The following is a 55,978-nucleotide window of genomic DNA, read 5'->3' on the forward strand; positions in this document are numbered from 1 at the left end:
GAGATCCTCTCAGTCAAGAATGTCCATGGCCGCCCCCCATCCGCTCCGACCCTAGATCTAGTGGGTATGGGCGTCAAGCGGATAGGCACGGGTGGATCGATCGAAGTCTCAAAGGAAATCGACGATCTCATTACAGATGTCGCCGCGAACCTAAAAAAGGAGGTGCCATCCCGGACCGTTGTCCATACTGATGATGAATGGCGGGCCACCGTCCGCAGGGCTTTTGGTCCGGCTATTGCTGAACTTGATGTCACACAGAACCCCGATCAACAGACCGATGCAGTGGTGACAAGCGTCCGGGAGTTCCTCAAGAAGATGGAGGCGGGTGTCACCCCCTACGAATATTCTTTCGGTCTGAGAGGCCGTTTCGAAACCCTGCCAAGACCAGCCTCCATGGTTCACCCGGGACGCCCAAACCCGCGGAAATCGGGTATCATGTCATTGCGGAGCGACCATCCGAGGGGCCTTTGAACCCGCCGCAGTGAGTTTCGAAACGGACTCTGACTCTCTTCCCCGGAAATGAAATCGGCGCGTTCCAAATCGGGCCTGTACGTTTTGAGCCGCGCTCCACGTGGCTGGCCCGAAAATCAGCAGACGGTGCCATTACATCCATTACGAGACGACGCGCGCTGCAGGCGTGGCAAGGCAAAAGGCTCGGCAAGCGGAAGTCATCGACTGACAGCGGGCGGGAGCAGGATATACTCAGTGCCGTCGGCAATTGCCCCTGGGTTGTCAGCGTCAGCACGACAGGTCTCGCCAACGATGCTGGAAAGCAGCGCGCGCTGACGGCGGCCCGCATGGCTACTGCTACTATTTCACTTTTTTGGGCCAAGCCATCGCAGGTGCTCGACGGCGTGAACCTGCTAGTGGATCGAAGCATTCGCCGCGAAAAAATTCTAACTTTCATCCCCGGCCGAACTATACTGTCGGGATCGAGGATGATCGGACGTCCGAGTGGACCTTTCATATCGAAGGCTGACTGGAAGAAAAGTTTTGCCTACTACGATCTCGTTCTTAAGGCGGCTGCAGAACTCATTAGTTTCTATCTTGAACCGACTGGAAACGTTAGACGTCCCAAGCTCATGAACGCCCTTGCCCAAGCGCTTCTTTGGTTTCACGAGGGTTGCCGGGAGACAGTCACCCTTATGGCAATCGTCAAGCTGACGGCAACTCTTGATGCCCTTGCGAAAGGTGATCAGTCGGGTGGCATTAAGAGGTTGGTCACCGCTCGGCTGGGGCATAAGCCGTCCGATAAATTCTGGGCAGACGGAACGTCCATGGAGCAGGCTGTGAAGGAAATCTACAGCGACGGACGTAGCCGAACGATTCATGGGACCAATGACAAACTCGGTCATGATTGGACGTCGACCCGTGCCCGAACTGAAGCACTGTCGAGACTTTGTCTGATCTTGTGCATGGAATGGGCTAGCAGCAACCCAACCCTCGATAATCCCGCGCTGCTCCAAAAATAGCCGCGGCTAGGTTGAGCGGTCCGCATCTTAAATTAAGTAAGTCGGCCTTTGCCGAAATTTACATGCGCACAACTTCCCCTTCCTCGCGGATGAAAATGACGTCAACGCCCATCTTGCCAAGGCCGCCCGAGGTCTCTCTGAGGAGTGTACGGTAGCGCGGAAAATCGGGAAACGCGATCGCTATGTCGGCATCGGAGTGTTTGGTCTGGAGCCGCATCGCGGCAAGCACTGCGTGCGAATACCAATGACTGGCCTGCGATGTCTGAGAGTCCGTTTCAAAACTCTCTACCACGCAGTTCGGAATGAGATTTGGCCGCTGTCAGCGATGCAGTTTCGCCGGTTTCCTGCCCGTGGGGGTTATGCGGAGAAACTACGAACATCGGCTTTCCGGGGTTTCGAAACGGCCTCTGAGCGGTGGGCTTGATCTCTCCGGCGCGGCGCGGATCGCTATAACCTTTGAGCGGGTAGCCTTTCACTTCCACTAACAGTGTGCGCCCGCCCTTACTCGCTTGTAGGTCGACCCCACGTTCCTTGAGGCGCGTGTCAGCCATGCGCACGATCTCCCATCCCTCACGCTCAAGATGGCGGCGCAAAGCAAGCACCACATTTCCTTCCCAGTACCATGCGCGTGTGTCGTCCATCGGCCCTCCTACCCGAGAGTGTATTCCGTTGTGCTGCGGACCGTGAGCTACATTCCCGATTTCGAGTCTTGGAAGTCCGCCGGATGCACGACGACAATGCCCGATTACTCGCCGCCGTTTGCTTCAAGGCCGGCCCTCCGCGCCCCGGCGCCGGCGCCGGCCGGAACCAGCACGGGCTTGATCACGCGGCGGCGCTCGCGGGCTGTCGAGGTCACCGGAACGCCCCGGTAGAGCTGCTTGGTCGCCTCGATCACGACGACGCCCGCAAAGAGCGGCCAGAGATCGCGGCCGAGGCGTTCGAGCGGCGCGGCGAAGCCGAGCAGCGAGCGACGCCGGAACGGCGGAAACAAGAGCGCCTCGGCCCAGGCGGACGGCGTGAACATCGCGCCGCGCAGGAGCCGGGTGAGCTGCCCCCTCGACCACGGACGGCCCGAGCCGAACGGCGTGTGCTCGAAGCGCGCCCAGACGCCGCGCCGGTGCGGCGCGACGATGACGATGCGCCCGCCCGGCGCCAGCACCCGCCAGACCTCGCTGAGCATGGCTTCCGGGTTTTCGGCGAATTCCAGCGCATGGATGATGAGGACGCGGTCGACCGAGGCGTCGCCGAGCGGCAGATCCTCGACGCCGACCAGAGCGGACAGCGAGGCCGCGCCCATCGGCCAGTTCTGCGCGCCTTGCGCGGCCGGCATGAAGGCGAAGGCCCGCTCGGCGTCGGCGGCGAAGCGATCGATATAGGGCACGGCATAGCCGAGCCCGACCAGCCGCTCGTCCGAGATCGGCCGCCACAGCGGCGTCAAAGCCAGCGATACGGCGCGCGCGGCCGCAAGACCCAGGGGCGAGGCGTAGAAGTCGCGAAGGTCGACGATGTCGGCATTGGTGGTCAGTGTGGACGGCTCCCTGTTCGCCGCTTAGAGCGCCGTGCGCCTGTTCGGACGCACAAAGGACGCTCTAACATTTAGATTGCGCATCGGAATGATCCAAAAACCGGATTCCACTTTTTGGTCCGATGCTCCGGCTGCGACGGATCGAACAGCCACTATAGGACGCTCGGAAGCTGGGTCGAAACTCTCTTTCGGGGGAATGGCCTCGATCCGGTTGCGAGGCGGCACTGAGCCACCCGGCGGCTGACATGGCGCCGCAGCGCCCTAACTCGACAATGCACCGCATTCAATGAAGGAAGACCTCCATGTCCGAGATCGAAATCCGTCAATTTGTTTGCCGCGGCGACAATTTCGGCGTGCTCGTCCACGACAAGGACAGCGGCACGACGATTGCGATCGATGCGCCGGAAGAGGCGCCGATCCTCGCCGAACTCACGAAGGCCGGCTGGAATCTCACCCATATCCTGACGACCCACCACCACGGCGACCATGTGGAAGCGAACGAGGCGTTGAAGGCGCGGTTCGGGGTCGAGATCGTCGGGCCGGAAAAGGAGCGGGCGAAGATTCCCGGCATCGACCGGTCGGTCTCCGGCGGCGATACGTTCGAACTGGGCGGGATTCGCGTCGAGGCGATCGATACGCCGGGGCATACGCTCGGCGAAATCTCCTATTATCTGCCAGACGCCAAGGCCGTCTTCGCCGCCGATGCGCTGTTCTCGCTCGGCTGCGGCCGGCTGTTCGAGGGCGACGCGGCGATGATGTGGGAGTCGCTGAAGCGCCTCAGGGCGCTGCCCGACGAGACGATGCTGTATTGCGGCCACGAATACACCGCCACCAACGCCCAATGCGCCACCGACGTCGACCCGGACAATTCCGCCTTGCAAGAGCGGGCGCGTGAGGTCGCGGCGTTGCGGGCCGACGGCAAGCCGACGCTGCCGGTTTCGCTCGGGCGCGAGAAGCAGACCAATCCGTTTTTGCGCGCCGACGACCCGGCGCTGATGCAAGCGATGGGCATGGCGGATGCCGAGCCCGCCGCGGTGTTCGCCGCCATTCGCAAGAAGAGGGATCAATACTGATGAGTTCGGCCGCCCTGAAGATCGTCAAGACGCTCGACCTGAAACCGCATCCTGAAGGCGGCTGGTATCGCGAAACCTTTCGCGACGAACCGGCGAAAGGCAAGGGGCGGGCCCGCTCGACGGCGATCTACTATCTGCTCGAGGAAGGCGAGACGTCACAGTGGCATCGGGTCAAGGACGCCGTCGAGGTCTGGCACTGGTATGGCGGCGCGCCGCTGGTGATTACGGTGTCGGAAGACGGCCACGAGGCGTCGTCCCATCGCCTCGGCCCGGATGTCGGCGAGCATGAAGCGCCGCAATTCGTCGTGCCGGCCGGCTGGTGGCAGACCGCGACGAGCCTTGGCGAATACACGCTGGTCGGCTGCACGGTCGCGCCGGGCTTTACGTTCAAATCGTTCGAGATGGCGCCGAAGGACTGGCGGCCGACGCCGCGCGAGACCGCCAAGGACTGATCGCCGGCTCCGGGCCGAACCAACTCGGAGCCGACCTATCAGTCGGGACGGCAAAGCAGCTTGCCGTCGAAGGATGTCAGCGTGAGATGAGCATCATAGGTCAACCGGTCCGAGCCGCCGAGGCCGACCACGCCCAAGACCGCGGTTTCATCTGCTTTCAGCTCGAAATCGCCGCTTTGCGCGGAACTCGATATGCCGCCTCCACCGCGTTTTTGCACCTCGAACAGATAGGTTCCCGCGATCGCCTTGGGGCTTTCGGCGATGGCATTGAGGGTGATGCCGCCGCTGGCCTCGATCTTTTCGATCCTGCATGAGATGGCGGCATCGGCGCCTCTCTCGGTCTGCGCCGAGGCGGTGAAGCCGGCGACGAGAACGAGGGCGGCGGTCAGGATTGCGGTCTTCAATGGCAGGGACATTTTGGTCTCCGATGGTTGTCCGTTCGCCGGGCTGGGTGGAAGCGGATCGCCTCCACCCGTGTGACGCGGGATCAGCGGCGTCCCTGGATCACGACGGAGATATTGTTTCCGCCACTCTGGACGATGCTGGTGCTCTGGCCGCTGCCGACCTGGATGGTCGCGGCGGCGTTATTGCTGCCGCTCTGCTCGATCATGGCCTCGTTGTCGCTGCCCATTTGCGCGGCCCCGGCGATGTTGCCACGTCCGGTCTGGATGATCTCGCCGTAGTTGCGGCTGCCCTCCTGGCCGATCACGGCCTCGTTGCGTGCGCCAAGCTGGTCGGTGAATGCCCGGTTGGAGCGGCCGCGCTGGAAGGTGTCGGAGTAGTTGCGGTTTCCCTTCTGTATGGTCCTCACGTCATTGCGCCGACCACGCTGGGTCTGGAAGATCACGCTGGACGAGCCGTCCTGGCTGATCGCGGCGCCATTGCCCCAACCGGACTGGTTGACGACGGTGCGGCTGCCGGCCGAGGCGATATCCAAGGTGGCGGCGGAGAACAGGCTGGCGAGGGCGGCGGCAGTGATGATCAGGCGCTTCATTGCAGTCTTCCTTCGTTGCGACGTCCAGAAGTGGCGTCCGATGACGATGGATGATGTGTAGGGAGTCGCGAGTGATCCGGTCGTGAACGCGCCGTTGTGCGCCGTTCACAATCGCTGGCGGTCAGTTTGGCAGAAGTCGCCGAAACAGCGGCAGCGCCGCGAGGCAGGCGCCGAGGGTGATCAGCACGGCGGCCGCGACGATTGCGCCAGTCAGGGCCGCTTCCCCCGCCGCGACCAGGACCAGCGTCGACAGGAGCGGCGCGGCATAGCTCGACGCGCCGATGATCTGGATGTTGCCGTGCTTGACGCCGTGGTCCCAAACATAGAAGGCGCCGCCGACCGGCAGCAGCCCCAGCAGGAGGACGGCCAGCCATTCGCCGGAGGTCTGCGGCCAGACGGTTGCCTCGAAGATGAGGTGAGCGATCAGCGAGAGCACCGCCGTTCCTGCGCAGAAACCGGTGACGACGTCGCTCGGAACAGTGCCGAAGCGGCGCGACAGCAGGGAATAGCTCGACCAGGTGAGGGCGCAGAGCCCGGCCAGCGCATAACCAAAGACGTAGTCGGGCGAAAAGGCGATGGCGCCGCCACCGGTGACAATCAGCGCCGCGCCGGCAAGGCCGAGGAAGGCGCCCGCTGCGTGAAACCAGCGCAGCCGCTCGCCGGGAAGCATGGCAGAGCCGAGCACGATGAACAGCGGCCAGAGATAGGCGATCAGGCTCGCCTCGGCCGTCGGGGCATTGCGCAGGGCGGCGAAATAGAGCGCGTGATAGCCGAACAGCCCGCCTACGCCGAGAATCCAGACGGCCAGCGGTTGCCGGAACACCGCCATCCCGGTTCCGCGGGCTTTCATTGCGACAAGACCGACGAGAGTGGCAATGACGAACGTCATGGCGGCGAGCTGAAACGGCGGCACCGCGCCGCTGCGGGCCGTCAAAAGCGCCAGCAGCGACCACATCAGCACCGCCGAAAAGCCCAGAAAAGTTCCCAAACCCGCGTCCCACAATCCGTATCGACGCGTGCTTATGGGCGGCAGGCCGTTATCCGGTCAATGCGGTGCTCAGGAACAAGGCTCTGACGGTCACTTCACCGACACGGAGGTCGCTTGCAGCGTCAGGGATCCGACCTGGGTCGGGATGCGGGCGTAGACCGGCACGAAAAGATCGGGGCGCGCGATCGGCGCGAACCAGATCTGGATCGTCTGCTTTGCCAGATAGGTCAGGCCCTTCGACGATGCGTCATAGCCGCCGACCGGCCGGATCTTGACGTTGCAGATCGTGGCCGGACCGGAATAGCCGGGCATCGAATAGGTCTTCGTTCCGGCGGGCGTAAGCCGCAGGTCGAGTCGCGACCAGCCGTCGTAGAAGGGCAGGGTTCGCTTGCACACGGAGGCGGCGTCGCTCGTCTTGATCATCAGGCCGCTCAAGGGGTCGACGACGGCGGCGAGTTGGGATCGCTTGACCGGCACGTAGCTCGGCTTCGGCTTTTCGCGCTTCGGGCTGACGCTCGCCGCGGTGACCCGTCCACCACTGAAGGCGACCTCGCTTTTCCAGCGCTTGTCGTCGCTCGAATAATCGAGCCCGTAGCTGTCGGGGGCAAAGCTCTTGCCGGTTACCCGGCCGGAGACCCGGCTGGTGCCGGCGGTGTCGGAGACCAAACTGCCGAGGCCGGCGGAGGAGAGGGTGCCCTTGACCGAAAAACGGCCACCGTCGATCACCGTGTCGAAGGATGCCTTGCCGATCTTGAGGCCGATGACCGCCATGCCGTATTGTGTCGTCACCGTCTGGCGATCGGTCGTGGCATCGGCCGGGCCGATCGCATGGACCCCGGCCAGTATCGCGACGCCGAGAAGAAGCTGTTTCAGTGTCATCGGTTTGCCTTCAAGGCTGAGAAAAATCGTTGACGCAGCCGTGACAGTGCGATCAGTGCGCTTTTGTGGCGCGGGAGTGCGATCCCGCAAAGTTGTAACGGCTTGACGCATTCCTTCGCGCGGCCTATAGAGCCGGTCGAATTTCCGGTCTTGCCCGACAGCGATGATCGCGCCGTTTAGAGCATCGGACCAAAAAGTGGAATCCGGTTTTTGGGTCATTCCGATGCTCAATCAAAGTGGTAGAGCGTCCTTTGTGCGTCCGGATGGACACACGGCGCTCTAGCGGCGGCGCGCCCGGATCGGGTGTTACGTTAATCTGAAAGGTGATCCGATGTCACGCACCTGCGAACTCACTGGAAAAGCTGTCCAGTCAGGCAACAATGTCAGCCACGCGAACAACAGGACGCGTCGCAAGTTCTTGCCGAATCTGTGCAACGTCACGCTGATCTCCGATTCGCTCGGACAGCGCTATCGCCTGCGCGTTTCGGCGTATGCGCTGCGCTCGGTCGAGCATCGTGGCGGCCTCGACGCCTTCCTGCTCAAGGCGGACGCCGGCGAGTTGTCGCAGCGTGCCCGCCTGCTCAAGCGTCAGATCGCCAAGAAGGCGACCGAAGCCGCGGCCAGCTAAGGCTGTTGCCGGCCGCGCGAGGCGGCCGGGCCATGCGATGATCCTTGCCGGTCGCGAGCCCCGCGTCCGGCATACTGGTTCCATTACCCAGGTTAAAAAAATGAAGCCCTTGCGAATCTATCTTCTGCCCGTCGCGGCGATGACGACGATCGTCCTCGCCGCGAACATCGCCGTGCAGTTTCCCCTCTTTGCTCAGCTCGGTTCGCTTCAACTCGCGGACATTCTGACCTGGGGCGCCTTCGTCTATCCCTTCGCCTTCCTGGTCACCGATCTCACCAACCGGCGCTACGGCCCGCAGGTGGCGCGGCGCGCCGTCTATGCAGGCTTCGCCATGGCGGTGCTGTGCTCGATCGTGGTGCCGCCGCTGCTGTTCGATCTCGGCCTGCTCGGCTACGCCACGGCGGCCGAGCGCCTGTTCCGCATCGCCATCGCCTCGGGCACGGCTTTTCTGGCGGCCCAGTTGCTCGACATCGCCGTCTTCAACCGGTTGCGGGGGGCTAGCTGGTGGCGGGCCCCGGCGGCCTCGTCGATCTCGGGGTCGGTGCTCGATACGTTCGTGTTTTTCACCGTGGCCTTCGCGCCGGTGTTTCTTCTGCTTGGACCGAACGAGCCCTTCGCGCTGGAAAACGCACCGCTTCTGGGCGTTTTTGCCACCGAAGCTCCGCGCTGGGTGTCCTGGGGGCTCGGCGATCTGGGAGTGAAACTCCTCATCGCCGTCTTCGCGCTGGTGCCCTACCGGGTCATCATGCAGCAGTTCCTGCCCTATCGGGCCGCGCACGCCTGAGGGACGCCGGACGCCTGCGGCTGATCAGTTGATCGGCGCGGGCCGATCGGCCAGACGAAACTCCAAGAGCAGATTGCGCTGGAAGATCGAGCCGTTATCGTCGGAAACGAGGGTGAGCCTGGTGCCGCCCTCGGCATCGATCCAGACGTCCAGCCCTTCCATATTGTCGATCTCGTCCGACAGATCGGCTTCCATGAGTACCGGACCGTCGACGAGCGCACCGGGCCGGATGCTCGCTCCGGCGATCCGGCGGATCCGGATGCCGAGGCCACCCATGAAGCCTTGGTAGCGGCGTTCGAGCAGCAGGAGGTCGCCACCCGGGAGGAAAGCGCCGTCGGAGGCGTCCCAGTCGGCGTCCTTGCGGACCTTGAAGACACCGTTCGAGGCGCCGTCGAAGATCGCCGCGAAGAGATTGCCGTCGGGATCGATGGACCGCTCCGCGATGGCGATCCGCGCGCCGGCAAGCGGGCTTTTGGCGGGGGCGGTGGCGATCGTCTCGATGCCGCGATTGGTCCGCAACTCGTGCCGGGGGAGGGGCAAGGGGATTTCGCGGGCCGTTTCGCCGAATGGCGCGCGCGGGTTCTTGTAGACATAGATTCGGTGATCGCGCTCGAAACCGACGAACACGCGGTCGCCGTCGATCGACAGCGATTCGGCGTCGGCGGCGATTTTGCCGCGCATCGGCTGGCCGTCGGGACCGAGAAGCGGCGCGATCACGGCATCGCCAAAGCCTGTCGGCCGGCCGGAGGCATCCCGCTCGATGCGGCCGGCGAACCAGTTGCCGGTGTCGGTGACGGATAAAAACCGCTCGCCGCCGTCATGCAGGCGGATCGCCGAGACACCCTTGAGCCGGCCGTCGCGCGACCAGAATTCGAAGCCGCCGACAAAATCGAGGTCGCCGAAACGATCTGACGCTGAATCACGACTGAAACGCGGGATCGGCTTGGCCGAGACGTCGATCGGTTCCGCTGCCGTCACGCCACCGGAGGCGAACAACATCGCGAGCCCGGCGAGCGATGCCATGAGCCGCGTGATCGTGGGCGACTGATCGATCAATGTCGTCCGGCCGATCGGCGGCGCTGCGGCTTCCGGCCGCGACTTTCGTCCTCGAAGAGATCGGCGAGTTGCTCGGTCATTGCACCGGCCAGCTCCTCGGCGTCGACGATGGTCACCGCGCGGCGATAGTAGCGGGTGACGTCGTGGCCGATGCCGATGGCGAGTAGCTCGACCGACGAGCGCGTCTCGATCTCTTCGATCACCGCGCGCAGATGCCGTTCCAGATAATTGCCCGGATTGACCGACAGCGTCGAATCGTCGACCGGCGCGCCGTCGGAAATCATCATCAGGATGCGCCGCTGTTCGGGCCGCGCCAGCAGCCGGTTGTGCGCCCAGATCAGCGCCTCGCCGTCGATGTTCTCCTTGAGCAGCCCCTCGCGCATCATCAGGCCGAGATTGCGCCGCGCCCGGCGCCAGGGCGAATCGGCGGATTTGTAGATGATGTGCCTGAGATCGTTGAGGCGGCCGGGCTTGGCCGGCTTGCCCGCCTTCAGCCACGCCTCGCGCGATTGGCCGCCCTTCCAGGCACGGGTGGTGAAGCCGAGCACCTCGACCTTGACCCCGCATCGCTCCAGCGTGCGGGCGAGAATGTCGGCGCAGGTCGCCGCGACGGTGATCGGCCGGCCGCGCATCGAACCGGAATTGTCGATCAGCAGCGTGACGATCGTGTCGCGGAAGTCGGTGTCGCGCTCCATCTTGTAGGAGAGCGGCTGCATCGGATCGATGACCAGGCGGTGCAGCCTGGCGCTGTCGAGGTAACCTTCCTCGAGATCGAAATCCCACGACCGGTTCTGCTGCGCCATCAGGCGGCGCTGCAGGTGGTTGGCGAGCCGCCCGACAACGCCTTGGAGCGCCGCGAGCTGCTTGTCGAGAAACGAGCGCAACCGGTCGAGTTCGGCCTCGTCGCATAGCTCCTCGGCGCCGATCATTTCGTCGAAGGCCTGGGAGAACACCTTGTAGTCGGCGGCGAGACTGAGGTTGTTCAGCGGCTGGTTCGGTCGCCGCGAATCGCCGGGGGTTTCGGCGTCCTGACTGTCCTCGTCGGTCGGGTCCTCGGCGCTGGTTTCCGACGATTCGGCTTCCGCCGCGTCCTGGTTCTCGCCCTCGGTCTCGCTCTCCTGCGCCTCGGCCTCGTCGGTGCCGCTTTCCTTCTCCGAGCCGCCGTCTTCCGAATCGCGGGTCTGGTTGTCGCCCTGCTCCTCGTCCTCGTCGCTTTCCTCGCTCTCGTTCTCGTCGCCGAGCTTTTCGGCCATCTCCAGCGAGACGAGCATGTCGCGCATGGCGCGGGCGAAATCTTCCTGATCGCCGACGGTTTCCGATAGCCGGTCGAATTTTTCACCGGCCTTGCCGTCGACGAAGTCGCGCCAGACGTCGACCAGCGCCCGCGCGCTCTTGGGCACCGGCCGACCGGTCAGCTTCTCGCGTACCATCAGCGCGACCGCGTCCTCGATCGGCGCGTCGGTGCGGTCGGTCACGTCGGCGAGGTTGGAGCGGACATATTTGTCCTCGAGCATCGCGGCGAGATTGTCGCCGACGCCCTGCATGGCCTTGGCGCCGATCGCCTCGCAGCGGGCCTGCTCGACGGCGTCGTAGACGGCTCGCGCGGCCTTGCCCTCGGGGGACAGGCTGGCATGCAGCTTGGTGTCGTGGCGCGCCTTGCGCAGCGCCATCGCATCAGCAAGGCCGCGGGTGACGGCAAGGTCGTTCCGGGTGGCGCGTTTGGGCAGTTCGGGCAAGCGCGCGCGTGTGCCGGACAGACCCGGCCGCTCGGAGGCATAGGTGACTTCGAGCTCGGGATCGCCGGCGATGGCGCGCAGGCATCCCGAGACGGCGCGCCGAAATGGCTCCCGGTCGACGGACTTCTGCGATGCGGGGCGCTGGTTGTCGCCGATGCGGGCCATGGTCTACTCGGCGGCTTCGAGCGCCCGCCGGGATGGAGTGGGGATATCCTCTCCGTCGGCGAGAGCGCCTTCGATCCAGCACAAGGCGGCGGATCTCACGTCCAAGATCGCTTCCATTTCAGTCTCGCCATCGCCCATGCACCCCGGCAAATCAGGGATCGTTGCGAGGAATCCACCGCCATCATCCTCAGAAAGCGGTGTTACCGTCACCGTATAGGCTTCCGGCCGGAACGCCGTGCCGTCGGCATGTTTGAAATTTGCCATCATCACAACTCGGTATCTGGGTTCTGAAGGTAACGTATCAATTGGCGAATATAGTGCGGCTTGATCGGTTTGTGCGCGGGCACTGTCAGCCGATCCCGCTTCCCGTCCATCTTGACGTAAAAATGCGACCCACTGCCCGGCGGAGCCGCAAACTTTGCGCCGGCCTCGCGACATGCTTTTTCAACATCACGAATTCGCCAATCGGCCTTGGGGTTGGCACGCATCTTCTCGATGGTTTTTCCCATCAGCCCGCACTATTCGGTGTGTTGGCGCGCCGGAAGGGCTCCCGGTCGACGGGCCTGTGCGATGCGGGGCGCTGGTTGTCGCCGATGCGGGCCATGGCTGTCCGTCCGTCAGTCCAACACGATATTCGCCGCGCTTTCCGGCAGTTCCTCGCCGAAGGCGCGCTGGTAGAACTCCGCGACGAGCGCGCGTTCCAGATCGTCGCATTTGTTGAGGAAGGTCAGCCGGAAGGCGAAGCCGAGGTCGCCGAAGATCTCGGCGTTCTCTGCCCAGGTGATCACCGTGCGCGGGCTCATTACCGTCGACAGATCGCCATTGACGAAGGCCGAGCGAGTGAGGTCGGCGACGCGCACCATCTTGGAGACGGTCTCGCGTCCCTCCTTCGAATTATAGCTTTTCGCCTTGGAGACGACGATGCCGACCTCGTTGTCGTGCGGCAGGTAGTTCAGCGTCGTGACGATCGACCAGCGGTCCATCTGCGCCTGGTTGATCTGCTGAGTACCGTGATAGAGCCCGGTCGTATCGCCGAGGCCGACGGTGTTGGCGGTCGCGAACAGCCGGAAGGCGGGATGCGGGCGCACCACGCGGCTCTGGTCGAGCAGCGTCAGGCGGCCGGAGGATTCCAGCACCCGCTGGATGACGAACATCACGTCCGGGCGGCCGGCGTCGTATTCGTCGAAGACCAGCGCGACATTGTGCTGATAGGCCCAGGGCAGGATGCCTTCGCGAAACTCGGTGACCTGCATGCCGTCGCGCACGACGATCGCATCCTTGCCGACCAGGTCGATGCGGCTGACATGGCTGTCGAGATTGACGCGCACGCAGGGCCAGTTCAGCCGCGCGGCCACTTGCTCGATATGCGTCGACTTGCCGGTGCCGTGATAGCCCGACACCATGACGCGGCGGTTCTTGGCGAAGCCTGCCAGGATCGCCAGCGTCGTCGGCTTGTCAAAGATGTAATCGGGGTCCAGCTCGGGAACGTGGAGGTCGCTCTTCGAATAGGCTGGGACGGTCAGGTCGCTTTCGAAACCGAAGGTTTCGCGGACGGAGATCGTGGTGTCCGGCAGGCCGGCCACTTCCTGTTCCGCTGCACTCATCATACCTCCAACGGTCCGGCACTCGTTCGGGCGATTCGCCGCGGACCCTGTCAAATCTGCCATACCATGCCGCCGGGCGCCCAACGGCCTTCCCGGTGACAATTGAATACGACGCCGGTCTTTAGGACCGGCGTCACGGCGCAAGCTGCAGGCTCCGCCGTGAATGGCCTAGCAAAATCCGGATTGTTTCAAAAGCTTGTAGGCTTGAATCACTTCACGCAACCGATCTTCGGTGCCGCGGTCGCCGCCATTGGCATCGGGATGCAGCTGCTTGACCAGGTTCTTGTAGCGCGCGCGAATGGCTTCCGCAGACGCCTGCTGGCTCAGATCCAGCGTCTTCAGCGCCTTGGCCTCCAGGGAGCGGACCTTCGTCCGCCGGGCTTGCGGCCGGGGTGGGGCGTCCTCGCCGGTGAAGATGTTGAAGGGGTCCCGCGTCCGCCCGTTCCTGCGCTTGGCGCGGGCGGCCGTCGCCGCCTTTGCCGCGTCGCCGGGCGCGGCTCCGCTGTGGCCCATTTTCCAGGTCGGGCGGTCACCGGTCAGCGAATCCTTGAGGTGGCGCTGGATGTCCTTGTCATCGAGACCGGAAAAATAGTTGTAGGACTTGTTGTACTGCCGGACGTGGTCGACGCAGAAATGCAGATACTGACCCTCGTGGTCGCGACCCATCGGTGCCTTGTAGATGCCGGCCTCGTCGCAGCCTTCCCACGCGCATTCGGGCGCGCGCGGCTTGTCGGCGGCACGTTTGCCTTTGACGCGGATCGCGTCGAAATATTTTGAATCGAGCTTCATTGCGGTGGATTATGGTGCCCTACACCCGAACGAACAAGAATTGACAGAACGGAAAAAGCCGGAAACTCAAGGGGTCCGGCGGTTTCGCGCAAGCTTCACGGGGCCGAAATCGGCCAGAAAATCGGCCTCAGGAGACAAAGACGTCCATGAATATCAAGACCACAATCGAGACGAAACTGGCCGAGGCATTCGCGCCTGAGACGCTGGCCGTCATCGACGAAAGCCATCTCCACGCCGGCCATCATCATGCTGAAAGTGGAGATGACGCCACCTTCGACGGCTCCGGGGGCACGCATTTCCGCGTCAGACTGGTGAGCGAGGCCTTCGTCGGCAAGAGCCGCGTCGAACGCCACCGGGCGGTCAATGCGATTTTGAAGGAGCAATTGGCCTCCGGCGTGCATGCACTGGCGATCGAGGCCTCGGCGCCCGGCGAGGCGACACGGCGCTGATTCGGTCGCGGCGACAAAAGATCGCAGTGATCTGAGGATCAGTCACGTCGATCGTCTGAATCTTCGCTGTCCGATGCCGGTAGATCAGCGCTGTCCTCCAGCCCTTCCGGGCCCGGTGAGCCATCGGCCTCGTCGGCCGATATGACGGCTTCGTTCTCGAACATATCGTAGTCGTCGTCGAAGTCGCCATCGGTCTCCGGCAGCGGCGCCGAGGCGCCGGCCGCGGCTGCGTGACCGCCGAGCTTTTTCGGTGGCACCAGCACGGTCGCCGGGCGGATGCGCAGCTTGGCGATGCGGTTCTTCTCGCGCTTGAGAACGGTGAAGCGCTTGTGGAAGAAGGTGAAGGCCTGCCGCTCTTCCGGGATCGTCTGGGTTTCATGGATGACCAGCCCGGCGATCGTCACCGCCTCCTCGTCCGGCAGGTTCCAGTCCAGCGCCCGGTTGAGGTCGCGGATGGGCACCTGGCCGTCGACGATGACCGAGCCATCGGCCTCGATCTTGACGCCCTGCATGTCGATGTCATGCTCGTCGGCGATGTTGCCGACGATCTCTTCCAGAATATCTTCGAGCGTGATCAGTCCTTCGACCTCACCATATTCGTCGACGACGATGGCGAAGTGGGACTTGCGGCGCAAAAAGGCGTTGAGCTGATCCTGCAGCGTCGTCGTCTCGGGCACAAACCAGGGGGCGGTGCAGATCTTGAGGATGTCCACCTTGGCGGGGTCGTTTTCGACGTCATGCAGGGCGCGCAGTAGATCCTTGGCGTGAATTACCCCAACGATATTGTCGTAGTGGCCACGCCACACGGGCAAGCGGGTGTAAGGGCTTTCGAGGATCTGCTTGACGATTTCGGCCGGTCCGTCATCGGCGTTCACTTGCCGCATCCCTGTGCGGTGGATCATCACGTCGGAGACTTCGAGCTCGTGCAGGTCGAGCAGTCCGCCCAGCCGGTTGCGGTCGGCGTTGACGAGCGCGCCCTCGCGGTGGAGCACTTCGACGGCGCCGCGCAGTTCCTCGTGGGCGGTCAGCAGCGAGGCGTCGGATTCCAGGCTGACGCCGAACATGGCGAGGACGCGCCGGACGATCCAGTTGACGATGCGGGTCAACGGCCCGAACAGCGCGACCATAACCGAGACCGGCCGGGCGACGGCGAGCGAAAACCCGTCGGGCCGCGCGATCGCGGCCGATTTCGGCAGGACCTCGCCGAAAATGACGACGATGATGGTCATGGCGATGGTCGCATAGACGACGCCGGCCTCCCCGAAGAGCCGGAGAAAGGCCGTCGTGGCCAGCGAGGAGGCGAGGATGTTGACGAGATTGTTGCCGATCAGCAGCGCGCCGATCAGCCGATCCTTCTGCTCGATCAGCCGCTGCACGATCCCGGCTCGCAGGTCGCCGTTCTTCTCGAAACTCATCAGCCGCGCGCGCGACACGGCGGTCAAGGCGGTCTCGGAGCCTGAGAAAAACGCCGATATCGAAACCAGGACCAGAACGATGGCGAGCATAATCCACAAGGTGGTGGTCATCGGGCGTTCTCCCGGTCGAGAAAGGCTTCGACGGCTGCCGGCGCGACAGCGGACTCCACGAACGCCTGGCCGATGCCCCGGGTCAGGATGAAGGTCAGGCGGCCGCGTTTGACCTTCTTGTCCTGGGCAATGCCGGCCATCAGCTGCGCGGTGGTGAGCGGCGTGCCGGGGATCGCGCCGATCCGGGTCGGCAGGCCGGCGGCCTGAAGATGCGCTTCGCAACGCTCGGCGGCCTCGGCCGGGCAGAGACCGAGTTCGGCCGAGAAGCGGTAGGCGAGCGTCATGCCGATCGCGACCCCCTCGCCATGCACGAGCCGGCTCGAATCATAACCGACCGCGGCTTCCAGCGCGTGGCCGAAGGTGTGGCCGAGATTCAGCAGCGCGCGGCTGCCGTCCTCGCGTTCGTCCGCCGCCACCACGGCAGCCTTCGCCTCGCAGCTTTGCCGAATCGCGTCCGCCCGCTCGGGGCCGCCGGCGAAGACCGCTTCGCGGTGGCGATCGAGCCAGTCGAAGAATTCCGGTCGGTCAATCAGCCCGTATTTGATGAGCTCGGCGTATCCGGCCGCGAATTCGCGCGGCGACAGCGTGTCGAGCAAAGCCGTGTCGGCGAGGACGAGGGACGGCTGATGGAACGCCCCGACGAGGTTCTTGCCGTGCGGCGAGTTGATGCCGGTCTTGCCGCCGACGGACGAATCGACCTGGGCGAGGAGCGTGGTCGGCACCTGGACGAAGCGCATGCCGCGCCGCACGATCGCGCTGGCGAAGCCGGCGAGGTCGCCGATCACGCCGCCACCGAGGGCGATGACCGCGTCGTCGCGCTCCAGGCGCTGCGCCAGCACCTCGTCGACGACCCGGGTCAGGTGCGCGAAGGATTTCGTCGTCTCGCCAGCCGGCAGGACGATCGTCGAATGGTCGATGCCGGCGGCGCGCAGCGCGATCGACAGACGCTCCAGATGCAGGCCGGCGACGGTCTCGTCGGTGACCACCGCGGCGCGAATGCCCGGCAGCCGGCGCGCGATCTCCTCGCCGGCCGCGTCGATGAGGCCGGGGCCGATCAGGATGTCGTAGGAGCGCGTTCCCAGATCGACGACGACGCGCCGGTGTGCCGTGGCGTCGTTGTCCGCCTGATAGGCCGCTTCACGTTTCATCGGGTACTCTCCGTCTCGAGGTGTCGGTCCAAGGCTTCGAGAATCTCGGCCGCGATGATGTCGCGCTTCACGTCGCGCGTGCCGATAGTGATGTCGGCCTCGGCGTAGACCGGATAACGAATGTCGATGAGGCGGCGCATGACCTCGCGCGGGTCATCAGTCTGCAGCAGCGGCCGATTGGACCGGCGCGACACCCGCTCCATCAGCGTTTCCAGATCGGCCTTCAGCCAGACCGTGATCGCCGTCCGCTTCAGCATGGCGCGCGTTTCCGCGTGCAGATAGGCGCCGCCGCCGGTCGCGATCACCCGCGGGCCCTCGGCGGCGAGGCGGGCAACAACGCGCGCCTCCAGGGCCCGGAACTCGGGCTCGCCATAGGCCTCGAACAGCTCAGGTATGGTCATGCGCGACGCCGCCTCGATCTCGACGTCGGTGTCGCAAAACGGCAAGGCGAGCAATGCGGCGAGCCGACGGCCGACCGTCGTCTTGCCAGCGCCCATCAGGCCGATGAGCGCGATCGAACGGTTGCCGAGTCGGTCCTGGATCGCCGCTGTTCCGTCCGGGGACAATTCGCTTCTCATGGCGCCTTTCGTTACCGTCCCGTGCTTCGGCGTGTGCCGAAGGACAGGAAATCTTAAAAACCGTCGGTTATGCCGGAACAGAACCGGACGCGTCGCTTGCGTCCCGCGCCATTCTCACTAGAAGCAAATGGCCGCAACGGGATCCGACCCAGCAGTGAGTGCGCCAGACCACGATGCCGACCCTCGTTCGCCTCCTGACGACACTTCTCATCCTCGCCGGCATCATCTACGGCATCATGGCGGCGCTCGTCTACTTCGTCCAACCGACCCGCCACGAGATGACGGTCGAGGTGCCGTTGCCGCAGCTCGATCCGGGGGCGCCGACGGAGAGCCTGCGCCGATGAGCGCGGCCCCCGCTCCGCCCGTTGCCGCCGGCTCGGTCGGCCGGCGCGACGAAGCCGACATCGAAAGCTTCCTCGAGATGATGGCGGTGGAACGGGGCGCTTCCGACAACACCATCGCCGCCTATCGGCGCGATCTCGAGGACGCGGCGGGCTTCGTCGCCGGGCAGGGCGGTTCGCTGACGGGCGCGCAGACGGATGATATTCGCGCCTATATCGCGCGGCTCGGCGCCCGCGGCTTTGCCGAGAGCAGCCGCTCGCGGCGGTTGTCGGCGCTGCGCCAGTTCTACCGCTTTCTCTATGCCGAAGGCCGCCGTGGCGACGATCCCACTGGGCCGATCGAGGGCGCGCGGAAAAAACGACCGCTGCCGAAGATCATGAGCGAGGACGAGGTCGACCGGCTGATCGGCCGGGCCGACGAGGAGGCGCGAGACCCGGAGGCTTCGCCGCGCCGCCGCGCACGGGCGGCACGGATGTGCGCGCTGGTCGAGCTTCTCTATGCCACCGGGCTGAGGGTCTCCGAACTCGTCAGCCTGCCGCTGTCGGTGCTTCGGGCGAAAAACCGGATGATCGTCGTGCGCGGCAAGGGCGACAAGGAGCGGATGGTGCCGATCGGCGAGGCCGCCCGGGAAGCCTTGGCGCGATTTGCCGAGGCGATGCGGGCGGCGGGCATCGCCGACGACGGGCAATGGCTCTTTCCGGCGCTCTCGGAAAGCGGACACCTGACCCGGCAAGCCTTCGCGCGCGACCTCAAAGCGCTCGCGGTTCGTGCCGGCATTCCCGCCGCGCGGATGTCGCCGCACGTCTTGCGCCATGCCTTCGCCAGCCATCTTCTGCAGAACGGCGCCGATCTGCGGGCGGTACAGGAACTTCTCGGTCATGCCGATATTTCAACGACGCAGATCTACACTCATGTTCTGGAAGAACGCTTGATCCGCCTCGTAACCGATCATCATCCGCTGTCGGCGCTGAGCGGCGATTGATGCGGCGCGCGGGATTCCTTGACAAGGTGGCGGCGCGTAGCCAGTTTCCGCCGCGCATGAAGACCTTCAGCCGATGGCGTCGGAGGGTGGCCGAACGGACCGCCGCCGATTTTGCCTCGCGGCTCACCGGCCGCCCTGCCGGTCGCCACATCCAAAGGACGGCCGACGCCGCGTAACCGATGCACAATTATCTCGATTTCGAAAAACCGGTCGCGGATCTGGAAGGCCAGATCATCGAATTGAAGAAGATCGAGGGGGGCAAGGACGCCGTCGACGTCACCGACGAGATCCAGCGGCTCGAAAAGCGTTCGCGCGATGCCTTGGCCGACCTCTACCGCAAGCTGACTCCGTGGCAGAAGACCCAGGTGGCGCGGCATCCCGACCGGCCGCATTGCCTGGACTATATCAACCGACTGATCACCGATTTCGTGCCGCTGGCCGGCGACCGCTTCTACGCCGAGGATTACGCGATCATCAGCGGATTCGGCCGCCTCGACGGCCAGCCGATCGCGGTCATCGGCCAGGAAAAGGGCTCGGACACGCAAGCCCGCCTCAAGCATAATTTCGGCATGGCCCGGCCCGAGGGCTACCGCAAGGCCGTCCGCATCATGGAACTCGCCGAACGCTTCGCCATCCCCGTACTCACCCTCGTCGACACGGCGGGCGCCTATCCCGGTATCGGCGCCGAGGAGCGCGGCCAGGCCGAGGCCATCGCTCGGTCGACGGAGGCCTGCCTCAATCTCAAGGTCCCGATGGTCTCGCTGGTGATCGGTGAGGGCGGCTCCGGCGGGGCCATCGCCATCGCCACGGCCAATCGTGTGCTCATGCTCGAGCACGCGATCTATTCCGTCATTTCGCCGGAGGCCGGCGCATCGATCCTCTGGCGCGACGCGACGCGGGCGCGCGACGTCGCCCAGGCGATGAAGATCACCGCGCAGGATCTGATGGGCTTCGGCGTCATCGACGCCATCGTCGAGGAACCCGTCGGGGGCATTCATCGCTCGCCGGAGGAAGGGATCGACAATGCGGCGGATAACGTGCGGGCCGCCTTTGCCGAATTGGCGAGCCTGGACGGCGAGGCCCTGCGGCGCCAGCGCCGGGAGAAATTCCTGGCGATCGGGCGGAATCTTTGATGTCTGTTGCGGTTTTGCCGCGATCGCCGGTTTCCTTACCCTTCGGCATTTGCCAAATTGCGGCCATGGTCGTGGCTTAATACAATAAGTCTTGACCGATCTATCGAAACGCGCGGTTGACGGTTCTTTTACCCTGATCGCGGTATAATGGATCAAACATGCGATGGGCTCAGCCGGCGTCGCCGGGGTTCGCCATCGCAAGAGATCGAGCGGCTCCTCTGTGGCCGCGATCTGAGTGGGGACGAGGATCGCCGGGCGATCCTCGTATGCGATGGGGAATTGAGGGGATGTTCGTCCGACGCCTCGTGACGGCTGCCGCGCTCGCGCTGGGGCTCTTCACGCTTTCCGCCTGCCAATACAGCGATCTCCTGCCGGCGAACGCGCCGCTGCCAGCCGCGCTCGTTCAGGCGATCAATGCCAACGGGATGGGTGTCAAGTCGCCGATCCTCGTGCGGCTGTTCAAGGAAGAATCCGAGCTCGAAGTCTGGAAGCAGAAGACTGACGGGACCTATGCGCTGCTCAAGACCTACCCGATCTGCGCTTGGTCCGGGAAGCTCGGGCCGAAGTTCCAGGAGGGCGACCGGCAGGCGCCGGAAGGTTTTTACACCGTCACGCCGGCGCAGATGAACCCGAACTCGAACTATTATCTGTCCGTCAATATGGGCTTTCCGAACGCCTATGACCGGGCCAACGGGCGCACCGGCACCTTCCTGATGATCCACGGCTCGTGCAATTCCGCCGGCTGCTACGCCATGGACAACGGGCAGATCACCGAAATCTTCGCGCTGGCCCGCGAATCCTTCCAGGGTGGCCAGCGGGCGTTCCAGATCCAAGCCTATCCGTTCCGCATGACGCCGAAGAACATGGCGCGGCATCGCAATTCCCAGCACTACGAATTCTGGAAAATGCTGAAGAAGGGCTCGGATCATTTCGAGATCACTCGCCGCCAGCCGAATGTCGGCGTCTGCGATCGGCGGTACGTCTTCGATCAAAGCGCCGAGACCGTCGCCGGTCTTTCCCCGACCGGGGCATGTCCGAACTTTGACCTGGCTCCGGAAGTGGCGGCCAAAGTGACCGCCGACGAGACCAAGGAGCAGACGATCGCGGCCTCGATGGCGCCGAGCGAGTTCGCGGAAACCGCCAATTTCAGCTATCGTACGGGCCAGCCGATCAGCGCCGGAGCCTATGCCGAGGAGCAGCATCGCCGCGAGGGCTACGACCGGGAGGGCAACCGCATCGGCCGGTCGTCCTCGGGCGGCTCGATCTTCTCGGGCTTCTCGAAGTAGACGGATTTGCGGATCGGCCCTCGGCCTCTCGCCGCTAGAGCGCCGTGCGTCCATTCGGACGCACAAAGGACGCTCTAACACTTGATTGAGCATCGGAATTATCCAAAATCGGATTCCACTTTTTGGTCCGATGCTCTCAACAAATCGGCCGCCGAAGCTTCGCTCCGGCGGCCGTTTTTGGATTTGGTTCTACGCGTGGTCGGGCCGTTCTCAGACCAGGGCGCCGTGGCAGTGTTTGAACTTCTTGCCCGACCCGCAGGGACACGGCTCGTTGCGGCCGACCTGACCCCAGCTGTCCTTGTTGTCCGGATCGCGGCGAAGGCCGTCGGCCTCGGTCGGGGTGAAGTTCGCGGTGAGCCGCTTGCTGCCGTCTCCGACCTCGTCGACGCCGGTCGATGCGTCGAAGTGATGAGCTTCCATCCGCGGTAGCGGCGGCGCTTCCTGCTCTTCCGGGCGCACGATCTCGACGCTAGCCAACTGCTTCGTCGTCCGCTCGCGCAGATTGCCGAGCATCGCCTCGAACAATTCGAAGGATTCCGACTTGTACTCGTTCAGCGGGTCGCGCTGGGCGTAGCCGCGGAAGCCGACGACCGAACGTAGGTGGTCGAGATTGACCAGATGCTCGCGCCAGAGTGCATCCAGCGTCTGCAGCACGACATTGCGCTGGACGTAGATCATCACCTCGGGGCCAAAACGCTTCGCCTTGTCGAGGGCTGCGGCATCGGCGGCCTCGCGGATGCGCTCGCGGATGTCGTCCTCGGCAATCCCTTCCTCGGCCGCCCATTCGACGATCGGCAGGTCGAGGTTGAGAAGCTCCAGGGTGTCCGCCTTCAATTCCGCGATCGACCACTGCTCGGGATAAGCCCGTTCGGGAATATGACGCGCGACGATTGCCTCGATGGTTTCGTGGCGCATGTCGGAGATCGTTTCGTCGAGCTCCTCGGCGTCCATCAATTCGATGCGCTGCTCGAAGATGACGCGGCGCTGGTCGTTCATCACGTCGTCGTATTTCAACAAGTTCTTGCGAATGTCGAAATTGCGCGCCTCGACCTTCTTCTGCGCCTTCTCCAGCGCCTTGTTGATCCAGGGATGGACGATCGCCTCGTCTTCCTTCAGGCCAAGCTTGGTCAGCATCGAGTCCATTCGCTCGGACCCGAAGATGCGCATCAGATCGTCCTGCAGCGACAAATAGAACTTCGAGCGGCCGGGATCGCCCTGGCGTCCGGAGCGGCCGCGCAGCTGATTGTCGATCCGCCGGCTTTCGTGGCGTTCGGTCGCCAACACGTAAAGACCGCCGGCCGCGATCGCCTCGTCCTTCAGGCGCTTGATGTCCGCCCGGATCGCATCTTCCTTGGTCTTGCGCTCCGGCCCGTCCGGCATGTCCGCGAGTTCCCGCTCGATCCGCATGTCGGCATTGCCGCCAAGCTGGATGTCGGTGCCGCGGCCGGCCATGTTGGTGGCGATGGTCACTGCGCCGGGTACGCCCGCCTGGGCGACGATGTAAGCTTCCTGCTCGTGATAGCGGGCGTTGAGGACCTGGAAATCCTTCAGGCCGTCCTTGCGCAGCCGTTCGGCGAGCAGCTCGGATTTTTCGATCGAGGTCGTGCCGACCAGAGTCGGCTGGCCGCGCGACGCGGCATCCTGGATTTCCCGGCTGATCGCCCGGAACTTCTCCTCGAAGGTCCGGTACACCTCGTCGTCCTCGTCGAGGCGCAGGATCGGCAGGTTGGTGGGGATCTCGATTACGTCGAGGCCGTAGATATCGCCGAACTCGGAGGCTTCCGTCTGGGCCGTGCCGGTCATGCCGGCCAGCTTCTTGTACATCCGGAAATAGTTCTGGAAGGTGATCGAGGCGAGCGTCTGGTTCTCCGGCTGAACGGTGACGCCTTCCTTGGCCTCGAGCGCCTGATGCAGGCCTTCCGAATAGCGTCGGCCCGGCATCATGCGGCCGGTGAACTCGTCGATGATGACGATCTCGTCGTTGCGGACGATGTAGTCCTTGTCGCGCTGGAAGAGCGCGTGGGCCTTCAACGCGTTGTTGACGTGATGGACGATCGCGACGTTCTCGATGTCGTAGAGCGAGTCGCCGACAAGGTGGCCGGCGGCTTCCAGAAGCCGTTCCAGCTTCTCGTTGCCCTCCTCGGTGAAGGTTGCCGTGCGCTGCTTCTCGTCGAGTTCGTAATCGCTCTTGTCGAGCTGCGGGATGAAGGCGTCGATGGTCTTGTAAAGCTCGGAGCGGTCGTCGAGCGGTCCGGAGATGATCAGCGGCGTGCGCGCCTCGTCGATGAGGATCGAATCGACCTCGTCGACGATGGCGAAGTGGTGGCCGCGCTGGACCATCTGGCCGCGCTCGAACTTCATGTTGTCGCGCAGATAGTCGAAGCCGAGTTCGTTGTTGGTGGCGTAGGTCACGTCGCAGGCATAGGCCGCCCGGCGCTGTTCGTCCGACAGGCCGTGCACGATGGTGCCCACGGTGAGTCCGAGGAAGCGGTAGAGCCGGCCCATCCATTCGGCATCGCGGGAAGCCAGGTAGTCGTTGACGGTGACGACGTGGACGCCCTTGCCTTCGAGGGCGTTCAGATAGACCGCGAGGGTCGCGACGAGGGTCTTGCCCTCGCCGGTCTTCATCTCGGCGATCGCGCCTGAGTTCAGCACCATGCCGCCGATCATCTGGACGTCGAAATGGCGCATGCCGAGCGCCCGCTTAGCGCCTTCGCGCACGATCGCGAAGGCCGGCGCCAGAAGGTCGTCGATCGTCTTTCCCTCGGCGATCTCAGCGCGAAACGCCTCGGTCTTGGCTCGAAGCTCGTCGTCGGTGAGGCGGGAAAACTCCTCTTCGAAGGCCGCGATGGGCGGGATCTTCGGCTGGAAGCGTCTGACGACCCTCTCATTTGCCGAACCCAGCAACTTACGGGCGAGCCCGCCAAAATTGACCATGAACCGGTCCTTCCAAGTATGTGAGTCGCCGCTGCCCCGACCGGCCTGCCGGCCGGCTGCCGCTGATTCCGGGCAGTCGCCGGAATGTCGGAAGCCCTCAAACTTCGCGGAAGGCGGCTGGACTTTCAGAACGCGCGAGAGATAAGAGGGGGCCAAACCGATGTCAACGGCGCGCCGCCAAAGGCCGCCACGCCGCGCCGAGAGCTCGCACGAGGCCGCTCTGCAACCCATCTCGCGGCTTGGTATCCGGGCCCATTTCGCACCGAACCGCAAAGGACGGTCTTTGCCATGACTTTCGATCTCAGACTGACGCTCGCAGCAAGTGCTGTTGCTCTCATGACCTTCGCCACGCCGGCTTTCGCCGCCGAATCCGACGTCGTCGCCAAGGTGGGCGACAAGGAGATCACCGAGCGCGACCTCATGGCCGCCGCCGGTGCGATTGGCCAGCAGTTCGCCCAGATGCCGCCGGAGCAACGCAAGCTGGCGTTGCTGTCCGCCCTGATCGACATCAAGGCCCTCGCCCAGGAGGCGGAGAAGGCCAAGCTCCAGGACGAGCCGGATGTCGCCACCGAGATCGCCTTCCAGCGCGAACGCGCGCTTCACAACGCCTATTTCGCCAAGAACGGCGTGGCGGCAGTGACCGACGAGGAGCTCAAGGCGCGCTACGACAAGGAAATCGCCTCGGTCGAAGCCAAGCAAGAGGTCCACGCCCGTCATATTCTGGTGAAGACCAAGGAAGAGGCCGAGGCGGTGATCAAGCAGCTCGACGAGGGCGGGGATTTCGAGGCGGTGGCCAAGGAGAAATCCACCGGCCCGTCCGGCCCCGAAGGCGGCGACCTCGGGTTCTTCGGCGCCGGCCAGATGGTGCCGGCCTTCGAGAAAGCGGCGTTCGCAATGGAGCCGGGTACCTACACCAAGGAACCGGTGGAGACCCAGTTCGGCTGGCATGTGATCAAGGTCGAGGAAAAGCGCGAAGCGCAAAAGCCGAGCTTCGAGCAGATCAAGGATCAGGTGCGCCAGGTGGTCCTGCGCGAAAAATATATGGAACTGGTACGCGATGCCCGCGCCGCGCTTTCGGTCGAATATGTCGACCCGGAGATGAAAAAGCAGGTGGAGGCGATCGAAAAGAGCATGGAGCCCGGCGCCACGCCCGCTACCGAGCCGGCCGCGAAATAGCGGTTGTTGCCCGAGAGCCGTCCGTTCGATTCGCCGGTTTCGATCGCGCCAGGATCGGCGGATGGCCTCGGCTTCGGCGCGTCCGCACCGGTATTGGCGGACGACCGTGATGCGGCTGGTTTATCGCGCCGCCGAATTCCGTTCTTTCCCTTTTGCAACCGACTTGTTCCGGTGACGATATGACGACGACCGTCTCGCCGCTTGCCCCCACCGCCTTCGCGGTCCTGCCTCCGATCGAGGGGCTGCGGATCGCGACGGCCGCCGCCGGCATCAAATATGCCGGACGCACCGACGTCCTCCTGATGACGTTCGATGGACCGGCCGCGGTCGCCGGTGTCTTCACCACATCGAAATGCCCGTCTGCGCCGGTGGATTTTAGCCGTGAAAGCCTTCGCCGCGGCGTTGCCCGGGCGCTGGTCGTCAACTCCGGCAATGCCAACGCCTTCACCGGCAAGAAGGGGCGCGAGGCGACGGAAATGACCGCTGCGGCTGCCGCGGAGGCGGTCGATGCATCGCCGCAGGACATCTTTCTCGCCTCGACCGGGGTCATCGGCGAGCCGCTCGATGCCGGCAAGTTCACCGGCCTCCTCGCCGGACTGGCGGAACAGGCCGTCGGCGACGGCTGGCGCGAGGCCGCCGACGCGATCATGACCACCGACACCTATCCCAAGTTGGCCACGCGGCAGGTGACGATCGATGGGACCGTCGTGACGATCAACGGTATCGCCAAGGGCGCCGGCATGATCGCGCCGGACATGGCGACGATGCTGTCCTTCGTCGCAACCGACGCGGCGATCGCGTCGCCGGCGTTGCAGGCGATGCTGACGGAGGCCGCGGCTCCGAGCTTCAATTCGGTGACGGTCGATAGCGATACCTCGACCTCCGACACGTTGCTTCTTTTCGCGACGGGCGCCGCCGCGCGGCGCGGCTGCCCGGATATCTCCGATGCCGACGACGACCGCGTCGCCGGCTTCCGCGAAGCGCTCGGCGATCTCATGCTCGATCTCGCGCGCCAGGTCGCGCGCGACGGGGAGGGCGCACGCAAGGAGATTCAGGTCACCGTCGAGGGCGCGACCAGCGACGCGGCCGCCAAGCGCATCGCGCTGTCGATCGCCAATTCACCTCTGGTCAAGACGGCCGTAGCCGGCGAGGACGCCAATTGGGGCCGCGTCGTCATGGCGGTCGGCAAGGCCGGCGAAGAGGCCGACCGCGACCGGCTGGCCATCCATTTCGGCGGTGTGCGCGTCGCCGAGGGCGGCGCGCGCGATCCCGACTACTCCGAAGCCGAAGCCTCGGCCGTGATGCGCCGGGCCGAAATCCCGATCCGGGTCGAACTCGGCCTCGGAACCGGACGTTGGACGGTCTATAGCTGCGATCTGACCAAGGACTATGTCGCGATCAATGGCGATTACCGAAGCTGAGACGATGCGCCAGCTCGCCGTCGTTCGGCGGCTCGAGGCGGCCGGTTTCCGGGCGTGGCCGGCGTCTTCGACCGCGTTCGACGGCACCTGGGCGGTGCGCCTGACCGCCTCGTTTCCCGCCAAACGCCTGAATTCCGTCAATCCGCTCGATCCATCCGACAATTCCGACATCGCGCAGCGCGTCGCGCGTGCCCGCGAGTCGTTCACGCAATTCGGCCGCGCGATCATCGTCCGGCAGTCGCCGTTGGCGCCCCCCGAACTCGTCAATTATCTCGACGCTGAGGGATGGGAGCGCTTCGACGAGTCGATCGTCATGACGGCGGACCTGACCCAACTCGATCTCAGCGCCTCGATCGAGCGGATTCCGATCCGCGACACGGCGCGTTATGTCGAGGCCAGCCTTCAAGTCCACGAACGCGCGTCGACCCTGCGTACGGGGCTGACGGATATACTGGAGGCGATCCGACCGCCGACGGGCTTGTTCGTTCGCGAGAACGAGGCAGGAGCGCCGATCGCGGTGGCGCTCGCGATCCACGACAACGATCTCGCCGGCCTTCTCGACGTGGCTGTCCATCGTCGCGAACGCCAGAAGGGAATTGGTCGCGACCTCGTCGCAACGGCGCTGCGCTACACGGTCCACAAGGGCTCCAGGACGGGCTGGGTGCAGGTCGAGGCCGCCAACGCGGCGGGTCTGTCACTTTATCGTTCGCTCGGCTTTTCGGAAGCCTATCGCTACGTCTATCGCGCGCCGCCGGGCGGAACGCGATGATGTCGGCAGAACGTCGCCTGCTCCTCGTCGTCGCCTGCGCGCTGATCGATGCCGACGGGCGCCTGCTCATCGCCGAGCGTCCAGCCGGCAAGCCGCTCGCCGGCTTGTGGGAATTTCCCGGCGGCAAGGTCGAGCCCGGCGAGACGCCGGAGGCGACGCTGATCCGCGAATTGCACGAGGAGCTGGGCATCGTGACGAAGGCGGCCTGTCTGGCGCCACTGACCTTCGCCAGTCATTCCTACGACGACTTCCATCTCCTCATGCCGCTTTACATCTGCCGCCGTTACGAGGGCATCCCGGTTCCGCGCGAGGGGCAGCGGCTGAAATGGGTCCGCGCGACGCAGCTTCGCGACTACCCGATGCCGCCCGCCGACGAGCCGTTGATCCCCCACCTGATCGATCTGCTCTGAGGGCGGGCGGGAAAAATCGTTACACAGCCGTGAAAACGCACTGAGTCGCTTAAGAGCTTTTTCATTGTAAGCGCGCATATTGGTCCACGAAGCTTACCAGCTTTGTGAGGAAACGATGCGCGATTTCGAGGCTGATGACGAACTGGGCGGCGGACGCCGTGCGCCCGACCCCATCACGGAACTTCGAACCGGACTGTTCCGGGCGACGCTGCTGTTCGGATCGATCGCGCTGGCATTGGCCCTCATTGTCGCGCCGGCCGCCAAACGGGGGGCCGACTACGTCGCGTCAACCGCCCAGATCGACACGATGGCAACGGGTTCCATCGGGTCGTCGAACCGGTACACCGTGCGGCGGAGCGTGCTGCAACGGTCAGGCGCGCGGCCCTGCGTGATCTTCTCGGATGGCGGGAGTACCGGCGCGTGCTGAACTGGCCACGGCCGTCTCGTCAGCCCGGACGCGCGCGCAAAGCGGCGAAGAAGCTTCGCTATGACATCAGCGGGGCAACCGCCATTGAATACGTGATGATCGCCGGGCTGATTTCGATTGCGATCGTCGTGGCAGCGACCGGGATCGGCACGTCGGTCGTTTCCATGTTCGACGGTGTTCTGGCGGCGTTCTGACCGTCACGCCGCGCCCACCCCTGGTTATCGATAGTCATACCGAATGCGGCTGGGGCGGGTCGGAAACGACTGGTCTGGCCCTCAGGTCAGATCGTCCGACTTGTCCTTGAGCGCCGCGGCAAGGCTTGTCCGGGCGCTGCCAGGCCGCAGGGGCTTTTGCTGGCTGTCGTGCGGCCGCCAGCCGGACAAGTAGACGATGTCGAACGTGGCGCGGATGCGTCCGTCGGGATCGGCGAAGCGCTCGGCATAGATCTCCGCCGCCCGCAGGAACAATCGCCGCGAGGCCGGACGACGGGACCGCTCGACCAGCATGTTGGCCATGCCCATTGCCCGCAAATCCGCCATCAGATCGAACAGCGTGTCGTAACGCACCGTCAGCCGATCCTGATCGGCGACCGGCAGCGCGAAACCGGCCCGTTGAAGCAGGCCGCCGGCATCGCGCACATCGGTAAACGGCGCGACCCTCGGCGAGACGCCGCCGGTGATCTCGGCTTCGGCCGCGAGAAGGGCGGTCCGAAGCTCGGACAAGGTCTCGCCGCCGAGAAAGCCGCAAAGGAAGAGACCATCCGGCTTGAGCGCCCGCCGGATCTGGACAAGCGCGCCAGGCGTGTCGTTGGTCAGATGCAGCGACAGCGTGGAAATGACGAGATCGACGCTGTCGTCGGCCAGCGGCAGGGCCTCCTCGTCGCCGACGCAGGCGAATTCTTCCCCCTCCAGCAAAGCCGCCAGCCGTTCGATCCGCACGACGCAGTCGGCCTGGCCGCCGGCGCGAAGCCGCGCCGCCATTTTGCCGGTGTGGCCGCCCAGGTCGACGGCGACCGCAAAACGGCGTTCGACCAGCGACAGCCGGTCGCCAAGTTCGTCGGCGATCGCCCGCAGCAAAAAGCCGGCGCCCGTCCGCGGCTCCGCGTCAAGCCAGCGCTGCCGCCGACGGTCGAGCAAAGCCCGATCGAAAACCTGGTGGTCCGAAATGTCCGGCATGATCCCTCAGCGCTCTGTCGAAGGTGACCGCGACAGCGCTTGTAGCTGACGGCGGGTGGCGTATCGTCAAGGGGACGGGGTCCGTCCCTGTCGTCGAGGTGACCCGACCGGTCGACGTAGTCAACCGGGGGCACCCGGGCTGGAGGGCAGGACGAGGCAATGAGCCCATTCAAGCGCGGCACCGGAGCGATTGGCGATGCGATCGGCCGATTGCTGTTTCCACCGGTCTGTCCGGGATGTCAGGCGGCAGTCACAGGAGTGGACACCGTTTGTCCGGCCTGCTGGGCGAAGTTGCGATTCATCGAGCGGCCCTATTGCGAGGTTCTTGGGCTGCCCTTCGCCTACGATCTCGGCGAGGGGTTCCTGTCGGCGGAGGCCATCGCCGATCCGCCGCCCTTCGCCCGGCTGCGGGCCGCGGTGATCTATCAGGACCTGGCCGCCCGCCTCGTCACGGCGCTGAAATACGGCGATCGCACCGATCTGGTGCCGCTGATGGCGGGATGGATGGCGCGTTCGGGCGCAGAGCTTCTCGGCGACGCCGATGTCGTGGTGCCGGTTCCGCTGCATGCCGGCCGGCTGTGGCGCCGCCGGTTCAACCAGTCCGCCGAAATTGCCCGGCTGCTCGCCCGCAACGCCGACATCGCCTTCGCGCCACTGGCGCTGAGGCGGGTGAAGCCGACCCGCAGCCAGGTCGGGCTCGGATCCCGCCAACGGCGGGACAATGTGCGCGGTGCTTTTCGCGTCATCGACACGCGCCGCACCGAGATCGAGGGGCGTCGCGTCCTCCTCGTCGACGACGTCTACACGACTGGCGCAACCGCAGCGAGCGCAACGCGGGCGTTGAAGCGGGCGGGCGCGAGGGATGTCGATGTTCTGACTTTCGCAAGGGTTGCGGCCGGCATGGAGTGAAGCCATATGCTTTCGGGCTCATAACTAGGAATGTGATCCGATGCCGGACGTCACCATCTATACCCGTCAGTTCTGCGGCTTTTGCAGCCACGCCAAGCAGCTTCTCGACCAGAAGGGCGTAGCCTACGAGGAAAAGGACGCCAGTTCCTCACCCCAGCTGCGTCAGGAAATGTACCAGCGCGCAAAGGGGGGCGCGACCTTCCCCCAGATCTTCATCGGCGAAACCCATGTCGGTGGCTGTGACGATCTCTACGCACTCGAGCGCGCCGGCAAACTCGACGCCCTGCTTACGGCGTGACACGATGTCGCTGACCGTTGGAGCCTTGTCATGACCGTTTTTCGCGCCGCCGTCCTGCAGATGCGCTCAGGGCTTGAGCCGCAGGCCAATGCCGAGGCCCTCGAAGGCCTGGTCCGCGAAGCCGTGGCCGAGGGCGCGTCCTATCTGCAGTCACCGGAAATGACCGGCATGGTCCATCGCGACCGCGCCGAGCTGATGAACCGACTTCGCTCCGAGGACGACGACCTCCTGGTCGCCACGGCCGGCCGACTCGCCAAGGAGCATTCGATCTATCTGCATGTCGGCTCAACAGCCATCGCGGCTGGCGATGGCAAGGTGGCCAACCGGGCTTTCCTGTTCGCGCCCGATGGCAGCCGCGTCACCACCTACGACAAGATCCATATGTTCGACGTTGATCTCGACAATGGCGAGAGTTGGCGCGAATCGAGCACCTACCGACCTGGAACGCGCGCGGCACTGGCTGATCTCAGCTTTCCCGATGGCGGTGCGCGGCTCGGCTTCGCGATCTGCTACGACATGCGGTTTGCGCATCTGTTTCGTGAAGAGGCGCTGGCCGGTGCCGAAATCCTGACGGCGCCGGCCGCCTTCACCCGCCAGACCGGCGAAGCCCATTGGCACGTCCTTTTGCGCGCCCGCGCGATCGAGAACGGCGCCTATGTGGTGGCGGCGGCGCAGGGCGGACGGCATGACGACGGACGCGAGACCTTTGGCCATTCGCTGATCGTCGATCCGTGGGGCCGGGTGGTCGCCGAGGTTGCCGGTGCCGAGCCGGGGATCGCGATCGCGACGATCGACACAGCCGAGGTCGCAGCGGCGCGGGCGAAAATTCCCAATTTGCAAAACGCGCGCGCCTTCGTCGTCGGCGATGAGACAGCGCAAATCCGCGTGACCGGCTCGCTCGAGGCGGCAGAGTGATCAGCTTCGCGCTCCGCTGCCGTCCCGCGGCCCATGCGTTCGACGGCTGGTTCAGGTCCGGCGAGGATTTCGAGCGGCAGGCCTCCGCCGGCTTGCTCGAATGTCCGATCTGTGGGGCGTCCGACGTCTCGAAGGCGTTGATGAAGCCCGCGGTTGCCGCCAGCCCAAAGATGAAGGCTCCGGGCGCCGTCGCCGGGGAGCCGTCCCAGCCGGTCGGGGAATTCGCCAACGCCGAGGCGGCGAAAGCGATCGCCAAGCTTCAGGCGATGGCGCGCGAATTACGGGCGAAGTCGGATTATGTCGGGCCGAAATTCGCCGAGGAAGCGCGGCGCATCCACTACGGCGAGAGCGAGCATCGCCAGATCTATGGCGAGGCCTCGGCGCGGGAGGTCGAGGGCTTGAGCGAGGAAGGCATCGCCGCCTTTCCGCTGCCGGGGCTTCCCGAGGACAAGAATTGACGCTGTCGTGCCTGCGCCGTCAGCCGCGCGCCGTGCGGGCGAGGGTCACGCCCTTGCGACGCGACGCGGGGTCGCTGTCGTCGAACAGACCGACTTCCGTCGCCTGGCTATAGAGGAGATCGCCCTTGGTGCCCGCGATCAGTCTGAGATCGCGGAGTTCGCACAGCGCGGCGACCTGAAACGCCAGTGAGCGAAGATGGACGCGATTATAGCAGAAAAAGGCCAATCTTGCCCGCGATGAACCCGGGATTTCCTGGATCAGGGCCTGTTTGGTCCGGCTGTCCGAGCGTAGCAGCAGAGCGAGAATCTCCAGATGGATCGGACAACTCGCCTCATTGGGTATGTTGTCTGTTTGTGCCGCGACCATCTCGCCCTCCAAAGTTCGCTACTCTACACGTGCCGGTTCCCGTCAGATTTCATGTCTGTGGTTGTGCACGCAAAGCGCGCCCGCAACAGAACAATGCAACCGGAAGCTTGCGCGCAGCTTGCTTGTCGCGACGGTCGCTGATTATCCACCGTTTTTCCTCAGAGGCTTAGGCGTCCGGGCGCCGCGCCAGCACCATGTAATTGACGTCGAGATCGCGGGAGCGGCGCCATGCGTCAGCCAGCGGATGGTAGACGACGCCCGCCTCATCGATCATCGAGAGCCCGGCCCGCTCGACCGGTGCCGCGATTTCCTCCGGCCGCACCAGCTTGGCGTATTGATGGGTACCCTTCGGCAGCCAGCCGAGCACATATTCGGCGCCGACGATCGCGAAGCCGAGCGCCTTGAGCGTCCGGTTGATCGTCGCCACGAACAACAGGCCCCCCGGCTTCACCATCTGAGCGCAAGAAGTCAGGAACAGCTCGACGTCGGCGACGTGTTCGACGACTTCGAGGGCCAGAACGACGTCGAAACGCTCGCCTCCCGCCGCGATCGCCTCGGCGGTCGTCGCGCGATAGTCGATGGCGAGGCCGCTCTCGGCGGCGTGGATCTTTGCCACCTCGATATTGGTTTCCGATGCGTCCGCGCCGACGACACTGGCGCCGAGCCTTGCCATCGGCTCGCAGATCAGGCCGCCGCCGCAGCCGATGTCGAGCATCGCGAGACCCTCGAAGGGGCGTCCGCTTCGCACGTCGCAGTCGAAATTCATCGCCAGCTGTTCGCGAATATATTCCAGCCGAACCGGGTTGAACTTGTGCAGCGGCTTGAACTTGCCGGCCGGATTCCACCATTCCTGGGCGAGGCGCGAGAAGCGCTCCACTTCGCCTGGGTCGATCGTCGTCTGCCGCGCCTCGGTCATTGCGTCTGCCCCGTCGATTGATGGCCGCGCCGATCTGTTCGTCGTCGCGTCGCCGGCTTCAGTATTTCAGGGCTCAACTTTCGGCGCTACCGCACGAAGTCAAGCCTTCTTCTCCCTCCTGCAGCCGGTGGCGTCGAGATATCCGGATAGGCGTGTGGGGGAGGAGGGCGAGTGCCAATTTCGAGCAAAGCCTGGGACGGCGCCGTAGAGTCTCCCGTCGACATCTGTTTTGGCGTTGAAGTGTATATGCGGGCGATCCGAGTCATTCTCATTATATTTTAATAAAACTTTAGTGAAACATGATTCGCGCTCGAGTCATTCATTTCAATTTGATTCTATACGTCAAAGGAGGGTGCGCGAAAGATTCATTGCCGCAGGGCGGAACGCAAAAGAATTCTGCCCGTTTGCAGTGATGAACTTGGAGAAATGGCGTGTTGTTGAAGCTTTGATGCCGATCACCAAATGTCAGGGAAGGGCTGTCACAGTCGTTCCGGTAGATCGCCTGGACCATTTCGTCCATGCGGGCCGGCGGCGCGGTGCGTTGTGCGGACTTTCCCCTGTTTCGCGTCTCATCCTGCGGGCATCGATTGCGACTTGCGCGGTCGTTCTGGCCCAGTCAGGAGCCGCGCAACAAGCACGTTTGTCCGCGTCCCAGGATTCGCCGAAAGCCGTTGTCGCTCTTTTGGAGGCTGCCGAGCAGCCAGGAGCGCGCCCGGTCGCCGTGAGTCCTGTCGATCGACGCATCGCGCAGGCATTCGCCGTCTCCGCATCACGCCCCCATGTCGAGCGGGGACTGGTCGCAGTCGATGTTGCGGATTCTCCGATCTTCAGTCTGCGTATAGTTCTTTCCAAGCCACAGGCGGAGAGCGAGCGCAGTCCTGCTCCTGTGCCTGCGGCACGGTACGCCGCTTCCGACCCCAGATTGCCATTCACCTACATCCTTCGCGAACCTCTGGGCGCGCTGGACGGACCGAATGCTCCGATTGCAGATTACGTCGCGGCTTTCGCGCCGCAGGAGGGGCTTCCCTCTGGTGCGATTTCCCCGCTCGCCGACGCCCCGACGCTGACGCCGGGAACCGCGGTGCCTGTTCCCCACAGGGCGGCCAGAGTGGAACGCCTCCAGTGCAGCCGTAACATCGCCGGATTCGGGTCGCTCCGCCGCGCCGGCGAAGGTCGCCCCACCGGCCCGGAGGGTCAAAGGCCCGGCCAGTCCAGCCGATCGGCCTCGCGAGGTGACGGCCCAGGCCCGACAGGCCAGCAATACCGGCTCCGTCGCGCCCGCTGTTGCTGAGCCCGCCGCTCGGCGGAAAAAAGCCCAGCCGCAAGCAGCGGTGCCGCCGGTGCCCAAACTTCCCGATTCGCTGCTGCCGACGCGACCGCCGGCGAACTGAACAATGACATCATGGAGCTTTCCAATGACGAGACCCGGTATCGTTCTTGCTGCCGCTGCCATCCTTTTGTTTCCCGCCACCGCTAGAGCGATCGACGTCGGCGCGGGCGGCGTGAGTGCCCGCGGCGGCCCGTCGGGCGGTGCGTCCGCCGGGGTCTCGGCAGGCGGGGTGTCGGCTGGCGCGTCGATAGGCGGCGATGGCGGAGGCGTTTCGGCGAGCGGTGCCGGAGTTGGAGTGAGCGCGGGGAGCAGCGGTGCCGTCTCTGCTGGCGCGTCGGCTGGCGGTACGTCCGCAGGGGTTTCGGCCGGTGGCGGTGACGCATCTGCCGGCGTATCGGCTGGCAGCTCTGGAACGAGCGGCGCTTCCGGAGCCGCGGCGGAAAACGCCGCCTCGTCCGGCCCGCAGGCGACCGGTGCTGACCCCACGATCGTTTTGCCTCGGTATCTTCGCCCAACAAGTGGTGGAGAGGCCGCTTTGCTCACCCGCGATGAGGCCTCGTCGGCTTCCATCCAGCAAATTGCCGGTACGCCTCGCCGCGTCCTCGGGGCCTGCAAGAAGTCCGTCGCGCAAGCCGCCCTGCCATACGGCTCCACCGAGGTGACCGTCAGGAGCTATGGGCAAATGAAGAGCCTGAAGGATGGTGGTTATCTGGCGCCTCTATTCACACGGATCACGTATAAGCGCCGGGGCGGGTACGAGGTCAGACAGGCTCCAATCTGGTGCCAAATCGATGCGAAGGGCACTGTCAGCAGCCTCCTCGACAAGACTTGAAGACCGTCGCTCGCCCGGCGGCAGAGGCACCGGGTGAGGCACGCGCTTGGCGTCCGGCGCGTCGTTCCCCTGGGTGCTGTTCGCAAGCCGGGTAACGATTTGGCTCAAGCCTCCGTGGAACAGGGAAACGAGCCTTGTTGTTTGAGCAGAGGTTCCAGCCTCGACGGCACATCAGATGTTTCGCAAGACAGAAATCGCAAATTCCCCGGACGTAGCTTCGATCTTCGATCCGGCGGGGTCCGGCGCGCCAACACCTGGTGCGACGACGAATGTCGTTCATCGTCCTTCGTTGTTCGCCACGAACCCTACGGCGCTCGACCTACGCCCGTTGGTCGCCGTCCCGGCGCGGGACGAAGCAGAGCGGCTTCCGGGGCTGATCCGCGCTTTGGCCAAGCAGAGCTGGCTTAGGCGTGGCGTTGCACGGCTGGATGTCGTGCTCATTTTGAACAATTGTCGCGACGACTCGCTCGGGGCCGCTCTGCGGGAGGCGGAAAAGCATGCGGGCATCGCCCTTCATGCGGTGACGGTCGCATTCGAACCGGTCGACGCCCATGCCGGCTCGGCGCGGCGGCTCGCATTGGACACGGCCCGCGCGCTGTGCCCGTCGGACGGGAGTGGCGTCTTGCTGACCACCGACGCCGACGCCGTACCGGCGAACAACTGGATCGAAGCCAATCTGGCTGCGATCTCCCAAGGCGCCGATCTCGTCGGAGGACGCCTGATCGGCAATGTCGACGAGGAAGCCTTGCTTGGCCCGGCGTTTCTCCGCCGCGCGCGCGATCAGCAAGAGTTTGCCATGCTAAGCGACCAGTTGACTGCGATCGTTGACCCCCTGCCGCATGATCCGTGGCCGCGCCATCACGACCATACCGGCGCAAGCCTTGCAGTGAGGGCCGACGTGTATGATCGGGTCGGTGGGCTTCCGGCATTGCCTCGCCGGGAGGACCTTGCCTTGGTAACGAATGTCCGTTCAAGCGGCTTCAAGGTGCGGCACGCGCCGGAGGTCATCGTCGAGGTCTCGGCGCGTCTGTCCGGTCGCGCCGCTGGCGGAATGGCGGACTGTCTGAAGCAATGGGTCACGGCGACACAAGCCGGCGATCCGCATCTGGTGGAGGCTCCAACGACGATACTCGAACGCGCGCGGCGCCGCCGACTGTTGCGGACGCTCGGTGATTGCGATGCGGCGTCGCTCGCCACGGCCGCCATGCGTCTTTCCATTCTGCCGGCCGACCTCCACGATTCGTTCGGGCAGCTGCTATCGCCGGAGGAACTGGTGGAACGCTTCGCACCCGAGGCGCCGGACGCGATCCCGACCGTTCCGGTCAGGGCAGCAATCGATGAACTCCAGATGCTGATCCTAAACTTCGGGGGCGCGTCCCGTGCGGCATGATCTGTACGAAGCCGCGCAACTGGAGGAACTTTCTGATCGCCTTGCCGCCCTTGCCGCGGCGCGAGACCGCGACGGCGAGTTTCCCCATGAGGCGTTCGCGGTGCTGGAGTCGCGCGGTTATTCCACGCAACCGCCGGTCGGCCCTGGCGAAACGGCGAAGCTGCTGCGGCTTTTGGCCGCGATCGGTCGCGGCGATCTCAGCACCGGCCGGATTTTCGAGGGGCATGCCAACGCGCTGCTGCTGGTCTATCGCTATGGGACGCCGGAACAGGCCGCGGCGTATCGCGCCAAGGCTCAGAAGGGGGAGTTGTTCGGTGTCTGGAACACCGACGCGCCGACCGACCCGCTACGGCTCGAAGAGGGACGCTACGCCGGCAAGAAGAACTATGCTTCCGGGGTCGACGGCTTGGCGCAGGCGATCGTGACGATGCCGACGGCGGGAGGACGTCAGATGATGCTGGCGCCGCTCGACGCCGCGTCAGTCGACCGCTCCTGGTGGCGTCCGCTCGGCATGCGCGCTTCGGGCAGTCACATAATCGACCTGACCGGTGTGCCCGCCGACGCCGATCATGTCCTCGGGCAGCCCGACGACTATGTCCGGGAGCCGTGGTTCAGCGGGGGCGCGATCCGCTTCGCCGCCGTGCATGTCGGCGGAATGCATGCGGTGCTCGACGCCGCGCTGGCCCATCTGACCAGCACCGGGCGGGCCGGTGACCCCTACCAGCTACATCGCCTGGCGCGCATGGGGATCGCCGTGGAGTCGGGCTATGGCTGGATCGACCGGGCCGCCGGCGCCTGGGACGCAGCCGAGAGCGGGCGGGCCGACGATGAGGCCCCGGCGCAGGCGCTTCTGGCCTATGCCAACGCGACGCGATCCGCGGTCGAGGCGAACGCGTTGCTGGTGCTGGAGACGGCGGAACGAGCCGTCGGAGCGGCGGGGTTCAATGCGCCGCATCCATTGGAACGCCTGGTCCGCGATCTTCGGACCTATCTGCGTCAGCCGAACCCGGATGGCGCGCTCCGATCCTTGGGCGAAGCGATGGCGACCGGCGACTGGCATCCCGGTTCGGGGCGGCGGACATGACCGACACGGAATCACCGCAGGCGTTCGGAGCCGAGCGGGTCCTGGTCGTCGCGCCGCATCCCGACGACGAATCGCTCGGCTGCGGCGGAGCGATCGCCCGCTCTGCGGCGCTCGGGCGGCAGACCCACACGATCTTCGTCACCGACGGCGGCGCGTCACATCCCGGCTCCGCAACATGGTCCAGGGAGCGGTTGGCGGCCCAGCGCGAAGTCGAAGCGTCGAACGCCTTGGAATGCCTCGGCGCCGGCGACCATCCGCGCAGCTTTCTGCGTTTGCGGGACGCCGATATGCCGACCGAGGGCACTGCGCTTTGGCGCGAAGCCAAGAGCACGGTGGTCGGGGTCGTCAGAGATTTCCGCCCTGACCTCGTCCTCCTGCCTTGGCGGCGCGACCCGCACCGGGACCATCGCGACAGCTGGGGGCTGGTGACCGCGGCCCTAGCGACGGCGGCCCAGCAACCCTTTCAGCTCGAATACGCAATCTGGCTCGACGAACTGGGCGCGGCGGACGATCGGCCCCGGGCGGGCGAGATGGTCGAACGGCGCCTCGACATCACATCGCATCAGGCGGTCAAGCGCCTGGCCGTGGCTGCGCATGTCTCGCAAACCACGAATCTGATCGCCGACGACCCAGACGGCTTTCGGCTGACCGCCGCGACTATCGCGCGGCTGACCGGTTCTGAAGAGATCTACTGGCAGCCATGCGAAAGGTGATCGAAGTTGCCGGGTTCGAGGCGCTGTTCGCCGCCGATCCAGACCCCTGGCGCTATGCAGCTGCACCGTTCGAGCACTACAAGCGCGGCGTGCTGCTGCGGGCTTGCGGCTCGCGCTGCTACGGCAGAGGGCTGGAACTCGGCTGTGCCAATGGCGAAACCACGGCGGCATTGGCTGACCGGTGCCTGCGCCTGACCGCGACGGACGGCTCGGCGACCGCCCTGGACATTGCCCGGCGCCGCAATCGAGGGCGAGATCGGGTGAAATTCGTGCAGGCCGTGCTGCCGGAGGCAATGCTCAGAGGGCCATTCGATCTGATCGTCGTCTCGGAAGTGCTCTACTACTTGTCGCCGGAGGCACTGCGGCATTGTCTGCTGGCGCTCGAACAGGCGATCGCACCGGGCGGCCGGATCGTCCTCCTCCATCACATCGTTCCGTTCGACGACGCGGCCACCTTGCCGGCGCGCGCCACCAGGATGGCCTGCCGCTTCCTGCGTCGGCGCTGGCGGCTGCGAGTTCATTACCGCAACGCCCGCTATGTGGCTCTCGCCTTCGATGCGGGACCAAAGCGCGTCGTCTCGGGCCACGCGCGAGGAAGCCGGGGATGAGGCGCGGTCGAACCAGAGCTGACCCCCGATCCTTTTGGCGGCAGAGCGCTAGCGAGCCGCCAGCAAGGTTCCAACCGACGTCCCCCGATTGCAGTTGCGGGCCGCATCGGCTAGGGAACGCCCGCTTAACCCTTACTGGGCATTTCAAGAACGCGCCGTGACAAGCGTTCGCCGCACCCGTCACCGATCGGACCCCTGGGGCTCGGTCCCCCAAGACAACGAACCCGTTTTCATGGCCCGTCTCGTCCTCAAATTTGGCGGAACCTCCGTCGCCGACATCGACCGCATCCGCAACGTCGCGCGGCATGTCAAACGTGAGGTCGACGCGGGCCACGACGTCGCCGTCGTCGTCTCCGCCATGGCCGGCCGGACCAATGAGCTCGTCGGCTGGTGCCGCGAGGCCTCGCCGATTCACGACGCGCGCGAATATGACGCCGTCGTCGCCTCGGGCGAGCAGGTCACCGCCGGCATTCTGGCGATCACGCTTCAGGGAATGGGGGTCAACGCGCGCTCCTGGCAAGGCTGGCAGATCGCCATCCAGACCGACGGCGCCCATGGCGCCGCCCGCATCCAGGAGATCGACGCGTCCGACATCATTCGCCGTTTCGAGGAAAACCAGGTTGCGGTGATCGCCGGTTTTCAGGGGATCGCGCCGGACAACCGCATCGCCACTCTCGGCCGCGGCGGCTCGGATACATCAGCCGTGGCCGTGGCCGCGGCGCTGGGCGCCGATCGCTGCGATATCTATACCGATGTCGACGGGGTCTACACCACCGATCCGCGGATCGAGCCCAAGGCGCGGCGCATGGCCCGCATCTCCTTCGAGGAAATGCTGGAAATGGCCTCGCTCGGCGCCAAGGTGCTACAAGTGCGATCCGTCGAACTCGCTATGGTGCACAAGGTGCGCACCTTCGTGCGGTCTTCTTTCGACGACCCGGACGCGCCCGGCATGGGCGATTTCGACAACCCGCCGGGAACGCTCATTTGCGACGAGGATGAAATCGTGGAACAGCAGGTCGTCACAGGGATCGCCTACGCCAGGGACGAAGCACAAATCTCGCTGCGGCGAGTGGCCGATCAGCCAGGTGTCGCGGCGGCCATCTTCGGGCCGCTCGCCGAGGCCGGCGTCAATGTCGACATGATCGTCCAGAACATCTCCGAATCGGGCGCCTCGACGGACATGACCTTCACGGTCCCGGCCGGCGATCTGGGCAAGGCCACTGCCGTGCTCGACAAGGCCAAGGCGGAAATGCGCTACGACGCGATCCAGAGCGAACAGGGGCTGACCAAGGTCTCGGTCATCGGGGTCGGCATGCGCAGCCATACGGGTGTTGCCGCCACTGCCTTCAAGGCGCTGGCCGAGCGCGGCGTCAACATTCGCGCCATCACCACATCCGAAATCAAGATATCGATCCTGATCGATGGCGATTACACCGAGCTTGCAGTTCGCGCTCTGCATTCGGTCTATGGCCTCGATAAGGGGTAATGTCTTGGGGCGGCGCGCCGAATCGTGCCATCGAGGACGCCAAGGCACTTTTCTTGACGGTCACGGCTCATTTCCCCAATGGGGTTCTCGGCGAACCTGAGTATGTGATCTTGTAGGGACAGGCCGTGGCGTAGCCGGACTGGATCGGTTGCGACGCTTTGTCGGCCCCTGAAACGGAAGACCGCGTTGTTGAGAAGCGACATGTCAGGCCCGCGCGTTCTCATGCGCCGCATCCGGGAGCTCATGGCCGAGCCTCTCGACGCGCAGGTGCGCCTCGACCAGATCGTCCGCTCCATCGCCCAGAACATGGTGGCCGAGGTCTGCTCGCTCTACGTGCTGCGCGCCGACGCGGTGTTGGAACTCTATGCCACCGAAGGTCTCAATCCGGCGGCAGTCCACCTCGCCCAGCTCAAGCTTGGCGAGGGCCTCGTCGGCACGATCGCGGCGACGGCGCGGCCGCTGAACCTGTCCGAGGCGCAAAAGCACCCGGCCTTCACCTATCTGCCAGAGACCGGCGAGGAGGTTTACCACTCCTTCCTGGGCGTGCCGATCCTGCGCGCTGGTCGGACCCTCGGCGTGCTCGTCGTCCAGAACAAATCCGCGCGGATCTATCGCGACGAGGAGTCCGAGGCGCTGGAGACGGTGGCGATGGTCGTTGCCGAGATGATCGCCGCCGGCAGTCTGGAGGGCTTGCAACGCCCCGGTGTCGCGCTCGACCTGTCGCGGCCGGTCAGCTTCGATGGTGCTGCCCTGTCGGATGGCATCGGCCTGGGCAAGGTGGTTCTGCACGAGCCGCGGGTCGTCGTCACCAACCTGTTCAATGAGGACACGGAAGCGGAGGTCGAACGCCTCGACAAGGCGCTCGGCATCCTCAGGGTGTCGATCGAGAACATGCTGTCGCGCCGGGACGTGGCTGGCGAAGGCGAGCATCGCGCCGTTCTCGAGGCCTACCGCATGTTCGCCCATGATCGGGGCTGGGTGCGCAGGCTCCAGGAAGCGGTTCGCAACGGACTGACCGCGGAAGCCGCGGTCGAGAAGGTGCAGTCGGACATGCGCGCCCGTATGATGCACATGACCGATCCGTATATTCGCGAGCGGTTGCATGATTTTGACGATCTTGCCAACCGGTTGCTGCGCCAGCTGATCGGCCGCGACGACCACGCCGGGGCGGAGAATGCCGACGCCATCATCGTCGCGCGTTCGATGGGCGCGGCGGAGTTGCTCGACTATCGCCGGGACGACATTCGCGGGCTGGTGCTGGAGGAGGGCGCTGCGACCAGCCACGTCGTCATCGTCGCGCGAGCGCTGGGAATTCCCGTCGTGGGCCAGGTCAAGGGCGCGGTCTCGATGTCGGAGAACCGCGATTCGATCATCGTCGACGGCGAGGACGGCAGCGTTCATCTGCGTCCACCTCCGGAACTCGAGGCGCTGTATTCCGACAAGGTGAAGTTCCGGGCGAAGCGCCAGGAGCGCTATCATTCGCTGCGCGATGTGCCGACCGAGACCAAGGACGGCGTGCCGATCAGCTTGCAAATGAACGCGGGCCTTCTCGTCGACCTGCCCCAGCTCGACGCTGCAGGCGCGGAAGGCATCGGCCTTTTCCGCACCGAACTCCAGTTCATGGTCGCTTCGACGATGCCGCGTGCGCGCGATCAGGAGCGGCTCTATTCGGCGGTCATGGATGCGGCCAACGGCCGGCCGGTGACGTTTCGCACGCTGGATGTCGGCGGCGACAAGGTGTTGCCTTATCTCAGCCAGTCGCCGGAGGAAAATCCGGCCCTGGGCTACCGGGCGCTGCGGCTTGCCCTCGACCGTCCCGGCTTGATGCGCACCCAGCTGCGGGCGTTGCTCAAGGCGGCCGCCGGGCGCGAACTGCGCGTCATGTTTCCGATGGTGACGGAGGTGTCGGAGCTCAGGCAAGCGCGCGAGATGATCAGCCGCGAGTTCAAGCATCTGACGCGCTTCGGCCATGTCATGCCGAAGCGGCTGAAGGTGGGCGCGATGATCGAGGTGCCGGGGCTTTTGTTCCAGCTCGACGAGCTGATGGAAGTGCTCGATTTCGTGTCCGTTGGCTCGAACGACCTGTTCCAGTTCTTCAATGCCGTCGATCGCGGCAATGCGCGTGTCGCCACGCGCTTCGACGATTTGTCGGCGCCGTTCCTGCGGGCGTTGAAGTCGATCGTCGATGCCGGGCAGCGTCACGATGTCCCGGTGACGCTGTGCGGCGAGATGGCCGGTCAGCCGCTCTCGGCGATGGCGTTGATTGGACTCGGCTTCCGCTCCATATCCATGGCACCGCCCTCGATCGGTCCGGTGAAGGCGATGATGGTCGAACTGGAGGCGGAAAAGCTTTCCGAGGCGCTGGCGCAGCAACTCAACGGCGGCCAACTGGCGGCCAGTCCGCGACAGCTTCTCGTCGATTTCGCGGAAGCCAATGGAATCCCGTATTAGCGGACCGCAGTGATCGGCGGCTCGCCCCGTCTCTTCGCCGCGGCGTCGGCCGCGCTCCATTCACTTTGACATCAGCTTCAGGACATTATGGCGACGCTGCCGAATTCGACCCTTGATGAGATCCTGGCCCGCTTCGGTCATCTCGAGAACGAGATGGCCAAGGGGCCGGCTCACGACGTCTATTCCAAGCTCGCCGCGGAATATTCCGGCCTCGAGGCGGTGGTCGCAGCGATCCGCTCCTATCGCAAGGTGGAACGGGAACTCGCCGATTCCCGCTCGCTGCTGGACGACCCGACCGCCGATCGCGAGATGCGCGACCTCGCCGAGGTCGAGATCGACGAATTGAAGCAGCGTCTCGACCAGCTCACGGACGAGATTCGTATCCTGCTGCTGCCTAAGGACGCCGCCGACGAAAAAGGGGCCATCCTGGAAATCCGCGCCGGCACAGGCGGGTCCGAAGCGGGGCTCTTCGCCGGCGACCTGTTTCGCATGTATCAGCGCTATGCCGAGTTGAACCGCTGGAAGGTCGAGCTCCTGTCGGCGAGCGAGGGCGAGGTCGGCGGCTACCGAGAGGTGATCGCCTCGATCCAAGGGCCCGGCGTATTCTCACGGCTGAAGTTCGAATCAGGCGTGCATCGGGTGCAGCGCGTTCCCGCGACCGAATCGGGCGGCCGAATCCATACCTCGGCCGCGACCGTGGCGGTCCTGCCAGAGGCGGAAGACATCGACGTCGACGTGCGCGCCGAGGATATTCGCATCGACACGATGCGCGCCTCGGGCGCCGGCGGCCAGCACGTCAACACCACCGATTCGGCCGTTCGCATCACCCATCTGCCGACCGGCATCGTGGTGACATCGTCGGAAAAATCGCAGCATCAGAACCGCGCGCGGGCGATGCAGGTGCTGAAGGCGCGCCTTTTCGATCTCGAACGCCAGAAGGCTGACGACGAACGCTCCGCCGCGCGCAGGGGACAGGTCGGCAGCGGCGATCGCTCCGAGCGCATCCGCACCTACAATTTTCCGCAAGGCCGCGTGACCGACCACCGTATCAATCTGACCCTTTACAAACTCGATCGCGTGATCGAGGGCGAGATGGACGAACTGGTCGGAGCCCTGGTCGCCGACCATCAGGCCCACCAGCTTGCCGCCGTCGGCGTGGATGACTGAGGCGGCCGACAGGCTGGGCCCGTTGCTGCGCCACGCTATCGAGCGCCTGCGCGCGGCCCAGTCGGCAACGCCGGAGTTCGACGCGCGCCTGCTCATTGCCGAGTGCGCGGGCCTCCCACTGGGAGAGGTTCATTCCGCGTCCGCCCTGACGGTGTCGAGCGGGGCGGTGGCGTGCCTCGAATCGCGCCTCGCCAGACGGCTCGCCGGCGAGCCCGTTCATCGCATCCTCGGCCGCCGCGCCTTCTACGAGCACGAGTTCGAAATCTCTCCCGACACCCTGGAGCCGCGACCGGACACGGAAATTCTCGTCGACGAGGCGCGCAAGGCGATGGCCGAGATTATCGACCGGCGCGGGGAATGTCTCTTCGCCGATATCGGCACGGGGTCGGGTGTCATCGCCGTTTCGCTGCTGGCGCTGTTTCCGCGGTCGCGGGCTCTGGCGATCGATATCTCGCCAGGCGCGCTCGCAACCGCATGCCGCAATGCCGAAGCGGCGGGCGTTGCCGACAGGATGCAGCCTGTCCTGTCGGATTATCTTGCGGCGGCCGGCGGCCCCCTTGATCTGGTGCTGTCGAATCCACCATATATCCGGAGCGGCGATATTCCGTCCCTGGCGGTTGACGTGCGCGAGCATGATCCGCTGGCAGCCTTGGACGGTGGCGAGGATGGGCTGGATGCCTATCGTGCGATCGCGGCGGGAATCGACGCGGTTTTGCGGCCCGGCGGCCGCGTGATCGTCGAGATTGGCCTGGGGCAGGAAGACGACGTGGCGGCGATATTTGCATCACAAGGGTTGCATCTCCACGTTTGCACACGCGATTTTTCCGGTGTGGTTCGCGTCCTGAGTTTCGGCCGGGAGGAGAAACCGCTGTCAGAGCAGGAGGGGGATCGCGCTTCGATCCAGTGTTGACCGCCTTAATTGTTGAAAAGGCACTTGTTACGGCGCGCGTTACCCTCTAGGGTCGCCGCCAGTACGGAACATCCGAGGGGGCAGTTCCTTTAGGCGCCGCTCGACGGCAGCCCACAGGACGCTCGAGATGACTGGTAGGTCGTCCGTCAAGCCGGCGTGAGGGTATCGCCAGGCACAACCGATTTTAACCTCTCTATGTTGGCTTTGCTCCGGCGGAGCTAATTTCGTGCGGGCGCGCATGGCGCACCCTGAGGCAGTAGGCCATACCGGCGCGACCGGTGCATCCAATAGACAGGAAGTTCATGAGGCCAGGACAGCAGAAAAACCGTATGCGCAGCCGCGGACGGAAAGGTCCTAATCCGCTCTCGCGCAGTTACGAGTCGAACGGCCCGGATGTGAAAATCAGGGGTACCGCCCAGCATGTCGCGGAGAAGTACACGACGCTCGCGCGCGATGCTTCGGGTGCTGGCGACCGGGTGATGGCCGAGAACTATCTGCAGCACGCCGAGCACTACAACCGCATCGTGGCGGCTGCGCAGGCGCAGTTCCCGCAACAGCGTGACGAACGTGATTCCCGCGACGATTCCGATGAGGACGACGATTCGCAGGATAATTCGAGCGATCGCGGCGAGCGCAACGATCATCGTCAGCAGGACGGCGATCGTGATGGCCGCGAGGGTTTTCGCGATCGTGATAGCAACCGTGATCGGGATCGCGATGGCAACCGCGACCGTGAGAACGCTCGCGACAACCGAGACCGTGACGGCAACCGCGATCGCGATGGCAACCGAGATCGTGACCACAATCGCGACCGGGACGGCAATCGGGGTCGCGACGGCAACCGTGATGGCAATCGCGACAGGAACCGTGATCGCCGGGACAGGGTTCAGGCGGACGGCACCGGCCCGCAGCCGGTGATCGGACGCGAGAACTCCGAACAAGGCGACAGCGGCCGCCATCAGCGCAACGACGGCGAGCGCACCCGTGACGAGCGTTCGTCGGAAGCGCCAAGCGGCGCAGCGGTCGCTGCCGGCGAATCGCAACCCGACGCGCAGGCGGAACGGACGCCGCGTCGTCGGGGCAGGCCGCGCCGGAGCCGCGAGGGTGACGAAGCGATCCCCGCGAGCGAAACCCGTCCGGGCGATGAGGCCGCGACTGTCGAAGCCCGCACGGTCGAGGCTGCCGTCAACCCGGATCACGGGGTGAAGGCACCGGAGACGGAAGGCGAAGCGCCCGTGAAGCGTCGGCCCGGCCGGCCGCGCAAGAAGAAGCCCGAAGAGGCGTCGGCCGAGACCCGCGATGGCGAGGGTAATACGCTGCCGGACTTCCTGTTGGCGTCGAACGGCTGAACCGGCTGGCTTTTTCGGCCAATGGTCGGAACCAATGATCAAGATCAAGGACGTCGCGGCTGCCGCGGCGTCCTTTTGCGTTCAAGATGGCGCAACATTTTTGCAACAGTCCGGCACGCAGCCTCTTTCGCGGCGACCCGTCTGATCCCATATCCATGGCGGGCGGCTCGCCGGTGTCGGGAGCCGTTCTCCATGGATGCGCGGCTCATGCCTCGAGCGAGGGTGGACCGCCGAAAGGAGAAGCGATCCAATGAATCTGGAAAAATATACCGAACGGGTGCGCGGCTTTATTCAGGCGGCCCAGACGCTCGCGGTGTCGCGCGACCATCAGCAATTCACCCCGGAGCATCTTCTCAAGGTTCTCGTCGATGACGAGGAGGGGATGGCGGCCGGCCTGATCGAGAAATCAGGTGGTAGGCCAAAGGACGTCCGTCTCGCCGTCGATGCGGCGCTGGATGCGATGCCCCGTGTCTCGGGCGGCAGCGGGCAGATGTATCTGGCGCAGCCGCTGGCCAAGGTGTTCGCGACGGCCGAGGAAATCGCCAAAAAGGCCGGCGACAGCTTCGTCTCCGTCGAGCGGCTGCTGCTGGCGCTGACGATCGAGACATCCGCCAAGACAGCCGATATCCTGAAGAAGGCCGGCGTGACGCCGAACGGCCTCAACGAGGCGATCAACGAAATACGCAAGGGACGCACGGCGGATTCCGCCTCGGCCGAGAGCGGCTACGACGCCTTGAAGAAATACGCCCGCGACCTCACCGCCGTGGCGCGGGAGGGCAAGCTCGACCCGGTGATCGGCAGGGACGAGGAAATCCGCCGCACGATCCAGGTCCTCTCCCGGCGCACCAAGAACAATCCTGTTTTGATCGGCGAGCCGGGTGTCGGCAAGACCGCGATCGCCGAAGGCCTGGCGCTCAGGATCGTCAATGGCGACGTGCCGGAGTCGCTGCGCGACAAGCAACTGATGGCGCTCGACATGGGCTCTCTGATCGCCGGTGCGAAATATCGCGGCGAATTCGAGGAACGGCTGAAGGCGGTGCTGTCGGAAGTCACCAGCGCGGCCGGTTCGATCATCCTGTTCATCGACGAGATGCATACGCTGGTCGGCGCCGGCAAGGCGGACGGGGCGATGGACGCCTCAAACCTGCTGAAGCCAGCGCTCGCCCGCGGTGAGCTGCACTGCGTCGGCGCGACGACGCTCGACGAATATCGCAAGCACGTCGAGAAGGACGCGGCGCTGGCCCGGCGTTTCCAGCCGGTGTTCATTGCCGAGCCGACGGTCGAGGATACGATCTCGATCCTGCGCGGCCTCAAGGAGAAATACGAGCAGCACCATCAGGTGCGTATCTCCGACTCCGCCCTCGTGGCGGCGGCGCAATTGTCGAACCGCTACATCACCGACCGCTTCCTGCCGGACAAGGCGATCGACCTTGTCGATGAAGGCGCGGCGCGGCTGCGCATGCAGGTGGATACCAAGCCCGAAGCGCTCGATGAGATCGATCGGCGTGTCATGCAGCTGAAGATCGAGCGCGAGGCGTTGCGCAAGGAGACCGACGACGCGGCACGGGACCGGCTGGAGCGGCTCGATTCCGAGATCGCCAATCTGGAGGAAGAATCCGGTCGCATCACCAGCGCCTGGCAGGCGGAAAAATCCAAGCTGGGCCTTGCCGCGGATCTGAAACGGCAACTCGACGAGGCCCGCAACGAACTCGCTATCGCCCAGCGGCAAGGCGAGTTCCAACGGGCCGGAGAACTCGCCTATGGCGAAATCCCCAAGCTCGAGCAGGAACTGCAGGAGGCCGAGGCGAGCGACGGTGTGCCTGATGCCGATTCGATGGTCGAGGAAACCGTCACCGCCGACCATATCGCCCAGGTGATCTCGCGCTGGACCGGTATCCCGGTCGATCGGATGCTGGAAGGCGAACGCGACAAGCTGCTGCGCATGGAAGACTCGCTGCAAAAGCGCGTCGTCGGCCAGGGCGAAGCGGTTCAGGCCGTCTCCAGGGCGGTGCGGCGGGCGCGGGCCGGCCTTCAGGACGCGAACCGGCCGATCGGCTCGTTCATCTTCCTCGGCCCCACCGGCGTGGGCAAGACCGAACTCACCAAAGCGCTCGCCTCGTTCCTGTTCGACGACGAGACGGCGATGGTTCGTCTCGACATGTCGGAGTTCATGGAAAAGCATTCGGTCGCCCGGATGATCGGCGCGCCTCCGGGCTATGTCGGCTACGAGGAAGGCGGGTCGCTCACCGAGGCGGTGCGGCGCCGGCCCTATCAGGTTGTCCTGTTCGACGAGATCGAGAAGGCTCACCCGGACGTCTTCAACGTCCTGTTGCAGGTGCTCGACGACGGGCGTCTGACGGACGGGCAGGGGCGGACGGTCGACTTCCGCAACACCATGATCATCATGACCTCCAATCTGGGGGCGGAGTATCTGGTCGCGCTCAAGGACGACGAGGACGCGGAAGCCGCACGGGAACAGGTGATGGCCGTTGTGCGTGCCTCCTTCCGGCCGGAGTTCCTCAACCGCGTGGACGAGACCATCCTTTTCCACCGGCTGCATCGTTCGGAGATGGGTGCGATCGTCGACATCCAGATGGCGCGGCTCGAAAAGCTGCTCGTCGATCGCAAGATCCAGATCGAGCTCGACGAGAGCGGACGGGCCTGGCTGGCGGAGAAGGGCTACGATCCGGCCTACGGCGCTCGACCCCTGAAGCGGGTGATCCAGCGCGAGGTGCAGGACCCGCTGGCCGAGAAGATCCTGCTCGGGGAGGTTCGCGACGAGAGCACGGTGAAGATCACCGGCGGGACCGATCACCTGATTTTCCATGTGGTCGGATCGAAAGCAAACGCCGCCGGCGACCGGGCGGCCGCCTGACAAGTGCGATAACGAATGAAAAAGGGCGGCCGCGAGGCCGCCCTTTTTCATTGGGCCCTGATTCCCACGGGTCAGATGTAGGCCGGGCGATAATAGTCGTCGATGCTGCGGCCGTAGTCCGGGTCGCCCCAACTGGGCGTGGCGCCCGCGGCATAACGCGGCGCGCCCTCGAGTTGATCACGGGTGATGCCGACGACATAGCCGCCTTGCCGCTCGTCATATTTCAACACCTGCCAGGGCAGGGGATGAAATTCCTCGCCGATCCCCAGAAAGCCGCCAAACGACATGATCGCGTATTTCACCCGCCCGTCGCGCTTGCCGAGCACGAGGTCATGGATATGACCCAGATGATGACCGTCGGTGTTGTAGACTTCGGTCCCCGAGACGCGGCTCGCCTCGATATTGTCGACGCCAACACCGCCCGTGGCCTCGTCGCCCATGATAGTCCGTCCTTCCGTCGATGACATGCTGCTTCTCCGATCCGTTTCGGTTGCCCCATCAACGGGTTGCGGACCCCTCGTGTTCCACCGGGCCGCATTCGGCGGCGGGCGAGGTGGCGGTCGGGTCGTCGGAAGGCGGGCTTGCCGCAGTGTGCCGTTCCGGCGCATCTGGCTCTGTCGCGAGGCTGGATCAGCCGATTTAGACCGAAAAAAGAAGTAAAACCGCCATTTTCATGTCTGGTTCATCTGCCATTCGCTATGGCAATACGGTCAGGACCGGTCGTCAAGCTGCCACGAAATCCGCTTGCTTCAGCGAGGAAGCGTTTTTGCAGGCCGATCGCGGCGTCCGGGTCACCGGTTGGTGGAGAGGTGAAGATGAGTGTAATCGCGCGGTTGTATCTTCCGGCGCTCGTGCTGTCATTCGGCGCGACGGTGGCCTTGGCGCAAACCGTCGATCCCGCGAGGCGGATCGATGAAGGCGTGCGACTGGCACAATATTACGATCCGAACGTCGAAATCTATGATGACAACGTCGCCGAAGTCTACATCGACGAGATGGGCCGGCGCGTCATGGTCGATGCCTATGGCCGCATCATCGGGGTGGAGCAGCCGCGCCGCCAGCAGTTCCGGGAACGCCGTCAGCGCTTCGAGGATCGCCGTGGCGCGATTATCGACGGACCGCCGCCGCCGGGAGTAACGCTCGAAGGCCGGGTCGACATCGCTCCTCCGGGCGTCATCGTCGAGCCGGTCCCCATAGAGCCTTCGACAGTTCGCCCACGGTCGGCGGATCCGTACCATAAAGAGCCCCGTAGCGGGCCGGGGTTCGATGCCCCGGTGATCGCCGCGCCATTGCCCGCGCCCGACCACCCGGCCGCCGAGCCGCGTCGCGAAGCGGAACTGCCGCCATCATCAGCGCCTGCAGATGCGGTCGTCGAGCCGCAGAGGGATGCCGCGCTGCCGGAAACGATTCCGTCTTCCGAGCCGCTGCCGGAGCCGGGCGCGCCGATCGTTCAGCCGGAGGGGCAGACGGTCCAGGAGAGCGATCCGGCCCCCAAGGTGGCGACGCCCAAGGGCAAGAACGCGAAGGCCGAAATCGCGGCCCTGCAGATCTTGCTCGACAGGGCCGGCACGTCGCCCGGCGTGATCGATGGGCGTATGGGCTCCAATGTCGATAAGGCGGTGGCCGCCTATCAGGAAAAGTTTGGTCGTACCCTTCCCACCGGCGACGCCCAGGCGTTGGCCGAGGAACTCGACGCGACCGGCGGTCCGGCCATCACTACCTACGAGTTGACCGCCGACGACGTCGGCGGCCCCTTCGTTGCCTCGATCCCCTCCGATTACGGGGAAAAGGCACAGTTGCCGGCGATGAGCTTCGAGCGGCCGTCCGAGAAGATCGCGGAGAAATTCCACATGGACGAGGCCTATCTGCGCGAGATCAACCCCGGCGCCGACTTCAGCCGTCCGGGCACGCGGATCAAGGTCGCCGCGATCGGCGAGCCGGTGAAGCAGGACGTTGCCAGAATCATCGCCGACAAGGGCCGCGAGCAGGTCCGCGTCTACGCCGCCGACGGCACGTTGATCACGGCCTATCCGTCGACAATCGGCTCGACCCAGACGCCGTCGCCCTCGGGCACCGTCCAGGTGAACCGCATCGCCTTCGACCCGAACTACACCTATAACCCGAAGATCAACTTCAAACAGGGCGACAACGACAAGGTGCTGACGATCCAGCCGGGACCGAACGGCCCGGTCGGCTCGATCTGGATCGCTTTGTCGAAGCCGACCTATGGCATCCACGGCACGCCCGAGCCTTCCAAGATTGGCAAGACCAACAGCAATGGCTGTGTGCGCCTGACGAACTGGGATGCCACCGAGCTTGCCAAGATGGTCAAGCCGGGCGTCACGGTGGAGTTCGTGGAATAGTCGGACGGCGGGATCGAAATTTACGGTTCATTAGCCATACCGGGGAAGTTTATCGATATTGGGGAGCCTTCGGGCTCCCCTTTTGCGTTGTACGGACTTGGATCACTCGAGATGCGAGGCCTTTTATGAAAATTCTTTCGATCGCCGCCGCCAGCGGAATACTGGCGTTTCTTTCGACATCCACGTCTATCGCCGCCCCCGTTTCGCTTTCGAAGGAAGCGATCGAGGCCGCGACATTCATGGATTGGCAGTCTCGTCAGACGGACGCCAAGGCCGTTGCGGCGAGCGCGAAGTCCGATCCGACCTTGCCGGAAGCCCAATCGCTGCCGGCCGGCGAGACGCCCGCCATTGTGCCGCCTGCTGATCATGGCGCTGCCGACGCGGCGGCCGATGGCGTCGACACCGCAGCTCCACCGGTGGTGGAAGTGACCGGCGAGCCCGGCATGGTAGTCGAGACACCGTCCTTTTCGACCGATATTCCCGACGAAGCCGGCCTTGAAAACGCCGATCAGCAGGTGGCGCCTGATCCGTTTCTCATCCGCGTTCAAGTGTTGCTCGGCCGTACGCATGCCTCGCCGGGTGTCATCGACGGATTCTTCGGAGACAACACCCGCAAGGCTGTCAGAGCCTACGAAATGATGCGCGGTCTGCCGGTGGATGGTGAACCTGATGCCGACCTTTGGACCGTCCTCGCCGTCGACGAAGGCGAGGCCATGCAGACCTACGCGATAACGGCGGAGGACGTTGCAGGGCGCTACGTTGAGGCGATCCCGGAGGATTACGGACAGCGCGCCGAGATGGAATGGCTCGGCTACCATGATGCTGCCGAAATGCTGGCCGAAAAATTTCACATGGACGAGAATCTTCTCAGGGCGCTCAATCCGGGTGCCGATTTTTCAAAGGCGGGCACGACGATTCTCGTCGCCGATCCCGGGAAGGCACCGACGACCAAGGTGGCCCGGATCGTGGTCGACAAGACGGCCGGCCGTCTCGTGGCATACGACCACGACGGCGAGATCGTGCTCGCTAATCCGGCGACGATCGGATCGACCGCGACGCCCTCACCGTCGGGCACCATGAAGGTCAACGCTCTGGCCTCTGATCCGACCTATAATTATAACCCGAAGATCAACTTCCAGCAGGGCGAAAATGCCAAACCGCTCACCCTTCCGCCGGGGCCGAACGGCCCGGTTGGCTCGATGTGGATCGACTTGTCGAAGCCCAGTTACGGTATTCACGGCACTGCCGAGCCCTCGAAAATCGGCAAGACTAACAGCAATGGCTGTGTGCGGCTGACCAACTGGGACGCCGAGGCGCTGGCCAAACTGGTCGAACCGGGGCAAACGGTCGTCGAGTTCACCGGGTGAGGGGCGCAACGCGCCGCGCGGCGGTCTTCCTCGGCTGCTGCGTCGCGGCCGCCTGGCTAGCTCAGGCGCCCGCTATGGCGCAGACGCCGGACAATGCACCGCCGAGGCCTGAGGCGCGACCGGACGCGGCGACAGGGGCGCGGGACGGAATATTTTTGAAGCCGGCGGAGGGGGAGCTTCGCAAAGAGCCCGCCGGACCGGATGCGCATGGCATCAACGGCAAAAGCGGTGGGGTGCGCAATCGCAAGACCGAAAGCCGCGCGCCGGCCGCCGGCATCGCGGCATCCGAAGAGCCCCTCGACGTTGTTCCCACGCCCACGCCACGGCCAGAAGCGGTGCCTCAGACGGCGTCATCGGTTGCGCCGGAGAAGGCCGCGCCAGCGACCGCCAGGCCGGTCGCTCCGGAGATGGGGAACCTCGCCAAGGTCTCGAATGCCCCCGATCCTTCGAACGCCCGCGAGGCGGCGATCACGCCGGCCGCCGCGGTCCTGGCTGCCGCGGCCATCGAAGACGCCAGGATGTGCGAGGCGGAACTTGAAAAGCGCGGCGTTCTTTTCACCATTGGTGAGAGCATCAGCGACGGCGCCTGCGGCGTCCTGCGGCCGGTCAATATCGAACGGCTTTCCAGCGGCGTCGCGATTTCGTCTGACACCCAGCTGTTTTGTCGATCGGCGCTTGCCCTCGACCGGTGGATGACGGACAGCGTCGTTCCGGCGGCCAAGGCAAGTTTTCCGGCCGAAGAACTCGCCGAATTCCGGCATGCCTCCACCTATGTCTGCCGCAACCGCGCATCCGAAAACGGCATCTCCGAACATGCGCGCGGCAGCGCCGTCGACATCGCCGCTTTCGCCTTCAAGAATGGGACGACGATCGGTGTCGAGGCGCACGAGCCGGGCTCACCGGAAGCGCGGTTTCAACGCTCGATCCGCGAGGGCGCGTGCGGGCCGTTCAAGACGGTGCTCGGTCCTGGCACCGACGCCGACCATGCGACGCATTTCCATCTCGACATCGCGGCGCGGCGAAATGGCGGGACTTACTGCAAGTAGACACGCCGCGGCTAAGAGTCCGTTTCGAAACTCACTGCGGCGGGTTCAAAGGCCCCTCGGATGGTCGCTCCGCAATGACATGATACCCGATTTCCGCGGGTTTGGGCGTCCCGGGTGAACCATGGAGGCTGGTCTTGGCAGGGTTTCGAAACGGCCTCTAAGAGGCCGATCGAGCTGGCGTCCCGCCGCCCTTTTCCCTCACGGCACGACCGCCTATACCGGCAGGCATTCCTGGTTCGCCAAAAAAGGTCCGCTGCATGCCCTACCTCGCCGAGGCCAATCGTTACGACGCCATCCCTTACCGCCGTGTCGGGCGCTCCGGTCTGAAACTGCCGGCCATTTCGCTCGGCCTTTGGCAGAATTTCGGCGGCACGGACGTCTTCGAGACCGGACGGGCGATCCTGCGGCGGGCGTTCGACCGAGGCGTCACGCATTTCGACCTGGCGAACAATTACGGCCCGCCCTACGGCTCAGCCGAAGAAAATTTCGGTCGCTGGATGGAGATGGATTTCCGGCCCTACCGGGATGAGCTGATCATCTCGTCCAAGGCGGGCTATGACATGTGGCCCGGTCCCTACGGCAATTTCGGCACGCGCAAATATCTGATTGCCTCCTGCGACCAGAGCCTGAAGCGCATGGGGCTAGACTATCTCGATATCTTCTACCATCACCGGCCGGACCCCGAGACCCCGCTCGAGGAGACGATGGGCGCCCTGGATCACATCGTGCGGTCCGGACGGGCGCTCTATGTCGGCATTTCGTCCTATTCGCCGGAGCTGACGCGGCAGGCCTACGCGATCCTGAAGGAGCAGGGCACGCCCTTCATCATCCACCAGCCGTCCTATTCGATGCTCAACCGGTGGGTCGAGGACGGGCTCCTGACAACCCTCGGCGAGCTCGGCATCGGCTGCATCGCGTTTTCGCCATTGGCCCAGGGGCTTTTGACCCGAAAATATCTGGAGGGCGTTCCGAGCGATTCGCGTGCGGCGCGCGAACGCTCGTTCAAACCCGAGATGCTCAGCGCCGCGAACATCGAACGGATTCGCGCTCTCACCGCGATCGCCGAGGCTCGCGGACAGAGTTTGGCGCAGATGGCGATCGCCTGGGTGCTGCGGCGTCCGGAGGTGACCTCGGCGCTGGTGGGTGCGCGCACCGTCGCGCAGCTCGACGATTCGCTGGACGCCCTGAACCGGCTCGACTTCTCCGAGACCGAACTTGCCGAGATCGATCGTTACGCCGG

55 protein-coding genes and 1 pseudogene (1 of these 56 cut by a window edge) are annotated in these 55,978 nt (G+C 64.8%); 36 read left to right on the forward strand and 20 right to left on the reverse strand.

Annotation, left to right across the window (positions count from 1 at the left end):
* Together VQ044_RS12285 and VQ044_RS12290 are read left to right on the forward strand one after the other, a co-directional pair.
* On the forward strand, positions 1 to 471 hold a 471-nt coding region (locus VQ044_RS12285; protein ID WP_331827676.1), incomplete at its 5' end, for a hypothetical protein.
* Between the two features lie 326 nt (positions 472 to 797).
* Positions 798 to 1,472, forward strand: a complete 675-nt coding sequence (locus VQ044_RS12290) for a hypothetical protein (protein ID WP_327647509.1) — start codon at positions 798 to 800, stop codon at positions 1,470 to 1,472.
* Between the two features lie 275 nt (positions 1,473 to 1,747).
* Here the strand turns inward: VQ044_RS12290 and VQ044_RS12295 are convergent, their stop codons facing one another.
* Both VQ044_RS12295 and VQ044_RS12300 read right to left on the reverse strand, forming a co-directional pair.
* The gene (locus VQ044_RS12295) at positions 1,748 to 2,113 is read right to left on the reverse strand and encodes a hypothetical protein (protein WP_327647511.1); all 366 of its coding nucleotides are present in this window, start codon (positions 2,111 to 2,113) and stop codon (positions 1,748 to 1,750) included.
* Between the two features lie 104 nt (positions 2,114 to 2,217).
* Positions 2,218 to 2,997: a class I SAM-dependent methyltransferase gene (locus VQ044_RS12300; protein WP_327647563.1), complete on the reverse strand. Its 780-nt coding sequence runs from the start codon at positions 2,995 to 2,997 to the stop codon at positions 2,218 to 2,220.
* Positions 2,998 to 3,299: 302 nt separating this feature from the next.
* Here VQ044_RS12300 and gloB point away from each other — a divergent pair, with 302 nt between their 5' ends.
* Both gloB and VQ044_RS12310 read left to right on the forward strand, forming a co-directional pair.
* On the forward strand, positions 3,300 to 4,070 hold the full coding sequence (gene gloB, locus VQ044_RS12305) for a hydroxyacylglutathione hydrolase (RefSeq protein WP_327647512.1): 771 nt from the start codon (positions 3,300 to 3,302) through the stop codon (positions 4,068 to 4,070).
* Complete coding sequence (locus VQ044_RS12310) at positions 4,070 to 4,522, forward strand: cupin domain-containing protein (protein ID WP_327647513.1); 453 nt, start codon at positions 4,070 to 4,072, stop codon at positions 4,520 to 4,522. The genes gloB and VQ044_RS12310 overlap by 1 nt, the downstream gene beginning before the upstream one ends.
* 38 nt (positions 4,523 to 4,560) lie before the next feature.
* On the opposite strand, the gene csgH is transcribed toward VQ044_RS12310, so the two are convergent.
* From csgH to VQ044_RS12330, 4 genes are all read right to left on the reverse strand, one after another.
* Complete coding sequence (csgH, locus tag VQ044_RS12315) at positions 4,561 to 4,938, reverse strand: curli-like amyloid fiber formation chaperone CsgH (protein ID WP_327647514.1); 378 nt, start codon at positions 4,936 to 4,938, stop codon at positions 4,561 to 4,563.
* A 71-nt stretch (positions 4,939 to 5,009) separates the two neighbouring features.
* Positions 5,010 to 5,516 (reverse strand): hypothetical protein, encoded by a 507-nt coding sequence (locus VQ044_RS12320; RefSeq protein WP_327647515.1) that lies wholly within the window; start codon positions 5,514 to 5,516, stop codon positions 5,010 to 5,012.
* A 121-nt stretch (positions 5,517 to 5,637) separates the two neighbouring features.
* Complete coding sequence (gene yddG / locus VQ044_RS12325; RefSeq protein ID WP_327624739.1) at positions 5,638 to 6,504, reverse strand: aromatic amino acid exporter YddG; 867 nt, start codon at positions 6,502 to 6,504, stop codon at positions 5,638 to 5,640.
* A 90-nt stretch (positions 6,505 to 6,594) separates the two neighbouring features.
* On the reverse strand, positions 6,595 to 7,383 hold the full coding sequence (locus tag VQ044_RS12330; protein WP_327624738.1) for a DUF3108 domain-containing protein: 789 nt from the start codon (positions 7,381 to 7,383) through the stop codon (positions 6,595 to 6,597).
* Positions 7,384 to 7,714: 331 nt separating this feature from the next.
* Between VQ044_RS12330 and rpmB the strand changes: the two genes are divergently transcribed.
* Together rpmB and VQ044_RS12340 are read left to right on the forward strand one after the other, a co-directional pair.
* Entirely contained in the window at positions 7,715 to 8,011 is a 297-nt protein-coding gene (gene rpmB / locus VQ044_RS12335; protein ID WP_327624737.1) for a 50S ribosomal protein L28, read from the forward strand.
* A gap of 100 nt (positions 8,012 to 8,111) precedes the next feature.
* Positions 8,112 to 8,795 (forward strand): queuosine precursor transporter, encoded by a 684-nt coding sequence (locus VQ044_RS12340; protein ID WP_327647516.1) that lies wholly within the window; start codon positions 8,112 to 8,114, stop codon positions 8,793 to 8,795.
* A 24-nt stretch (positions 8,796 to 8,819) separates the two neighbouring features.
* Here VQ044_RS12340 and VQ044_RS12345 read toward each other — a convergent pair whose 3' ends face one another.
* The 6 genes from VQ044_RS12345 to VQ044_RS12370 form a co-directional block, all read right to left on the reverse strand.
* The gene (locus tag VQ044_RS12345) at positions 8,820 to 9,818 is read right to left on the reverse strand and encodes an esterase-like activity of phytase family protein (protein ID WP_327647518.1); all 999 of its coding nucleotides are present in this window, start codon (positions 9,816 to 9,818) and stop codon (positions 8,820 to 8,822) included.
* Between the two features lie 29 nt (positions 9,819 to 9,847).
* Positions 9,848 to 11,752 (reverse strand): cobaltochelatase subunit CobT, encoded by a 1,905-nt coding sequence (cobT, locus tag VQ044_RS12350; protein WP_327647519.1) that lies wholly within the window; start codon positions 11,750 to 11,752, stop codon positions 9,848 to 9,850.
* Positions 11,753 to 11,755: 3 nt separating this feature from the next.
* Entirely contained in the window at positions 11,756 to 12,016 is a 261-nt protein-coding gene (locus VQ044_RS12355; RefSeq protein ID WP_327624732.1) for a type II toxin-antitoxin system HicB family antitoxin, read from the reverse strand.
* 2 nt (positions 12,017 to 12,018) lie between these two features.
* Positions 12,019 to 12,261 (reverse strand): type II toxin-antitoxin system HicA family toxin, encoded by a 243-nt coding sequence (locus VQ044_RS12360; RefSeq protein ID WP_327647520.1) that lies wholly within the window; start codon positions 12,259 to 12,261, stop codon positions 12,019 to 12,021.
* A gap of 108 nt (positions 12,262 to 12,369) precedes the next feature.
* Positions 12,370 to 13,356: a cobaltochelatase subunit CobS gene (gene cobS / locus VQ044_RS12365; protein ID WP_327624730.1), complete on the reverse strand. Its 987-nt coding sequence runs from the start codon at positions 13,354 to 13,356 to the stop codon at positions 12,370 to 12,372.
* Positions 13,357 to 13,524: 168 nt separating this feature from the next.
* Positions 13,525 to 14,145: a J domain-containing protein gene (locus VQ044_RS12370; RefSeq protein WP_327647521.1), complete on the reverse strand. Its 621-nt coding sequence runs from the start codon at positions 14,143 to 14,145 to the stop codon at positions 13,525 to 13,527.
* 146 nt (positions 14,146 to 14,291) lie between these two features.
* Here VQ044_RS12370 and VQ044_RS12375 point away from each other — a divergent pair, with 146 nt between their 5' ends.
* Entirely contained in the window at positions 14,292 to 14,594 is a 303-nt protein-coding gene (locus VQ044_RS12375) for a BolA family protein (protein ID WP_327647522.1), read from the forward strand.
* Between the two features lie 38 nt (positions 14,595 to 14,632).
* Here VQ044_RS12375 and VQ044_RS12380 read toward each other — a convergent pair whose 3' ends face one another.
* From VQ044_RS12380 to VQ044_RS12390, 3 genes are read right to left on the reverse strand one after another with little or no spacing between them, the layout of a single operon-like run.
* A complete protein-coding gene (locus tag VQ044_RS12380; RefSeq protein ID WP_327647524.1) occupies positions 14,633 to 16,120 on the reverse strand; it encodes an HlyC/CorC family transporter in 1,488 nt (495 codons plus the stop codon).
* The gene (gene aroB / locus VQ044_RS12385) at positions 16,117 to 17,268 is read right to left on the reverse strand and encodes a 3-dehydroquinate synthase (RefSeq protein ID WP_327624726.1); all 1,152 of its coding nucleotides are present in this window, start codon (positions 17,266 to 17,268) and stop codon (positions 16,117 to 16,119) included. The genes VQ044_RS12380 and aroB overlap by 4 nt, the downstream gene beginning before the upstream one ends.
* Positions 17,265 to 17,846 (reverse strand): shikimate kinase, encoded by a 582-nt coding sequence (locus VQ044_RS12390; protein ID WP_327624725.1) that lies wholly within the window; start codon positions 17,844 to 17,846, stop codon positions 17,265 to 17,267. The genes aroB and VQ044_RS12390 overlap by 4 nt, the downstream gene beginning before the upstream one ends.
* A 158-nt stretch (positions 17,847 to 18,004) precedes the next feature.
* Here VQ044_RS12390 and VQ044_RS12395 point away from each other — a divergent pair, with 158 nt between their 5' ends.
* The 4 genes from VQ044_RS12395 (at position 18,005) to VQ044_RS12410 (ending at position 21,589) form a co-directional block, all read left to right on the forward strand.
* Positions 18,005 to 18,190 carry a histidine kinase gene (locus VQ044_RS12395; RefSeq protein WP_442872910.1) on the forward strand — a complete coding sequence of 62 codons (186 nt, stop codon included), beginning with the start codon at positions 18,005 to 18,007 and terminating at the stop codon, positions 18,188 to 18,190.
* Positions 18,187 to 19,170, forward strand: a complete 984-nt coding sequence (locus VQ044_RS12400) for a site-specific tyrosine recombinase XerD (RefSeq protein ID WP_327624724.1) — start codon at positions 18,187 to 18,189, stop codon at positions 19,168 to 19,170. The genes VQ044_RS12395 and VQ044_RS12400 overlap by 4 nt, the downstream gene beginning before the upstream one ends.
* Before the next feature lie 179 nt (positions 19,171 to 19,349).
* A complete protein-coding gene (locus tag VQ044_RS12405; protein ID WP_327624723.1) occupies positions 19,350 to 20,303 on the forward strand; it encodes an acetyl-CoA carboxylase carboxyltransferase subunit alpha in 954 nt (317 codons plus the stop codon).
* A 287-nt stretch (positions 20,304 to 20,590) separates the two neighbouring features.
* On the forward strand, positions 20,591 to 21,589 hold the full coding sequence (locus tag VQ044_RS12410) for a L,D-transpeptidase family protein (RefSeq protein ID WP_442872911.1): 999 nt from the start codon (positions 20,591 to 20,593) through the stop codon (positions 21,587 to 21,589).
* A gap of 210 nt (positions 21,590 to 21,799) precedes the next feature.
* On the opposite strand, the gene secA is transcribed toward VQ044_RS12410, so the two are convergent.
* Positions 21,800 to 24,526: a preprotein translocase subunit SecA gene (gene secA / locus VQ044_RS12415; RefSeq protein WP_327647525.1), complete on the reverse strand. Its 2,727-nt coding sequence runs from the start codon at positions 24,524 to 24,526 to the stop codon at positions 21,800 to 21,802.
* A gap of 288 nt (positions 24,527 to 24,814) precedes the next feature.
* Here secA and VQ044_RS12420 point away from each other — a divergent pair, with 288 nt between their 5' ends.
* From VQ044_RS12420 to VQ044_RS12445, 6 genes are all read left to right on the forward strand, one after another.
* Entirely contained in the window at positions 24,815 to 25,702 is an 888-nt protein-coding gene (locus tag VQ044_RS12420; protein ID WP_327647527.1) for a peptidylprolyl isomerase, read from the forward strand.
* A gap of 179 nt (positions 25,703 to 25,881) precedes the next feature.
* Positions 25,882 to 27,123, forward strand: coding sequence for a bifunctional glutamate N-acetyltransferase/amino-acid acetyltransferase ArgJ (gene argJ / locus VQ044_RS12425; RefSeq protein ID WP_327647529.1), 1,242 nt, complete (start codon positions 25,882 to 25,884; stop codon positions 27,121 to 27,123).
* Positions 27,104 to 27,892, forward strand: coding sequence for a GNAT family N-acetyltransferase (locus VQ044_RS12430; RefSeq protein WP_327624719.1), 789 nt, complete (start codon positions 27,104 to 27,106; stop codon positions 27,890 to 27,892). The genes argJ and VQ044_RS12430 overlap by 20 nt, the downstream gene beginning before the upstream one ends.
* Positions 27,892 to 28,302, forward strand: a complete 411-nt coding sequence (locus VQ044_RS12435) for a (deoxy)nucleoside triphosphate pyrophosphohydrolase (RefSeq protein WP_442872912.1) — start codon at positions 27,892 to 27,894, stop codon at positions 28,300 to 28,302. Before VQ044_RS12430 ends, VQ044_RS12435 begins: the two co-directional genes overlap by 1 nt.
* 115 nt (positions 28,303 to 28,417) lie before the next feature.
* Positions 28,418 to 28,729 carry a hypothetical protein gene (locus VQ044_RS12440; protein WP_327647531.1) on the forward strand — a complete coding sequence of 104 codons (312 nt, stop codon included), beginning with the start codon at positions 28,418 to 28,420 and terminating at the stop codon, positions 28,727 to 28,729.
* Positions 28,723 to 28,923, forward strand: a complete 201-nt coding sequence (locus VQ044_RS12445) for a Flp family type IVb pilin (protein ID WP_327647533.1) — start codon at positions 28,723 to 28,725, stop codon at positions 28,921 to 28,923. Before VQ044_RS12440 ends, VQ044_RS12445 begins: the two co-directional genes overlap by 7 nt.
* A gap of 81 nt (positions 28,924 to 29,004) precedes the next feature.
* On the opposite strand, the gene VQ044_RS12450 is transcribed toward VQ044_RS12445, so the two are convergent.
* Positions 29,005 to 29,907, reverse strand: coding sequence for a methyltransferase domain-containing protein (locus tag VQ044_RS12450; protein WP_442872914.1), 903 nt, complete (start codon positions 29,905 to 29,907; stop codon positions 29,005 to 29,007).
* A 156-nt stretch (positions 29,908 to 30,063) separates the two neighbouring features.
* Between VQ044_RS12450 and VQ044_RS12455 the strand changes: the two genes are divergently transcribed.
* The 4 genes from VQ044_RS12455 to VQ044_RS12470 are packed head-to-tail and all read left to right on the forward strand — an operon-like array spanning position 30,064 to position 32,484.
* Entirely contained in the window at positions 30,064 to 30,813 is a 750-nt protein-coding gene (locus VQ044_RS12455; RefSeq protein ID WP_327647536.1) for a ComF family protein, read from the forward strand.
* A gap of 40 nt (positions 30,814 to 30,853) precedes the next feature.
* The gene (grxC, locus tag VQ044_RS12460; protein ID WP_327624713.1) at positions 30,854 to 31,111 is read left to right on the forward strand and encodes a glutaredoxin 3; all 258 of its coding nucleotides are present in this window, start codon (positions 30,854 to 30,856) and stop codon (positions 31,109 to 31,111) included.
* A 30-nt stretch (positions 31,112 to 31,141) separates the two neighbouring features.
* Complete coding sequence (locus tag VQ044_RS12465; RefSeq protein ID WP_327624712.1) at positions 31,142 to 32,026, forward strand: carbon-nitrogen hydrolase family protein; 885 nt, start codon at positions 31,142 to 31,144, stop codon at positions 32,024 to 32,026.
* Positions 32,023 to 32,484: a DUF1178 family protein gene (locus tag VQ044_RS12470; RefSeq protein WP_327647537.1), complete on the forward strand. Its 462-nt coding sequence runs from the start codon at positions 32,023 to 32,025 to the stop codon at positions 32,482 to 32,484. Before VQ044_RS12465 ends, VQ044_RS12470 begins: the two co-directional genes overlap by 4 nt.
* 19 nt (positions 32,485 to 32,503) lie before the next feature.
* Here the strand turns inward: VQ044_RS12470 and VQ044_RS12475 are convergent, their stop codons facing one another.
* Together VQ044_RS12475 and ubiG are read right to left on the reverse strand one after the other, a co-directional pair.
* Positions 32,504 to 32,851 (reverse strand): hypothetical protein, encoded by a 348-nt coding sequence (locus VQ044_RS12475; protein ID WP_327624710.1) that lies wholly within the window; start codon positions 32,849 to 32,851, stop codon positions 32,504 to 32,506.
* 166 nt (positions 32,852 to 33,017) lie between these two features.
* A complete protein-coding gene (gene ubiG / locus VQ044_RS12480) occupies positions 33,018 to 33,767 on the reverse strand; it encodes a bifunctional 2-polyprenyl-6-hydroxyphenol methylase/3-demethylubiquinol 3-O-methyltransferase UbiG (RefSeq protein WP_327647538.1) in 750 nt (249 codons plus the stop codon).
* Between the two features lie 2,337 nt (positions 33,768 to 36,104).
* Between ubiG and VQ044_RS12485 the strand changes: the two genes are divergently transcribed.
* The 11 genes and pseudogenes from VQ044_RS12485 (at position 36,105) to clpB (ending at position 49,962) form a co-directional block, all read left to right on the forward strand.
* Positions 36,105 to 37,319: a glycosyltransferase gene (locus VQ044_RS12485; RefSeq protein WP_327647540.1), complete on the forward strand. Its 1,215-nt coding sequence runs from the start codon at positions 36,105 to 36,107 to the stop codon at positions 37,317 to 37,319.
* Positions 37,309 to 38,403, forward strand: coding sequence for an acyl-CoA dehydrogenase family protein (locus tag VQ044_RS12490; protein ID WP_327647542.1), 1,095 nt, complete (start codon positions 37,309 to 37,311; stop codon positions 38,401 to 38,403). Before VQ044_RS12485 ends, VQ044_RS12490 begins: the two co-directional genes overlap by 11 nt.
* A complete protein-coding gene (locus tag VQ044_RS12495; RefSeq protein WP_327647543.1) occupies positions 38,400 to 39,116 on the forward strand; it encodes a PIG-L deacetylase family protein in 717 nt (238 codons plus the stop codon). Before VQ044_RS12490 ends, VQ044_RS12495 begins: the two co-directional genes overlap by 4 nt.
* Positions 39,104 to 39,724, forward strand: coding sequence for an SAM-dependent methyltransferase (locus VQ044_RS12500; RefSeq protein WP_327647544.1), 621 nt, complete (start codon positions 39,104 to 39,106; stop codon positions 39,722 to 39,724). Before VQ044_RS12495 ends, VQ044_RS12500 begins: the two co-directional genes overlap by 13 nt.
* A 232-nt stretch (positions 39,725 to 39,956) precedes the next feature.
* Complete coding sequence (locus tag VQ044_RS12505; RefSeq protein WP_327647546.1) at positions 39,957 to 41,210, forward strand: aspartate kinase; 1,254 nt, start codon at positions 39,957 to 39,959, stop codon at positions 41,208 to 41,210.
* Positions 41,211 to 41,411: 201 nt separating this feature from the next.
* Entirely contained in the window at positions 41,412 to 43,661 is a 2,250-nt protein-coding gene (ptsP, locus tag VQ044_RS12510) for a phosphoenolpyruvate--protein phosphotransferase (RefSeq protein WP_442872913.1), read from the forward strand.
* A gap of 87 nt (positions 43,662 to 43,748) precedes the next feature.
* Positions 43,749 to 44,828 carry a peptide chain release factor 1 gene (prfA, locus tag VQ044_RS12515; protein WP_327625934.1) on the forward strand — a complete coding sequence of 360 codons (1,080 nt, stop codon included), beginning with the start codon at positions 43,749 to 43,751 and terminating at the stop codon, positions 44,826 to 44,828.
* Positions 44,821 to 45,738 carry a peptide chain release factor N(5)-glutamine methyltransferase gene (gene prmC / locus VQ044_RS12520; protein ID WP_327647549.1) on the forward strand — a complete coding sequence of 306 codons (918 nt, stop codon included), beginning with the start codon at positions 44,821 to 44,823 and terminating at the stop codon, positions 45,736 to 45,738. Before prfA ends, prmC begins: the two co-directional genes overlap by 8 nt.
* A 329-nt stretch (positions 45,739 to 46,067) precedes the next feature.
* Positions 46,068 to 46,223 (forward strand): annotated as a pseudogene (locus tag VQ044_RS12525) (DUF4167 domain-containing protein); the annotation flags it as partial.
* Between the two features lie 429 nt (positions 46,224 to 46,652).
* Positions 46,653 to 47,087 (forward strand): hypothetical protein, encoded by a 435-nt coding sequence (locus VQ044_RS12530; protein WP_327647564.1) that lies wholly within the window; start codon positions 46,653 to 46,655, stop codon positions 47,085 to 47,087.
* Between the two features lie 250 nt (positions 47,088 to 47,337).
* The gene (clpB, locus tag VQ044_RS12535; RefSeq protein ID WP_327647551.1) at positions 47,338 to 49,962 is read left to right on the forward strand and encodes an ATP-dependent chaperone ClpB; all 2,625 of its coding nucleotides are present in this window, start codon (positions 47,338 to 47,340) and stop codon (positions 49,960 to 49,962) included.
* A gap of 71 nt (positions 49,963 to 50,033) precedes the next feature.
* Here the strand turns inward: clpB and VQ044_RS12540 are convergent, their stop codons facing one another.
* Positions 50,034 to 50,402 carry a PRC-barrel domain-containing protein gene (locus VQ044_RS12540; RefSeq protein ID WP_327650952.1) on the reverse strand — a complete coding sequence of 123 codons (369 nt, stop codon included), beginning with the start codon at positions 50,400 to 50,402 and terminating at the stop codon, positions 50,034 to 50,036.
* A 375-nt stretch (positions 50,403 to 50,777) separates the two neighbouring features.
* Between VQ044_RS12540 and VQ044_RS12545 the strand changes: the two genes are divergently transcribed.
* From VQ044_RS12545 to mgrA, 4 genes are all read left to right on the forward strand, one after another.
* Positions 50,778 to 52,325, forward strand: coding sequence for a L,D-transpeptidase family protein (locus VQ044_RS12545; protein WP_327647555.1), 1,548 nt, complete (start codon positions 50,778 to 50,780; stop codon positions 52,323 to 52,325).
* Positions 52,326 to 52,450: 125 nt separating this feature from the next.
* Positions 52,451 to 53,692: a L,D-transpeptidase family protein gene (locus VQ044_RS12550; protein WP_327647557.1), complete on the forward strand. Its 1,242-nt coding sequence runs from the start codon at positions 52,451 to 52,453 to the stop codon at positions 53,690 to 53,692.
* Positions 53,689 to 54,738, forward strand: coding sequence for an extensin-like domain-containing protein (locus VQ044_RS12555; protein ID WP_327647559.1), 1,050 nt, complete (start codon positions 53,689 to 53,691; stop codon positions 54,736 to 54,738). The genes VQ044_RS12550 and VQ044_RS12555 overlap by 4 nt, the downstream gene beginning before the upstream one ends.
* Before the next feature lie 257 nt (positions 54,739 to 54,995).
* Positions 54,996 to 55,978 carry the 5' portion of an L-glyceraldehyde 3-phosphate reductase gene (gene mgrA, locus VQ044_RS12560; protein WP_327647561.1) on the forward strand. Its footprint extends 55 nt past the window's final position, so the window shows 983 of its 1,038 coding nt (coding positions 1-983); it begins with the start codon at positions 54,996 to 54,998; its stop codon lies off the right edge, out of view.

The sequence above is a fragment of the Aurantimonas sp. C2-5-R2 genome (assembly GCF_036549495.1).
GTDB lineage: Bacteria > Pseudomonadota > Alphaproteobacteria > Rhizobiales > Rhizobiaceae > Aurantimonas > Aurantimonas coralicida_A.

Coding starts and splice junctions, on each gene's coding strand:
- VQ044_RS12375 (WP_327647522.1), top strand. CDS start 14,292: ATGAATATCAAGACCACAATCGAGACGAAACTGGCCGAGGCATTCGCG.
- gloB (WP_327647512.1), top strand. CDS start 3,300: ATGTCCGAGATCGAAATCCGTCAATTTGTTTGCCGCGGCGACAATTTC.
- VQ044_RS12495 (WP_327647543.1), top strand. CDS start 38,400: ATGACCGACACGGAATCACCGCAGGCGTTCGGAGCCGAGCGGGTCCTG.
- secA (WP_327647525.1), bottom strand. CDS start 24,526: ATGGTCAATTTTGGCGGGCTCGCCCGTAAGTTGCTGGGTTCGGCAAAT.
- VQ044_RS12440 (WP_327647531.1), top strand. CDS start 28,418: ATGCGCGATTTCGAGGCTGATGACGAACTGGGCGGCGGACGCCGTGCG.
- VQ044_RS12370 (WP_327647521.1), bottom strand. CDS start 14,145: ATGAAGCTCGATTCAAAATATTTCGACGCGATCCGCGTCAAAGGCAAA.
- cobS (WP_327624730.1), bottom strand. CDS start 13,356: ATGAGTGCAGCGGAACAGGAAGTGGCCGGCCTGCCGGACACCACGATC.
- VQ044_RS12540 (WP_327650952.1), bottom strand. CDS start 50,402: ATGGGCGACGAGGCCACGGGCGGTGTTGGCGTCGACAATATCGAGGCG.
- csgH (WP_327647514.1), bottom strand. CDS start 4,938: ATGTCCCTGCCATTGAAGACCGCAATCCTGACCGCCGCCCTCGTTCTC.
- prfA (WP_327625934.1), top strand. CDS start 43,749: ATGGCGACGCTGCCGAATTCGACCCTTGATGAGATCCTGGCCCGCTTC.
- VQ044_RS12360 (WP_327647520.1), bottom strand. CDS start 12,261: ATGGGAAAAACCATCGAGAAGATGCGTGCCAACCCCAAGGCCGATTGG.
- VQ044_RS12295 (WP_327647511.1), bottom strand. CDS start 2,113: ATGGACGACACACGCGCATGGTACTGGGAAGGAAATGTGGTGCTTGCT.
- VQ044_RS12485 (WP_327647540.1), top strand. CDS start 36,105: ATGTTTCGCAAGACAGAAATCGCAAATTCCCCGGACGTAGCTTCGATC.
- VQ044_RS12290 (WP_327647509.1), top strand. CDS start 798: ATGGCTACTGCTACTATTTCACTTTTTTGGGCCAAGCCATCGCAGGTG.
- ptsP (WP_442872913.1), top strand. CDS start 41,412: ATGTCAGGCCCGCGCGTTCTCATGCGCCGCATCCGGGAGCTCATGGCC.
- VQ044_RS12400 (WP_327624724.1), top strand. CDS start 18,187: ATGAGCGCGGCCCCCGCTCCGCCCGTTGCCGCCGGCTCGGTCGGCCGG.
- VQ044_RS12380 (WP_327647524.1), bottom strand. CDS start 16,120: ATGACCACCACCTTGTGGATTATGCTCGCCATCGTTCTGGTCCTGGTT.
- aroB (WP_327624726.1), bottom strand. CDS start 17,268: ATGAAACGTGAAGCGGCCTATCAGGCGGACAACGACGCCACGGCACAC.
- VQ044_RS12435 (WP_442872912.1), top strand. CDS start 27,892: ATGTCGGCAGAACGTCGCCTGCTCCTCGTCGTCGCCTGCGCGCTGATC.
- VQ044_RS12355 (WP_327624732.1), bottom strand. CDS start 12,016: ATGGCAAATTTCAAACATGCCGACGGCACGGCGTTCCGGCCGGAAGCC.
- VQ044_RS12345 (WP_327647518.1), bottom strand. CDS start 9,818: ATGGCATCGCTCGCCGGGCTCGCGATGTTGTTCGCCTCCGGTGGCGTG.
- VQ044_RS12420 (WP_327647527.1), top strand. CDS start 24,815: ATGACTTTCGATCTCAGACTGACGCTCGCAGCAAGTGCTGTTGCTCTC.
- VQ044_RS12410 (WP_442872911.1), top strand. CDS start 20,591: ATGTTCGTCCGACGCCTCGTGACGGCTGCCGCGCTCGCGCTGGGGCTC.
- clpB (WP_327647551.1), top strand. CDS start 47,338: ATGAATCTGGAAAAATATACCGAACGGGTGCGCGGCTTTATTCAGGCG.
- VQ044_RS12320 (WP_327647515.1), bottom strand. CDS start 5,516: ATGAAGCGCCTGATCATCACTGCCGCCGCCCTCGCCAGCCTGTTCTCC.
- VQ044_RS12405 (WP_327624723.1), top strand. CDS start 19,350: ATGCACAATTATCTCGATTTCGAAAAACCGGTCGCGGATCTGGAAGGC.
- VQ044_RS12340 (WP_327647516.1), top strand. CDS start 8,112: ATGAAGCCCTTGCGAATCTATCTTCTGCCCGTCGCGGCGATGACGACG.
- VQ044_RS12310 (WP_327647513.1), top strand. CDS start 4,070: ATGAGTTCGGCCGCCCTGAAGATCGTCAAGACGCTCGACCTGAAACCG.
- VQ044_RS12500 (WP_327647544.1), top strand. CDS start 39,104: ATGCGAAAGGTGATCGAAGTTGCCGGGTTCGAGGCGCTGTTCGCCGCC.
- VQ044_RS12455 (WP_327647536.1), top strand. CDS start 30,064: ATGAGCCCATTCAAGCGCGGCACCGGAGCGATTGGCGATGCGATCGGC.
- cobT (WP_327647519.1), bottom strand. CDS start 11,752: ATGGCCCGCATCGGCGACAACCAGCGCCCCGCATCGCAGAAGTCCGTC.
- VQ044_RS12550 (WP_327647557.1), top strand. CDS start 52,451: ATGAAAATTCTTTCGATCGCCGCCGCCAGCGGAATACTGGCGTTTCTT.
- VQ044_RS12545 (WP_327647555.1), top strand. CDS start 50,778: ATGAGTGTAATCGCGCGGTTGTATCTTCCGGCGCTCGTGCTGTCATTC.
- VQ044_RS12390 (WP_327624725.1), bottom strand. CDS start 17,846: ATGAGAAGCGAATTGTCCCCGGACGGAACAGCGGCGATCCAGGACCGA.
- rpmB (WP_327624737.1), top strand. CDS start 7,715: ATGTCACGCACCTGCGAACTCACTGGAAAAGCTGTCCAGTCAGGCAAC.
- VQ044_RS12465 (WP_327624712.1), top strand. CDS start 31,142: ATGACCGTTTTTCGCGCCGCCGTCCTGCAGATGCGCTCAGGGCTTGAG.
- VQ044_RS12475 (WP_327624710.1), bottom strand. CDS start 32,851: ATGGTCGCGGCACAAACAGACAACATACCCAATGAGGCGAGTTGTCCG.
- VQ044_RS12505 (WP_327647546.1), top strand. CDS start 39,957: ATGGCCCGTCTCGTCCTCAAATTTGGCGGAACCTCCGTCGCCGACATC.
- VQ044_RS12330 (WP_327624738.1), bottom strand. CDS start 7,383: ATGACACTGAAACAGCTTCTTCTCGGCGTCGCGATACTGGCCGGGGTC.
- VQ044_RS12430 (WP_327624719.1), top strand. CDS start 27,104: ATGGCGATTACCGAAGCTGAGACGATGCGCCAGCTCGCCGTCGTTCGG.
- prmC (WP_327647549.1), top strand. CDS start 44,821: ATGACTGAGGCGGCCGACAGGCTGGGCCCGTTGCTGCGCCACGCTATC.
- argJ (WP_327647529.1), top strand. CDS start 25,882: ATGACGACGACCGTCTCGCCGCTTGCCCCCACCGCCTTCGCGGTCCTG.
- ubiG (WP_327647538.1), bottom strand. CDS start 33,767: ATGACCGAGGCGCGGCAGACGACGATCGACCCAGGCGAAGTGGAGCGC.
- grxC (WP_327624713.1), top strand. CDS start 30,854: ATGCCGGACGTCACCATCTATACCCGTCAGTTCTGCGGCTTTTGCAGC.